Origin of the sequence: Cryobacterium sp. GrIS_2_6, from assembly GCF_035984545.1 — a bacterium.
GTDB lineage: Bacteria > Actinomycetota > Actinomycetes > Actinomycetales > Microbacteriaceae > Cryobacterium.
The window spans coordinates 623,113-679,892 of the sequence record NZ_JAXCHP010000001.1 but is presented as its reverse complement, the minus strand read 5'-3'; the positions used below and the strand labels follow the sequence as shown (position 1 = coordinate 679,892).

The following is a 56,780-nucleotide window of genomic DNA, read 5'->3' as shown; positions in this document are numbered from 1 at the left end:
GCAGCGGCAGGGCGATGCCCGTGACGGTTGTGAACTTGTCCATGGTCAGAGTGCTCCATCCAGTGCCGTTGCCGCAGCAGGGGCCAGTTCGGCCGGGATCGCGTCGGCCGTGACGAGGCCGTCCGCGACGAGGTCCCACGGGCTCGACAGCGTGCCGCGGATGGCGGTGGCCGCCGCGACGAGCGGGGAGACCAGGTGGGTGCGGCCGCCCTTGCCCTGGCGGCCCTCGAAGTTGCGGTTGCTCGTCGAGGCGCAGCGTTCCCCGGGGGCCAGCTGGTCCGGGTTCATGCCGAGGCACATCGAGCAGCCCGCGAAGCGCCATTCGGCACCGAAGTCTGTGAAGACCTTGTCGAGGCCTTCCGCCTCCGCCTCGATGCGAACCCGGGCGGACCCGGGGACCACCAGCATCCGCACGCCGGGGGCGAGCGTCTGGCCGCGCACGATGTCGGCGGCGGCACGCAGGTCTTCGACGCGGCTGTTCGTGCAGGAGCCGAGGAACACGGTATCGACCCGGATGTCCTTCATACGAGTGCCGGCCGCGAGGTCCATGTATTCGAGGGCGCGCTCGGCGGCGGCGCGCTCGTTGGCGTCGGCGACGTCGGCCGGGTCAGGCACGGTCTCGCTCAGCGAGACGCCCTGGCCGGGGTTGGTGCCCCAGGTCACGAAGGGCTCGAGGGTGTCGGCGTCGAGAACGACCTCGGCGTCGAACACGGCGCCCTCATCGGTCGCGAGGGTCTCCCAGTACGCGACCGCGTCGTCCCAGTCCTGACCCGCCGGCGCGTGGGCGCGACCCTTCAGGTAGGCGTACGTCGTCGCATCCGGTGCGACCATGCCCGCGCGCGCGCCTGCCTCGATCGACATGTTGCAGATGGTCATGCGGCCCTCCATCGAGAGGGCGCGGATGGCGCTGCCGCGGTATTCGAGCACGTAGCCCTGTCCGCCGCCGGTGCCGATCTTCGCGATCACGGCGAGGATCACATCCTTGGCGGTGACGCCGGGGCGCAGGGTGCCTTCGACGGTGATGGCCATGGTCTTGAACGGCTGCAGGGGCAGGGTCTGGGTGGCCATGACGTGTTCGACCTCACTCGTGCCGATGCCGAGGGCCATCGCCCCGAAGGCGCCGTGCGTGGAGGTGTGCGAATCACCGCAGACGACGGTGATGCCCGGTTGGGTGAGCCCGAGCTGCGGACCGACGACGTGCACGATGCCCTGCTCGATGTCGCCGAGCGAGTGCAGCCTCACGCCGAATTCCTCGCAATTGCGTCGGAGGGTCTCGATCTGGGTGCGGCTCGTCAGGTCCTTGATCGGCCGGTCGATGGCGAGCGTCGGAGTGTTGTGATCCTCGGTCGCGATCGTCAGGTCCGGTCGGCGCAGCCGGCGGCCGGCGAGGCGCAGCCCGTCGAACGCTTGCGGGCTTGTGACCTCGTGCACGAGGTGCAGGTCGATGTAGATGAGGTCCGGGATGCCGTCGGAACCCTTACTGACCAGGTGTTTGTCCCAGACCTTCTCGGCCAGGGTTCGCGGGCGTTCGCCCGACATGGATGCGTTAGTCATGTGTGTGCGTCTTCCTCAAGATTTGATGGCAGCCAACGACAGTCTCCGCGACGAGGGAGGCCTCAGAATTGGGACTCGTCGCGGCAGATAAGAAGGAGTCGACCGAACAGCACCCGGACAGGCTAACACTTCGCGCCGAGTCTTCGCCGAAGGTCACGACGGTGACACGACCGATTCGACGAAGACGACCGTGACATTGTCGTGCCCGCCGCGCGCGAGCGCCTCGTCGACGAGGGCGTCCACGACGGCCTGCTGGCCGTTGGCCTGCTGCTCGGCAAGGAGCCTCGAGATGTCGTCCGGCTCGAGCTCCTTGGTGAGGCCGTCGGAACAGATCAGGAACGCACGGTGACCGGATGCCGGCACGAGCCACACATCAGCGTCGACGAATTCATCGGTTCCGATCGCCCTCGTGATGATGTTCCGGTCGGGGTGCAGTTCGGCGGACCGAGGCGTGATCAGTCCCGCGTCGACGAGTTCCTGCACCGCCGAGTGGTCGACAGACAGCTGGGCGAGGCGCACCCCGTCCCACGTGTAGATGCGGGAGTCGCCCACGTTGAAGGCCATCCAGTGCAGGCCGATGTCCGCACCGGCATCGACGAAGGCAACCCCGGCCAGCGTCGTGCCGCTCACCGCGGTTCCGAAGTCCTCTGCGCCGCTCAGGTCGCGCACCGCGTCGTTGGACGAGTGGATCGCGTCGAGGATGCGCTCGGGGGTTGAGGGACGGCCCGCCTCGATGTGTTCTTCGAAGACCCTCAGGACGGTCTGGCTCGCCTCGTCGCCGTGGGCATGCCCGCCCATCCCGTCGGCCACGAGAAACACCGGAGAGTGGGCCATGAAGCTGTCCTCGTTGAGCTGCCGGATCTGGCCGACCTCGCTGCGCGCGCCGACGGTGAACGAGACCGTCACCGTTGGGAGGGTCATCGTGTCTGCGCTCTGGACCAAGCCGGTACTCCCTCGTGCTGCGGCGCGTGTTCCGAGCCGACCCGATCGCGCCTCGGCGAGGCGTCAGAGACCCACGGTACCAATTCGGGGGGACTTTTCGCGCAGCCCGGACACGTCGTGCCCGCACTATTCCTTCGTGGTGAGCGACAGTTCCTCGCCGAGACTGTGGCCGCGGGCGCGGGCGTCACGGTTCGCCTGGATCAGGCTCGCGACCGTGGCGACGGCCATCGAGGCCACGATCACGCCGAGCGAGGTCCAGGTGTCGATCTCCGGCGCCCAGCCCACACCGTGGCCGCCGTTGATGAACGGGACCTCGTTGGTGTGGAGCGCGTGCGAGACGAGCTTCACGCCGATGAAGAACAGGATGAATGCGATGCCGTACTTGAGGTACACGAGTCGTTCGAGAAGCCCGCCGAGCAGGAAGTAGAGCTGCCGGAGTCCCATCAGGGCGAAGACGTTGGCCGTGAACACGATGAACGGGCTCGTCGTGATCCCGAAGATGGCGGGGATCGAGTCGAGGGCGAACACGAGGTCCGTCGTGCCGATTGCGATGAAGACGATCAGCATCGGGGTGAAGACCCGGCGTCCCTTGATGGTGGTGCGGATCTTCGACCCGTCGAAGGTCGGGGAGATCCGCAGGCGACGACGGATCATCTTCACGAACGCGTTGTCGGCCTCGTTGGCGTCCGGTTCCTTGGCGACGGCCTGATGCACGGCCGTATAAAGAAGGAATGCGCCGAAGATGTAGAAGATCCAACTGAAGTTCTCGATGAGGGACGCACCGAGAAGGATGAAGATCAGGCGCAGGACGAGCGCGATGATGATGCCCACCATCAGCACTTCCTGCTGGTATTTCCGCGGCACGGAGAATCTCGCCATGATGATGACGAAGACGAAGAGATTGTCGATGCTGAGGCTGTACTCGGTGAGCCAGCCCGCGAGGAACTGACCGGCATGTTCGGCATCGGCCAGGAGCAGCATCGCGAGCGCGAACAGCAGAGCGAGCACGATGTAGAAGACGACCCACAGGCTGGCCTCACGCATCGAGGGCACGTGCGGGCGCTTGTATACGATCAGCAGGTCGCCGACCAGGACGAGGGTCAGGATGACCAGGGAGCCGATTTCGAACCAGAGGGGAAGGGCGAGATCCACGGAGGGGCCTTTCGAGGAGAGGGAGGGCAGGCAGACAACCTGAAAGTCTCTCCCGCGACAAAAGGCACGTCGCTGATCCGACCGGAACCCCTGCACCGCGGTCCGTGTTGACGATCAGATCATTAAGCCCAGTGGGCTTTGAGGGATACTCCCCTTCACGGGGGCCAGTCTAGCGGACTTCCGTACCGAATCCGACAGGCAGCGCCATAATGTGCCTGCGCCGGAGAGTGGCGCGCACTCTCGAGAGGTACCCAGCAGGGCAGCGCTCCGCCTGCGCGCATTCTGCGCCGCGCTCCTGATCGCCGTCGGCGTCATACTCGCCCCCGTCGCCGTCGTCGTCGCGTGGACCAAGACCGAGGTCACCGACACCGGCCGATTCGTGACCACTCTGTCACCTCTTGTGGACGACCCCGGCATTCCAGGCGTTCCTCGTTGACCAGATCACGACAGTGATCGACGACCAGGTCGACTTCGAGGCCATCGCCACGGACCTGTTCGACGGGATCGCCCAGCTCAATCTACCGCCGAGGCCCCATGCAGCCCTTGGCCTGCTCAAGCAGCCGGCCATCGGGGGCGCGCGGTCCCTGGTCCGCACGGCGACACAGCGGCTGATCGCTTCAGGCGCCTTCGCGAATATCTGGGAGCAGACTCTGCGGGTCAGTCATTCTTGTCGGCCAGGGCTTCGCTCTCGCCGAACGGATCCCGGAGATCAACCGCACCATCCAGGTCACCCAGTCCGACGCTCTTGTCCAGGCACGGGTCGCCTGCCAGATCCTCGACATCCTGGGGTTCGTGCTGCCGTTGGCGAGTCTGGTCCTCCTGACGGATGGCGTTGCCGCAAGCCTGTAGCCTTCGACCGTGAACGTTGAGAGCACGGATGAGACCACGGCAGAGATCTCAGGTCCGGGGGACTTCTCCCCTGCCTCGGTCTCGCGGCCGCCGGTAGCGGCCCGCCGTGCCCGCATTGCGGTCGGCGTGCTCTTCTTCACCAACGGCGCGATCTTTGCGAACCTGTTGCCGCGCTATCCCGAGATCAAGGCCGGCCTCGGCCTCACGAACTCGGAATTCGGCTTCGCGGTCGCCGCATACCCGCTCGGCGCGCTCATCGCCGGGTTGACGGCCGGGATGCTCGTGCGCCGGTTCCGCTCCTCCCGGGTAGCGATCGTCGCAACGGTGTTCACCGCGGTCGGCATCCTGCTCGCCGGGGTGGCCCCCGCCTGGCTTCCGCTCGCGGCCGGGCTGTTCCTGGCCGGCGCGATGGACTCGATCACCGACGTCGCCCAGAACTCACACGCGTTGCGGGTGCAGCGACTGTACAAACGCTCCATCCTCAACTCGTTCCACGCTGTCTGGAGCATCGGTGCGGTATCCGGCGGCGCGATCGGTTCTCTCGCCGCGGGGCTCGGCATTCCCCTGGCCATCCACCTCGCCCTCTCTGCCGTGCTGTTCAGCCTCCTGGCCGTGCTGTCGTACCGCATGCTCCTGCCCGGCCCCGAACCGGACGAGGTACGGGCCGCCGTTGTTCCGGCCGGAGAGCAGACCCGCGCCGGACGAGCGGTGGGCGTGCTGGCGAAATGCGCGGTGCTCCTCGCCCTCGTCCTCATCGCGGCGTCAGGGGCCCTCGTCGAGGACGCCGGCAGCTCGTGGTCGGCCATTTACCTCTCCGTCGACCTCGGCGCATCAGCCTTCGTCGCCGGCCTCGGCTTCATCGCCCTCCAGGGCATGCAGTTCATCGGGCGGATGCTCGGCGATCGGCTCGTCGACCGGTTCGGCCAGCGCGCGGTCGCGAGAACGGGCGGCGTGATCGTCTGTGTCGGCATGGGAAGCGCCCTCGTGCTCCCGTCGGTCCTCGGCACCGTGGCCGGATTCGGCCTCGCCGGGCTCGGGGTCGCGACCCTGATCCCGGCGGCCATGCATGCGGCGGACGAGCTGCCGGGCTTCCGCCCGGGCTCCGGGCTGACGATCCTCGCCTGGCTGCTCAGGGTGGGTTTCCTCGTATCGCCGCCGGTGGTCGGCGCGATCGCCGACGCGTCCTCGCTCCGGCTCGGCCTGCTCGTCGTGCCTGTGGCCGGTGTGCTCGCCCTGCTGTTCGCCGGGGTCCTGTCCGGCCGGGCGCCTCGAGGACCCAGCAGCTGATCTTCTCCTCGCGCCGAAGTGAGCGCGGGCACTGCACCGGCTCAGCCTCCCGCGGCGGCCAGCCGGCCGACCAGGATCCTGACGGCATCCCCTGGTCTGGCACCGCTGCCGGGCGGTGGCGACGTCTTGACGACCGTGCCAACGAGAGCAGGGTCCTTCACGTCAGTCTCGTTCTTCACCACGGTGAAGTTCGACAGGGCAGCGCGGGCTTCCGCTTCACGTTTCCCCGAGACGTCCGGCACGACGACGAGCGCAGCGTTGCTCGTACGCACCGTCACGGCAGCGCCGCGGGCCGCGCTTGTTCCCCCACCGGGCTCGGTGTTCGCGACAACGCCGGCAGGTAGCTCGGAGTCGATGGTTCCGCCATTCACGTAGAGGAAGCCTGCGGATTCCAGGGTCGACCGCGCCTGGCTGAGGCTCTTGCCGCGAAGGTCAGGAATGGGCACCTGGGCGGCGTTGATGGCCGCGCCGGAGGCCGCGGGAAAGGCCACGCCGGGAAACTTCGCATTCGCGACGCTCATCACGTCCGGCCACATCCGATGCCGTGCCGTCGCGGCCTGCTGGCCGTTGAAGGAGGTGGTGCGCTGATCCCTGTCGCCCGTGACGCTCATCACGCCGGCGACGGTCGCGACCTTGGTCGTCGCGCCGCTCATCCAGGTGTCCTTGTTGCCGTCGGTGGTTCCGGTCTTACCGATCATCGGCGACTTCGGACTGGTCGCCTTGAACGAGGCAGATCCCGTTCCGCTCGCCATGACTTGCTGCATTGCATAGGTCATTCCGGCGGCGACGGTCGGGTCGACCGACTGGTGGCACGCCGACTGCGGCACGGGAAGTGCGGTTCCGTCAGAGCCGGTGATGTGGTCGATCACGATCGGGCTGCAGGTAGTGCCCTGGTTGGCGATGCCCGCGAAGGCGACCGCCATGCTCAGGGGCGCGACCTCGTTGGTGCCGAGCACCGCCGAGGCACCCTGCTCGAGCGGGCCGCCGTCGGCGCGGGTCACGTCGAAGGCCTCGGCCGTCTTACGGATGCCGCACAGGTCGAGTTTCTTGGCCATGCCGATGAAGCCCGTGTTGATCGACCCGATCGTGGACTGCAGGGCGCTGTAGTTGGCGCCGGACTCGGACGACGAGTCGTTCTTCGGGTTGTAGCCGGGGAAGCTCACGGTTCCGCCGGTGGCGCAGCTGTCCCGGAAAGTGCCCCAGTTCGACTTGATACGGGAGTCGACCCGCTCATTGAGGGAATGGCCCTCGGTCAACCACTCGGCGAGGGTGAACACCTTGTACATCGAGCCGGGTTGGAACCCGTGCGAACCGCCCTGGTCGACGTTGGTGTTGTAGTTGATGCCGGTGTAGTTCGCTCCGGTGGCCTGGACGGCCGGGTCCTGGCTGTAGTCCTTGTTCTGCGCCATGGCGAGCACCTTTCCGGTGCCGACACCGACGCTGACGATCACGCCACCGACGTCCCAGCCGGGGTAGGTGTCGGGAACGTTGGCCTTCATCGTGGCCTCGGCGGCCTGCTGCATGTCCAGGTCGAGGGTCGTGTACACGTTGAACCCGCCGCGACGGAAGTTGGCCATCCGTATGGTGTCGTCGCCACCGAAGGTCGGGTCGTTCTGCAGGGTGTTCACGACAAGGTCGCAGAAGAAGGCACTGCCGCCGGCGGTCTGGCAGCCGGTCGATGGCACGTGGATGCTGGGCTCGATGGCCGAGGCGACCGCGGCATCGTGGTCGGCCTGGTTGATCTTGCCGTACTTGAGCATCTGGCCGAGGATGTAGTCGCGGCGGTCCTTGTTCGCGGCGTACCCGTTCGCGGCGCCGTTGGTCGCGCTGTCGGGCTGGTCGAGCTGGAACTTGACCGGGTTGTTCACGATCGCGACGAGGCTCGCCGCCTGCGGCAGGGTCAGCGTCGCGGCGGTCGCGCCGTAGTAGTACTCCGCGGCGGACTCGATGCCGTAGACGGTGCCGCCGAAGCCGGTGATGTTCAGGTACTGGCGGAGGATGTCGTCCTTCGCGTACTTCTTCTCCACGCCGATCGCGAGGCGCATCTCCTTGAGCTTGCGGTCGGGAGACTTGGCGATCGCGGCGTCATAACAGTCTGACTTCTTCTGCGCATCCGTGAGCACTTCGCACTTCTGCACCAGGACGTTCTTGACGTACTGCTGGGTGATCGACGACCCACCGCGTACATCACCGGTGGCGACAGTCGTGACGATCCCGGTCACTGTGCCCTGCAGGTCGATGCCGCCGTGGTCGTAGAACCGGGGGTCTTCACCGGAGGTCGCGGCGTCCTTGACGAATTGGTTGATCGCGTCCGAGGCGACCTCGACGCGGTTCTGGTCGTAGAACGAGGCCAGGAGATAGGGGGCACCGGTGCTCGTGGTCGCGTAGATATTGCTCTTCTGCGAGAGCTGGTCGATCTTCAGGTAATCGGGCAGGTTCTCGAAAACAATGATCGCGTTTGTGGCAGCAAGGCCGGAGAGACCCAGGGCGGGAGTGACCGAGGCCGCGACGAGAATACCGGCAACGACACTCATCCCGACAAAACCCAGCAATCCGCCGACCGCTTCGAAATTCCGCCTGGTATTTGGTTTTCCGTACACGTATCCACCCATTTTATACCCGGCCATGCGGCAAATTCACTGCCGCATTGGCTCCCCCGTGACCAATCTATCCCGAAGATGCCGCACGCCGGCGTTCATTTCGAAGGCGGCCGACGCAGCTAGGTTTATCGAGAGGGAGATCTATGCCAGCCGATACCAGCACGGAGCGCGTCAGCGCGTCTCGAAGGACGGGCCGATTAGGCCGATGGCCGAACTGGACCCTCGGTCTGATCGTGGCTGCCTTCGCCGTCGCCACGATCTTCGGTACCGCAGGCGACGTGGGTTCGCTCGTACTGGGATTCTTCGCGTTGTGGATTCCCGTCGTCGTGTGCTGGATTGCGATCGGCCGTGCCCGATCCCGGCGCAAGGACCTGTACCTGATGTCCGCTGCTGTGACGATCCTGGCGGCTGGGGACACGTTCTTCGCACTGGCGACGACCGGAGGAGAATCCCTGCCGCATCCGTCCTGGGCGGATGTCGGCTTCCTCGGTTTCTACCCACTCATGTTCGCGGCACTCGTCGTTCTCGCGAGGCGCAACATCCGCGGTCTCGCGTCTCCGATCATCCTGGACAGCGCCGTCGGATCTCTCGGTGCGGCCGCCCTGTTGGCCGTGCTTCTCGATCCGATCCTCAAGGCGGCCCTCGCGGCCCCTGGATCGTTCGCCACGACCGTCGCGTTTGCATATCCGCTCGGAGACGTCCTCCTGGTCGCCTTCTTCGTCGGGATTGCAGCCTCCCACGGCACCTCCATCGGCCCGGGCTGGACCCTCCTTGTGCTGGGTCTCGCTGTCTTCACGGCCGCCGACATCATCAGCGTGTCCCAGCATCTGAACGGCCTCTACGTCATCGGCAGCCCCCTCGACATCGGCTGGCCCCTGAGCCTCGCCCTGATCGCGTCTTCGGTCGACAGGGAGGCCCGCCTCGGCTCGCAACCTCGCCAGTCGACCTGGGCGATCCCCGAACAGACGGTTCCCGCGATCGCCACGGCCGCGGGTCTCCTGGTCCTGATCCTGGGAACCCAGCTGAAGATCTCTCCGCTCGCCGTCGTCCTGGCGGCCCTGACCCTCACCCTGGCGGCTCTACCCCTGGTCTTTCGCCAGCGCATCCGCATTGCGGACGCGCACCGCCAGGCACGGACCGATGAGCTCACGGGGTTGCCCAACCGCCGCGCCCTCTACGCCGATGTGCCCGCCCGGCTGGCCGCGAATCCGCACCGGACGAGCGCGCTCCTCCTGCTCGACCTCGACAAGTTCAAGGAGGTCAACGACAGTCTCGGTCACGATGTCGGTGATGTGCTCCTGTTCCAGGTCGCCGGCCGGATTTCAGGTCAGCTGCGCACCGAGGATCTCTTCGCGCGCGTCGGCGGCGACGAGTTCGTGATCTTTCTCGACGGTTCGGATTCGGTCCGTGCGGAAGCGGTGGCGTTGAAGCTGCGCGCGACCCTGGCCCAGCCGTTCATCCTCGCGGGCATCTCGGTTCAGGCCAGTGCCAGTATCGGGATCGCCGGGTACCCCGACCAGGGGGAGGACCTGACCATGCTGCTCCGCAAGGCGGACATGGCGATGTACACGTCGAAGGCGACCCACAGCGGCCACCATATCTACCGGGGTACCGACGACAATCACGGGGAGGATCGGTTGCACCTGCTCGAGGAGTTGCGTCTCGCGCTCGTCGATGACCAGCTGGTGCTGCATTACCAGCCCAAGATCGACCTCAAAACCGGGGACGTGTGCGGGGTCGAGGCCCTGGTCCGCTGGAACCACCCGACGAGAGGTTTGCTGCAACCGGACGATTTCCTCGGTCTCGTCGAGGAGTCCGGGCTGATGCATGCCATGACCGAGATCGTGCTGCGTGAGGCCCTTGACCAGGCCGCAACGTGGTCGGGCCAGGGACGAACACTGACGATGGCGGTCAACATGTCCCCGAGTTCCCTGATCGACACCGTGCTGCCCGAACGGATCAGCGCGATGCTGTCGTCGCGTGGCCTGTCCCCCGCCGTACTGGTCCTGGAGATCACCGAAGATTTCCTCCTTTCAGACCGGGAACGCGCGCGCAGCATCCTCACCCGGTTGCAGGCGACGGGAATTCGAATCTCCATCGATGACTTCGGGACCGGGTACAGCTCCCTGGCGTACCTGCGTGACCTGCCGATCGACGAGCTCAAACTCGACAAGTCCTTCATCATCCCGATGAAGGACGACCCTCGCGCAACAGCCCTCGTCGTCTCGACCATCGACATGGCCCACAGCCTCGGCCTGCGCATGGTCGCCGAGGGCGTGGAAGACACCACGGCATACTCGGAACTCATCGGCTACGGCTGCGATGTCGCTCAAGGGTTCCTGATGTCCCACCCTCTGCCTGCGGCCGATCTGGAAGACTGGTTCGCCGCGAGAGCGTTGGACGGAAGCGCTCTGGGCCACATATCAGGCTGAGTGATTCGCTCACGGAAGGGCGCCAGCGTCGTCGACCTGCAGCGCACCCGTCTCCATGATGACGGGGAGGCGAGCGGCCTGAGCGCGCAGGTAGCCGGCGAAACCCCCGGGCGTGCGCCCGATGAGTCGCCCACTCGTAAGAACCGGGATGCGTGCCGTGCGGATTTCGCACACCCGCAGCCTCCGCAGCGCAGCGACGAGTGCAATGTCCTCGTCGGCGTCGATCCCGGGGAATTCCCCGGCAGCGAAGTACCGGTCCGCCCGCACACCGAGATTGGCCCCGTGCACGTGCGGATGTCCCTCGACGAGCCACTGCTCTGCCGCCCACCGAGCACGCATGTCGCCGTCGAGGCACTCGTCCGGCTCGACGGTGCCGAGAACCAGATGCACATCGTTCCTGGCGAAGGCAAGCTGGCTCGCGAGCCAGTTCTCCGGGACGGCTGAATCGGCATCCGTCGACGCAATCCAGGTACGACCCGTGAAATCCGCCGGGGTCTTCAGGATGCCGCGGACGCCCGCACGCCGCGCCGCACCGACGGCTCCCGTGTCGCTGCGGACCAGGTGCACGCCCGGGAAGCCCGCGGCAATCGACTCGGTCCCGTCCGTACAGCGGTCGAGCACGATCACGACCGACACGATCGGCGGCGCCGGATCGAGGATCGCGACCACGGGCTCGATCGCGGCCCCCAACGCGGCGAGGCACAGAGGAAGCAGTTCCTCCTCGTTGTGCGCGGGGATGACGATGACCACGTGGTCGATTTCACCGGGCCTGATCATGGAACGAGTCCGTCGTGCTGGGCCACGGATCGTGCCGGCTCGGACTGCCACACCTCGAGCAGGAAGTCGCTTTCGCGGTGCGCGACCGTTCGCACGAGGCCGGGCACCGTCGCAAGCATTTCGTGGACCCGGTCGCCGCTGAGTGGATACTCGGGAACCGGATGTCTCCAATGGCAGGCCAGGAGGACTCCGCCAGGGGCGAGGCCGTCCCGGCACCGCTGGAAGAACCGTTCCAGGTCTGCGGTCGCCAGGTAATAGCCGACTTCGGATACGACGATGAGGTCGAAGACTCCGGAGGGCCATTCACCAGGCAGGGTCATCCGTGCGAAGCGGACGCCGGGGCAGCCGGCGAGCCGTTCGCGCGCAATCGAGAGCGGTTGTTCCGCGATATCGACGGCCATCACGGTGTCGCACCGGGCGGCGAGGTCGGCCGTGAGCACTCCGATCGAGCAGCCGAGCTCCAGGGCGGCACCGAATCGTTCGCGCGGCAGCGCAGCGAGAGTCAGCGCGCGTTTCCGACGTTCGTACCAGCGCGTCTCGAAGCCCCACGGGTCGCGCGCCTCCCGGTAGAACTCGTCGAAGAAAGATCTCGCCAGGCTCGCCGTCCCGGTCCCATCCGGGGACGGCGCCTCCGCTGCGGTGCCGTCAACGAAGATCTCGAAGGCCCTCGCGAAATGGGCGGCCATCGCCGGCGGCACGACGGCCTCGTCTCCGGGTTCGTCGGACAGCGGCAGCACCTGGCTGCGGTGCAGCGCCAGCGCCTGCAGCTTCCGCGCCTGATCCTCGGGGGTGAGCTCAAGCCTGCGGATCAGTTGCAGCGGCCATTCCCCTTCCGGTGTCGACCAGTGCCAGGCCCAGATCGGGTACTCGAGCAGGCGGGCGCCTGACCATGCCGCTCCGGCGGCGGCCACGTCGCCGGCGAGCGCATGGTCGGGATGCCCGTCGGCCCGCCAGGGTGCGACAATCCAGGTGCCCGCGGCTGATCCTTCCGTCATCGTCTCCATGCCGGAAGGCGGCGGCCCGAGCACGGACGCCAGCGCCCGTGCCGCCGCCTCCTTGTTTCCGGCGAGGTCGCCGTCCGGCAGTCCGGCGAAGTGCAGGCGAGCGGATGGCGCCAGGTGCGCCACGGCATCCGTCACCTCTGTCTTGCGCACACGTGAAAGGCGCCCCTGGGTGTGCGTCGGGGATTCCGGGTGGGACGCTTCGCCGTCGCTGAGGACAAGGACATCGACCGGGATCCCGCGTCGCGTCGCACCGGAAAGGAGCCCGCCGGCACCGAGGGTCTCGTCGTCGGGATGCGCGGCGACGATGATCAGTCGGGCGAGGTCATCGAGGTCAAGCCGTGCTGCAGCCGTGATCCAGGGAGCGTCGGTCCAGGCCTGCTCGGCGGTGCCGAGGTCCCGGTGGCTGAAGATCACCACGGTGAGACTCCGCGAGCACCATCGAGCAGCAGAGCTCCAAGCCTGGCCTCGTCGCGTTCAGCGTGGTGTTGTCGAATGTACAACTGCAGGTCGGCGACACGCTGGGCGTGACGCGCGTCGAAGGCAAGGGGTTCCGGCCCCAGGGCATGCCCGGCCCGCTCGATCACCCGCTCTGCGGTGCGCGCGACGAGCCCACGCACGCGCGCCGCACGCACGGCCCCGTGTCTGCCGGTCGCGGTCCCCTCGTCGATCGCGCTCGCCGCGGCCGCAAGTGCCTGACCCGCTGCCGTCAGCAGCATGTCGATCGCGCCGAGGTGCGCAAGACCGATCTGATCCGGCGTGCGCTCCCCGGCGTCCCGGTAGACGCGTCTGGCGACGCCGACGGCCCCGCCCCACCAGCAGGCTGCGACCCCGATCCCTCCCCACGCGAAGCCCGGTCGGTCGAGGTACCAGCCGTCGGCGCCGATCGGCAGTGCGGGAACGCCGCGAAAGTCAACCGGACCACTCGGAAGCGATGCGAGTCCCCTGGCCACCCAGGAGCCGTCCGAAACCGTGATTCCCGGCACGCGGAGGTCGACGGCGAACAACCGACGCGTGGTCTCCGATGTGTGCGCGGTGACGAGCGCGTGGCTGAGGGCGCCGGCGAGCGAGCACCACGGCTTGACGCCGTCGAGCCGCCAGCCGGACTCGGTCTGGCGCGCCTCGAGGCGCGTGCCGCGTCCTTCCGCCGCGAACACGCCCCACGTCCGCCCGTTCCCGGATTCGACGTGGTTTCCACGGCCGGACTCAGCGGCCTGTTCCAGGATGGAGAGCGCATCCAGGTGCGCCTCCACGACGCGGGCAGCGGTCAGGTCTCCCGCCGCGACCGTGGCCAGCGTGTCGAAGAGCCGTTCGGTTCCCCCGGAGCCCGGTCCCGCCCCGTCGAGCTGAACGCCGAGCGTCACCGCCAGTCTCAGCGCCGCCTGGGTGTTCCCGTTCACCTGGAAAGCGCCGTCGGCCACCGCGCGGAGGTCATCGTCGCCCGCGTCCATCGTCGACCGGACCAGCCGAACCGACCCGCACGTGTTCCCACTATCCGTCTCGCTCACCACCTCACACCGAACCCAGCCAAGGCCATCATGTTTCCCCCATCCCACAACAGTTCATCGTGCGGAACGGCTGGTCACCCGCCCGGTCGCTCGCTCGTATGGGCAGCACGATAGCAGGAACCGAGGAAGCACGAGAGTCGAGCAGGATTTGTTTTACTCTCGACGGCATAAGCGCCCGATTCCCGGAGCAGACGGGTAAAAAACGAAACAATAGTTGGCGCAATCTTAATTTGTCGCAGATGCTTCGTGCGCGGCCGCTCAGGATCGCTTCATCGGCGACGATTCACGATGAGGCCGGGTCCGGCCAAGGCGGGAGCGTCCACGTGGCGCCGCAGTGCATCCTTCATCTCTCACTCCGGACAAGGCCATCGCGTGATGCCTTCTCAGGCATCCAAGGAGTTTCCTCAACGATCTCTTCACAACCGAACCGCTTATCGCGCTCTTCGTCACCATCGCCTTGGGATACCTGATCGGAAAAATCCGGATCGGCAAATTCGTTCTCGGCGGCATCGCTGGAACGCTGCTGGTCGGTGTGGTCATCGGTCAGATCGGAATCACGATTGACCCCGGAATCAAGACGATCTTCTTCGCCCTGTTCATCTACGCCGTCGGGTTCCAGGGAGGACCCCAGTTCTTCCATGCCTTGAACCGACGGTCGCTCAACCAGCTGGCATCCGCTTTCGTGATGTGCCTGATGGGTTTGATCACGGTCCTCGTCGGTGCCTGGATGTTCGGCCTCGACCGGGGCCTCGCCGCCGGGCTCGCCAGCGGTGGACTCACCCAGTCCGCCATTATCGGTACCGCAGGCGATGCGATTGCGAAACTCGGCCTATCCGCAGCGGTGACCAAGACGATGCAGACGAACGTCGCCGTCGGCTACGCCGTCACCTATATCTTCGGCTCCCTCGGGCCGATCATCCTGGTGACCTGGCTACTACCGGCTCTCAAACGTTGGGATATCCGGGCAGAGGCGATCAAGCTTGCCGCGTCGATGTCCGGCGGTCGAACTGAACTCGGTCCGGGACAGTTCGATGCGGTCCGCCCCGTCGTGACGAGGTTTTTTGCTGTGGGGGCGAAGAGCGAAGCGGCCGGGAAGACGGCTCTGGAGGTCGACACGGCTCTCTCTGATGACGCCGTCGAGGCAATCATCCGGTCGGGAGGGACCATCGACCTTGCCGAATCGGCGACTCGATCGTGGCGCGTAGCCACACTCTGCCAACGGAGGAACAGCGCCCCCAGGACGGGGGCGAGGGTCGGCAGCACGGGAACTGGCTGAAGGTGCCAGGCCAGCAGGTTCGGAAGTGTCGGCGGTTGCGTCGGCATCCACATGGAACCCGTCATGCTGCTCAGAGGCGTGCCTTCGCCCGGAGTGGGAACCGGTGCAGGGAACGGCTCAAAGCCCAAGAGTCAGCAAATCCGAAGCCTGGGGCTCCCCTGCCGCATCCGCGAATGCTTGCAGTGCGTGCTGAAGTGCGGTCCGCTGATCCGGCGTCATGATCGACAGGATGGCGGAGATGTCCGCTCGGCGGCGTTCGGTGACGTCGTCTACGAGTCGCCGACCACTCGAGGTGAGTTCGAGGAGGACCTCGCGCCGGCTGTCGGGACTGGCCGCCCGCTCCACCCAGCCTCCGGCGACCATTCGATCGATGAAGCGGCTGAACGTCGATGGAATGACTCCCATTCGCTCCGCCACAGCGCCCGTCCGCGTTGGACCGGCCGAGCTGAGCATGACTAGGACCCGAAACTGCGGCAGAGAAACGACGTCAAGCGTTGCGACGACCGAGCGAGCAACCACGCCGAGCAAGGCGCGGGAGGCGGCAAGGGTCGCGTCCGCGGCCCGCGCGTCGGCTGCAGTGAAGGCATCCATCCGTCAATCCCCGTTCCAGACAAGTGATAACGTGATTATTGCACACATACAACATTTGTCTAATTACACATTACGGAGCCTTGATGGCACAGCGTACTCTGAGCCTGCGGGGACGAATTGGATCCCTGTTGCTGGAGCCCTTGCACACGTGGTTCAACCGGATCCTCACCGGCTCCGGACGACTCCTGTTTATGTCTGTCGTGGTCGGCGCGGGTGTCGGTTTCGGCGCAGTTGCGTTCCGTTGGCTGGTGGCCACCGCGACTCTGATTTTCACGGGAACGGTCGATTACTCAGCCTCCGTCGGCCATCCGGCCAATCCCTGGGTTCCGTGGTTGGGCGGCGCATTTGTGATCGTCGCTCCAGCCATTGGCGGCCTCCTCTACGGCCCATTGGTGAACAAGTTCGCACCGGAAGCCCGGGGGCATGGCGTTCCCGAGGTCATGTACGCCATCACCAAACGCGGCGGCCGGATTCCGGGCAAGGTTGCGATCGTCAAGTCGCTCGCTTCGGCCATCACAATCGGTTCCGGTGGGTCGGTGGGGCGCGAGGGCCCGATCGTCCAAATCGGGTCAGCATTGGGGTCCACACTGGGGCGCGCAGTCCGGCTGCCCGAATCCCAGTTGAGGACCCTGGTCGCGTGCGGCGCCGCCGGCGCGATCGCGGCCACGTTCAACGCTCCGATCGCCGGAGTCTTTTTCGCCCTCGAACTCCTGCTCAGGGATTTCGCCGCCCGTTCCTTCGGCGTGGTCGTACTGGCCTCAGTGACCGCATCGATCGTCGGCCGCTCGCTCCTGGGCGATCATCCCTTCCTCAGCCTGCCGACATTCACCATCGTCAACCCGTCGGAATTCACGCTCTTCGCCGTGCTCGGACTCGCTGCCGGCCTGACCGGAGTCGGGTTCACGAAGGTGCTGTACGCCGTGGAAGACCTCTGCGACTGGGCTTGGCGGGGCAAACCGGAGTGGCTGCGACCGGTCGCCGGCGGGCTGGTGCTCGGCCTGGTGCTTTTTGCCCTGCCCCAGATGTACGGGGTCGGCTACCCGGTTCTGGAAAAGGGCGTCCAGGGCGGCTATGCCCTGGGGTTCGTGGCGCTGCTGCTCGTCGGCAAAGTCGTGGCGACGAGCCTGACCATCGGCATCGGCGGGTCCGGAGGAGTGTTCGCACCGTCACTTTTCATCGGCGCGATGCTCGGTGCCGCATTCGGCGACGTCGCCGGCATGGTGTTTCCCGTGTTCGCTGGGCAAACCGGAACCTTTGCCTTGGTCGGCATGGGAGCAGTCTTCGCCGGAGCCACGCGGGCCCCGATCACGGCAGCAATCATCCTGTTCGAACTGACCGGGGAATACTCGATCATCCTTCCCTTGCTGCTCGCGATCGTGATCGCGACGGGCGTGTCCCGATTGCTCAGCAAGGATACGATCTACACCCTCAAACTTCGTCGCCGCGGCGTGAGCGTCGACGGGGGTCCTGGGGGCATCCTGCTGCACTCAACGCTCGTGCGTGAAGTCATGACGGATGCGCCCGGTGCGGTGAGTTCCCGGCTCACGCCCGCCGCAGGAGCGCGGATACTGATCGATTCCGGCAAACGCGCCCTGCCGGTTCTTCATAGCGATGGAACGTTCATCGGAATCGTGACAGTCGCTGCTATATCTGACTCACTGGGCAATGATGATGACAGTAGTGCGATCACCCTCAGCGCTCTGATCGAGACGCCCACTGCCGCGAGCCCCGATGACACCCTGGACAGTGTGCTGGATCGGGTGCTGGCGGCCAGTGAGAGCGATGGGCTGCCCGTTGTCGACTCGAACGGAATGCTCCGCGGCTGGCTCACACTCAATGCCGTCCTCCGAACGGTGACGGCCGGGCCCTGACAGAAGGACGATCACGAGGTCTGGTAGTCCATGTTCTCGAGTCCGTAGGTCGGAATCGTCTTGTTCGTGACCGCCTCGGTCAGGCCGGCCCCCGGTTCGATTCCCACGATTTCGTTGCCGAAAAGGTCGGCGTTCGCAGCCAGTTCGGCGATTGAGTTGATCGGCGCGTCCGCGTTGACGGCGATGGTGTTCTTCGCCTCGGTGTTCCCGGCCGCGAGTTCGGTGATCTTGTCACCGTATTCCTTGAGGTACGTGGCGTGGGTGTTCGGAAGCCAGACGTCGAGGTTCATGTCGTAGTCGCCGGTGGACAGCCCCGCGTAGACCGCGGCGACGTCGGCGTATTCGAGTTCGACGTGGTATCCCTGCTTGTCCAGAATGGCCTTCCAGAGCTCGGACGCCGCGACACCCTCGTCCCAACCGTTGAACACGGCGATCGGGAGGTCTTTGTTGTCCGAGTTGCCGTTGCCGACGGTCTGCGCGGGCGATGCTGCACAGTCCGTGAAAGCGAGGAGCCCAACGGCTCCGAGGGCGGTGATGTGAGGGAACGGTTCTTCATGTGTCTTCCTTTCCTGTCACCTGCTGTGGGTGACCGGGGTTGACGGATGTGACCGCGGCCGTGAGCACCCCGGCCCGGTCGACGTCCTGAACGAACTGGGCGACGTAATCGTTGGCCGGGTCGGTGAGGATGTCTTCCGGGGTGCCGATCTGCACGATGCGATCGTCGCGCATGACCGAGATCCGGTCCCCAGAAACATGGCCTCGTTGAGGTCGTGGGTGGTGAAGATGATGGTCTTGCCGAGTCGGCCCGCAGCTCGATGAGCTGTCCCTGCATCTCGCGGCGGCTCAGCGGGTCGAGTGCCGAGAACGCCTCATCAGGAGAACGTCGGTATCCGCGGCGAGCGCCCGACCGAGCCCGACCATCTGTTGCATTCCGCCGGACAATTCGGACGGCATACTGTCGGCCCAGCCGTCCAGACCCACCAGGCGGATGATGGTGCGGGCCTTCGCGAGGCGCTCCGCGCGAGGCAGACCCTGGACCTCGAGGCCGTACGCCACATTGTCGATCACGCTGCGGTGGGGCAGCAGGGCGAAGTGCTGGAAGACCATGGAAACGCTCCGGCGACGTACATCGCGCAGCTTGGCGGCCGGGAGTCCGGTAATCCGGGTGTCTACCGACGGTCACTGTCCCGGAGCTCGCCTCGAGCAGGCCGTTGAGGGTGCGAATCAGGGTGGACTTGCCCGAACCGGACAGTCCCATCACCACGAAGATCTCGCCGCGCCTGACCTAGAAGGAAGCATCGATCACGGCGGCTGTTGCGATGTGCGCGAGGTCTTCACGACTCGCGCCGCCTTCGAGTGTCTTGACGATGTCATGCGGTCGGCGACCGAAGCCCTGACGCCGCTGAGCGGCGTGAGCTGGAGCGACCGTGGGGCCACATCGGACTGGCCTCACCATACGACCGCGGCTCTTCCAGTCTTGCTGGGGGCTGCGCGCTCGGGTCCTGATGAGGTTCGTAAGAACATTCACAGCTTGACACCATGAACGTCTCAGGCCCATGCCCAGGAGCGGTGTGGACGCTCAAGAAGACGCACCAGGATTCTTCGCCTCGTGCAGAGCACGGATTGGTCACATCACGGTGAGCTCGCGGTACATCCCGCCGGCATAGTGGCCCGGCAGGTTGCAGACGACTTCGTACCGTCCCGGTGCGAGGTCGAGGGTCACCCAGCCGGCGCTGCCCGGGGCGATACCGGTACCTTCACCGGCGTTGCAGCTGGCGGAGGCCTCGCCAAGGCTGACGGTTTCGTCGATTTTGTACTCGCCGGATATCGACCGGCTACCCGCGACGTGCGAATCCACGAGCGGAAGTATGACGAGCTCATGGCTGGTGCTGCCGTCATTGGTGGCGAGAAAGGAGACGGGTCCTGAACTGACGCTCGACCGGTCGAGGCTGAGGTTCATGGCCCCACGGGACATCATTCCATTCCCGGTGTTGCCGCCCATCATCCCGTTGTCGCCCCCCATCATGGAACCGCCCATGTTCCGCAGCGACACGTTCACGACGGTGCCGGCAAGCTGTGGCGTTGTGCAGGACGATCCGGCCGCCGAACCAAAATCCGGCACCCTGCCGTTCATGGAGCTGACAGCACCGACGGACAGACCGGTGAGACCGACGATCGTCGCGACCGCGCCGGCGATCGCGGTGGCGGTGAGTGTGCTCCTGCGCATGGTGTTTCTCCTCCATCGAGTGGGTTGATGTTCCCCACTCTGCGCGTCCGGTGTGCAGATCGACTGGCGTGCGTGTGGAGATGGTGTGGAGGTTTGCGGCGACGGAGTCTTCTCTCAAATGACGGACGTTAGGGTGAAGTATGCCCACCGTGCTGGTCGTCGAGGACGAGCGTGACATCCGCGACATCCTCCGCCGCTACCTCAAACGAGCCGGCTTCTCGGTCCTCACGGCAACGTCCGGTGCGGAGGCACTCCGCCTCCTGTCCTCGTGCGAGCTGGTGCTCCTCGATCTGGGCCTCCCCGATATCGACGGAACCGACATCCTCCGGGAAATCCACACTCTCGGAACCGTCCCGGTGATCGTCCTCACGGCGCGCAGCACAACGGAGGACCGCATCCAGGGGCTGGAACTCGGCGCAGACGACTACGTGACGAAGCCGTTCAGCCCCCACGAAGTCGTGCTGCGTGTGAAGTCCGTGTTGCACCGGTACGGCGGTTCGACGACCACGACGCAGCCGACAAGCTACGGCGGCCGACGGTTGCGAATCGATGACAACGCCCACCAGGCGTGGCTCGATGGCGCCGCACTCGACCTGACTCCGACCGAATGGGGACTCCTCGCGGCGGTATCGACCGCTCCTGGGCGGGTCTACTCGCGGTACGAGCTGGTGAATCGGGTGCGCGGCTACGAATACGCCGGGTATGAGCGCACGATCGACTCCCACATTAAGAATCTCCGCCACAAGCTCGGGCCGGGCGGCGCCGACATCATCGAGACGGTCCTCGGCGTCGGCTATCGTCTTGCGCTCCGTCAGGACGAGCCGTCATGAGGATCCTGGGCCTCGGCTCGCTGGGACGCCGTCTCCTGCTCGCGTTCGCGCTCGTGGCCGTGTCGTCGGTGCTCGTGCTCAGCGTCGCCGCCCTGGTCGGCGTGGATCGGGGCGTGCAAGTCACGCAGCAGGCCGACCGACAGCAGATCGCGGACTCCGCGGCCGCAGCAGCCGCCGATGCTTATCGATCGGCCGGAGACTGGGCTATAGCGGAACTGGGCCGCACCCGCGCAATCGGTGACGCCGCATCCGCCGGTCTCACTGTGGTGGACAGGACGGGTACGCCTGTCCAGTCGAGCGATGGAATGATGGGCGGCAACGCCGACGCGCAGGGCATGGGGATGGGGTCGGCGATGGGCCAGACCGTGGCCTCGGCACCGGTCATGGTCGACGGCGCCCAGGTTGGCACGGTTCGGATGACGTTCGGCATGATGGCCGGGACAACCGTGTTCGACGTCACCTGGTCGTGGATCGCCGTCGCCGCCGTCGTCGCTCTCGTAATCGCGCTCGGCGCGAGCTGGTTCGTCACCCGGCTGCTCGTCCGCCCGATCCTGGTCATGACGGATGCCGCCCGATCGTTCACGACCGGTGACCGGCAGGCTCGGGCCACCGGGCCGGCTCCGGGTGAGCTCGGCGAGCTGGCCTCCGCGTTCAACGGCATGGCCGACGCGGTCGTCCGCTCCGATCGTGATCGGCGCACTCTTACCGCGGACGTGGCCCATGAGTTGCGCACCCCGCTCGCGGCCCTTCAGGCCGGCCTCGAGGAACTGCGTGACGGCCTCGTGGAGCCGACACCCGAAAGCCTCGCGGGGCTGCATGACCAGTCGCTGCGGCTCGGACGCATCGTCGCGGACCTGGCCGAACTGTCGGCCGTCGAGACGGCAGGACTGTCACTGCACCTGGCCACCGTCGACCTCGCCCAGGTCGCCCGGGCCGCCCTGTCCGAGTGGGAGCCGCGGCTGCGGGCTGCCGGCCTCACTGTCATCGCGGAGCCGGTCGGGCCGGCCTGGGTGCGCGCAGACGCCGACCGGATGCACCAGGCCGTCGGCAACCTGCTTGCCAACACCGCCCGCTACTGCCGGCCGGGCGATTGCGTGACAGTGACCGTGACGGTCGAAGACGGCCGGGCGGTACTCACTGTCGGCGATACCGGCCCCGGCATCGCCGCCGACGAGCTCCCGCACATCTTCGACCGGCTCTGGCGGGGCCGGGACGCCGCACACGTGTCCGGCTCGGGTATCGGCCTCGCCCTGGTCCGCGAACTCGTCACCGGCCATGGTGGCACCGTCGATGCGACATCCGCACCGGGAACCGGAACGACGATCACCATTCGACTGCCGGGAACGCGGGCTCCCGGAGTCGGGGCCCGATAACCACCGAGGTCACTGTGAACACGGTTCCCTGAGTGAGCTGGCGCGCGTTCTTGGATTTATGTGACCTAAAGTGGGGGCTAAATGTCCCAGAGCAACGTAAGCAATCCAACCGTCGTTGACGTGGCTCGACTGGCCGGTGTTTCCATCGCGACTGTGTCTCGTGTTCTCAATGGGTCCGCACGCGTCAGTGACGACAGGCTGACGCGGGTTCGCGCCGCGGTTAACGAACTTGGATTCCGGCCGAACTCAGCAGCTCGTTCCCTGGCAAGCCGCCGCGCCAGCATTGTTGCGGTACTGGCCGGAACCACATTGACCTTCGAACAAACCGAGATCATCCGAGGCATCGAGGAGAGTGCCCGAGAAGCGGGTTACCTCATGAGCCTCACCGCGGTCGGCGATGCCGACGACGACAGCATCGATCAGGCTCTATCGCTCGTCCTTGACCAGGCAATTGCGGGTGTGATCGTGCTCACGTCCGATGCGGCAGGGGTTGCCACGCTCCACCGAATCCCAGCAGGAATCTTCACGGTCGCTGTGGCAGGATCGCCCGAAACGGTCGTTCCGCACGTGCCACTGCATGACTCTGGAGCAGCGGAGGAACTCGTGGCCTACCTCCTGGGGCTCGGTCACACGACGGTGCACTGTGTCGGCGTTCGCGCCTCACTGAACGAGGACGAACGGATACTTGGCTGGCGACGTGCCCTCCGTGCAGCGGGGGCCGCGACTCCGGAGGTCATTCACTCCAGTGAAGAACCGAACTCGGGATGCGCCATTGGACGCCAGCTGGCCCGCTCGCCACACGTCACAGCGGTCTTCTGTGGCAGTGACGTTCTCGCCATGGAAGTCAAGCACGGTCTTGCCGAAGGCGGAAGATCTGTCCCTGCCGAGGTCAGTGTCGTCGGTTTCGGCGACCATCCGCTCTCGACTTTGTGGTGTCCCGCGCTGACGACAGTGAAACAAGACTTCGCTGGCCCGGGCAATCGCGCTTTCTTGGTGTTGGAGGGGTTGATAGCGGGTTCCCTCGGGCGAGGGTTTGCCGTAGACGGTCCGGCTCTTGTCATCCGTGAGAGTGCGGCACCACCCGCCACGTCGAGCGGTGCCGCACCGGTCTGACATCGTGCGATCACTCTGATGCTGCGCCGGCGATCAGGGAGTTGAGTAGGCCGAGCATGGCAACGACCCGTCCCTCGTTCGGCCGTGTCTCCGGTTCCCGTCAGGACTCAGCGACCAGCTCGTAGCCGGCCTCGTCGGTTGCCGCAGCGACAGCCGGGCGGTCGAGCGGGGCGCCTGCAATGGTCACGAGGGAGACTCCGCCGGGGACGAGGGTAACGTTCACATCCTCAGGGCGAGCCAGTTTACTGATTTCCTTCGTCACGCTCGCCACACAGTGAGAGCACGTCATTCCCACCACCTGATAGGTGTTCGTCGTCCCGCCGGCCGTAGCGGCGGCCTGATTGGTCGTGGACACAGCGCCGAACATCGCCGATGCCGCCTCACACCCGGCGATCGCCGCGGCCAGGGATGGCTTGCGAATGCACTACACGCACGGGCCGTGAGTATGCGGCCGTGACGACAAACCCGTGTACCAGCCCGTGCGCCACCCCATACGACGCATCGCTGATTTTCGACCTCAGGCTCAGGATGCGGCTGGTCGGCCTGCCGCAGGCGATCCGACGACCGGGGCGTTAGAGTCTGGGCCCGAACCCTTTGCATGAGCCATTGACCGATCTGCACTAGCCTAGCGACACAGCAGACCTTCAAAGCGGCGAAAGTGTTCACTGTCTACTACCGCATGCGGCTGTCTATGTCCAACACTCAGGAATTGAAATGGCGGCCTTGAAAGAATTCACGAAGACCAACCTGAATAAACAAGGATTTGGAGGTCTCGATGATGACGCCAAGTCCTGTTACGCGGGGCCGCTACGATTCACTCCGGCAGTAGGCACTGTCCTCATCGTCGTCGGATTGGCTTTACAGTCGCCGATCTTTCTTGGAGTGGGAGCAATCGTTCCTCTCACCGGGGCGTTATTCCCTCGTGGCATGATTCTCGATTTGGTTTACAACTTGGGCGTACGCCACATGTTTCGCGCGCCCGCGCTTCCCCCCACGCCGAGTCCCCGGCGGTTTTCCTACCTCCTGTCCACCGTGCTCATTGCCGGTTCAGCCTTGTCCTTCCACTACGGATTGTCAGCGTTGGGATTCGTACTGGGAGGAACGGTCGCTCTGGGAGGCACGATCCTCACCACCACCCATTGGTGTCTCGGATCGTGGTTCTACAGACTTCTTTTCCCTCACGCACCGTCGAGGTAACCGGCAAGAACGCACTCGCGAGGCCATCATCCACGGCCGGATTACTCCCCGGACAGCCACCAAAACCACACCCATCAGCCTGAATTCTCCTTCGGCTACCGCCCAACTCAGGAAGTTGCCAGCTGGCTGCGAGTTCTCCGCGTACGCTAGGGGGGTATGTCTCGGCTTTCGCCGGCGACGCGGACACGGGAGAGGAGAGTCGCGCATGTCTCGACGCTCCGGCATTTCCGGTCCCCCACCACGCGCTCTGAGCCGAGCCCTCGCCGTTTCGTTGGCCCTCGTTGGCGTATTGGTTAGCCTGCTCGCGATGCATTCGATGCTCGACGCCCATGACGGTGTTCAGCGAGCCGTCGCCGGAGTCACTCAATTCTCGGCGCAAACTGGCGAGACCCCGGCCGTTGCCCATAACGTCCTAGCGGCGTCGGCAGATTGGGTCGGCCCACTGTCGGCGCTCAACACCTGCGGCACGGACTGCACGGTGGGGTGCGCTTTGATGGTGGCAGGGTGCATCGTCCTCATCACCGTCGTCGCCATCGTCCTTCTTCTTCGACGCCCTGCTCTCTTTCAGACACTCAAGGACGGTGGCGGACGTCTTTTTCGGCTCGGTGCCGAGGTCCGCAATCATGTGTACTTTCCCTCACTGACACTTCTGTCGATTAGCCGTATCTGATCACGGCCATTTCCGGGGAATTCGTTCTCCGCGCGCCTTAGGCGACGATCAGCACCTCTGTGCGTGCATCAAGGTCGCGCCTCGGCTGACCCGTCATCGGCGCAAGTCTGGTCCCTCGAAACCCGAGTGGACCCCACACCCTTGGTCTACTCATGCTCCCCGCCCTTTGGCGAGATATCGGACACTTTAAATGCGATCCCCAGCGTTCCCACGCCCCCACACCCACCGCTCTCGAGTTCACGACTCGGGACGCTCAGCCGCCTTCGGCGCGACGGCCCAGCCGGGTACGCGACGCGCCCGACGCGAGTCGGAGCGTCCGCGCCGGGCTACTCCGCCGCGCCAATCCATGACTCCCGGGCGCCCGCGCCCGTCCCTCCGACACAGAGTCGTAGCCTGGTCAGCGCTCGTCGCTGTTGCCCTTCTGGCTGTCACGACGTCTCTGCCGGCGGTGGCGGTCTCAACGGAGGCGTCAGCCACGGGGCCCCTTGTTCCCAGTGCTGCGCGGCGAGTTGTTCAGTACACGGAACTCAGCAGCACCGGCGCAGCCAGCGTCATCACACGCGACGGTTACTCCGTTCAAGTCATACCCAAAGTCGTTCCCAAGAAATCGTCGAACGCCGGGCTCTCGGTGCGAGCGCTCGGCGGGCGCGATACCGGTCAGCTCCTCGGTCAGGCCTGGGCGCTCCCCGCGGCCGGATTCATCAGCGACCCCTTCGGACCGCGACTGGATCGACCCGTCGAAGGCGTCGGGCTCTTCCACGAGGGAACCGACCTGGCCGCCTCCTGCGGCACACCGGTCGCCGCCGCCACCGGTGGCACCGTCGTGTTCGCTGCTTCGAATGGCAGCTACGGAAATTGGATTGTCATCGACCACGGAAACGGCGTCCAAACCGGATACGCCCACAACAGCACAATGCTCGTCAGTGTCGGACAAAACGTCACCGCGGGCGAAACCATCTCGTTAGTGGGTACTACCGGTGCGTCCAGCGGCTGCCACCTCCACTTCGAAACCCACGTCGATGGCACCCAGATCGACCCGGTGCCGTTCATGAGCGCGAGAGGAGTCACTCTTGGTTGACTCGGCAGCGCGTCGAGGTGGTCGCCTGGCTTCTCCTGAAACCGCGGTTCAGAGTCGCTCCTCGAAGCGGCGCCGCCCGCGATGGGGCGCGGTCCTGACGGCACTGGTCCTTATTGCTTTCACGGCCATTCCGGCGCCAGCCCAAGCAACCGAGTTCCCCTCGTGGGGAGACGTCCAGAACGCCCGGAATAGTGAAACCGCCAAGCAAGCCCAGATCACTCAGCTCACGGATCTTATCTCGGCGTTGAACACGCAAGTAGAGACCGCAAAATTACTTCAAGCCCAGCGCAGCAGCGAGTTCGAGGCTGCCCAGGGAGCGTTCGACCAAGCGAACTATCGTGCCAGCCAGCTCCAGGGACAGGCCGACGACGCCAATCAGCGCGCCGACGCCTCCAAGAAACAGGCCGGGCGTTTGGCATCGTCCCTGTCCCGTTCCGGTGGCGCCGACCTGAGCCTGACCCTTCTCCTCAATAGTGGGAAAGCGGACGAGTTGTTGTCCGAATTGGCCAGGATGGGCAAACTAACCGAGCAAACCGACGGGATCTACAAGAAGGCGGCCAGCGAGAGGAATTCCGCGCAAGCCTTGACCGACCAGGCCACCGTGGCCAAGAGCATTCTCGCTGGCCTGTCCGAAAAGGCCCAGACGGCGCTCGTGGAGGCCACGGCGGCTGACGCCGCGCTGCAGGCGAAACTTGCTGAACAGCAAGACAATGCGGCCACGATGGCGGCTCAACTCGTGGTTTTGCAAGAAAACCGGCAGGCGACCGAAGCGGACTTCACCAAGGGCGAACAAGCCCGGGCTGCGGCAGCGGCAGCGGCGGCAGCGGCAGCAGCCGAGGCGGCAGCCGCTAGCGCCGCTGCGGACGCGAAAGCACACGGCAGTGGCAGCGGTAGCAGCGGGCGCGATTCGGGGCAGCTGAGTGCTCAGGGCTGGGCTCTTCCCGTCTCCGGTTGGATCAGCGACCCCTTTGGACCCCGGCCGAATAAGCCGGTGGCCGGGGTTGGCCCCTTCCACTATGGAACCGACCTGGCAGCAGCGTGTGGCCGATCTGTGCGTGCGGCGACTGGCGGGACCGTAGTGTATGCCGGGTATCTCGGTTCCTACGGCAATTGGATCCTGATCGATCACGGCAACGGTGTTCAAACCGGCTACGCCCACAACAGCGTTCTCCACGTCAGCGTCGGCCAGAGCGTCGCCGCCGGCGAAGTGATCTCTGACGTGGGCAGCACCGGCGCGTCAAGTGGCTGCCATCTCCACTTCGAAGTTCGCGTCGATGGCGCACGCATTGATCCGCAACCCTTCATGAGCGCGCGAGGCGTGACGCTGGGTTAGGCCTCCGCGGCCGTCCCTTCCGACACCGCGCATCGCACCATCACCACCCCGAGAAAGCCGAACGAGTCCATGATCCTCTTCGCCAGCATCCCCAGCCCCGACATCAGTTTCTTCAGCATTGGTCCGCTCCGGATCCACTTCTATGCCCTGTTCATCCTCGCCGGGATCGCGGCCGCGGTGTGGCTGACGTCCCGGCGCCTCACCCGGCGCGGAGGCGAACCAGGCCTCGTACTGGATATCACGCTGTGGACGGTGCCCCTCGGCATCGTGGGCGGACGTCTCTACCATGTCGTGACCCATCCAGCAGACTATTTCTATCCCGGCGCCGACCTCTGGAAAACGCTCTACGTATGGGAGGGCGGCCTGGCCATCTTCGGAGCGGTACTCTTCGGGTCGGTCGGGGCGTACATTGCGTGTCGCCGCTCCGGACTGCGATTCCTCTCCTTCGCGGATGCGCTCGCACCAGGGATGCTGCTGGCGCAAGCCATGGGGCGCCTGGGCAACTACTACAACCATGAACTCTTTGGGGCTCCCACCACGCTTCCGTGGGGATTGCAGATCGAATCGACCAACCCGGCGTTTCCGACCGGACTTCCGGCCGGAACCCTGTTCCAGCCGCTGTTCCTCTACGAGATCCTCTGGAATCTTCTCAGCGTCGCCGTCCTCCTGCTCGCCGAACGACAGTTCAACCTCCGCTGGGGGAAGGCGATCGGCCTGTACCTGCTCTGGTACGGGATCGGTCGCACCTGGCTGGAGGCACTTCGCCTCGACCCGACCGAGTTCCAACTCGCGGGCCTGAAGATCAACATGATCACGGCGATGGTCATCGCCCTCATCGGGATCGTACTTATCGTCGTGCAATCGCGACGCCATCCAGATCCCGAGAACAGCCCGTACCTTCCGGGGCGAGCCTGGACGCTGCCGACACCCGGCACGAGCGACACAGCACCCAGCACCCAGGCCGGCCCGACATCCCCGAACGGCACGGGGCACCCATGACGCCCGACAGTACCGCCCAGGACAGGTCAGCCAGCCTCAAGCGTCGACGACGCCTCTTTCTGAGATCAGGGCAGCTGCTCATGATCGTGGGGGTCCTGATTGCTGTGGCTCACTGGCTCGGGCACCTGGACCCGGCGACAGTGACGCATCCGCCGGTCTGGGTCGAGCTCCTGATCAACTATCCGGTAGCGGCCGTTGTTGTGATCATCGGCGCCAACCTGTCATCGCACAAACCTAAATGAGCGGACGTCAGCCCGGGCACGGCCGTCTACCGCGTGGCCCGACAGGGCCAGCGACAGGAGGACCGCAAGGTCCGCGGTGACGTCTTCACCAGCCTCGTAGCGGAGGTAGCTCTCCCGATCGTTGGATACGAGTTGGATGGCATCGGGCGCCCACGCAAGCCTGCGATAGGCGAGGAGATCGAGGGCGGCACGGACCAGGTCGGTGAAGACCGTGCCCGCGGTTACCGCTTCCGTAACGCCGCCATACTGCGGCCGACCGGCCTCCCAAATCGCTCGGATCGCCTCCCGGGCGCTGCGAATGCGCGTCACGGACCCTTCACTCTCCGGCGTGCTCTGCCGGTCGCGGCAGGCGAAGCCGTTTCAGCATCAGCGCATTGACGGCGACGATCACGCTGGAACCGGACATCGAGATCGCCGCGATCTCCGGGGTCAACCGGATTCCGAACCCGGGGAAGAAGACACCGGCCGCGATCGGCAGCGCGATGGCGTTGTACCCGATCGCCCACCCCAGGTTCTGCCGCATCTTCCGAACGGTTCCCTTCCCGATTCGTAACGCGACAGGGATATCCAACGGATCGGAGCGCATCAGGACCACGTCCGCCGTATCGATGGCGACGTCGGTGCCTGCCCCGATTGCGATCCCCAGGTCGGCCTGCGCCAGTGCCGGGGCGTCATTGACTCCGTCGCCGACCATGGCCACCCTCTTGCCTGCAGCTTGAAGCTCCGTGATCTTTGCGGACTTATCTTCAGGCAACACCTCGGCGATCACGGTATCGATCCCGAGCTGGGAGGCGATTCGTGCGGCGGTGGCTTCATTGTCTCCGGTGAGCATGACGACCTGAATGCCGGCGTCATGCAGGGCCGCCACCGCGGCAGCAGCGGTCGGGCGCACGGCATCCGCCAGTGCAACGACGCCGGCGGCCTTGCCGTCCACGGCGAGCAGGACCGCGGTGCGTCCTGTTGACGCCAGCGCATCTCGTTGGTCCTTGACTGGTTCAATATCCACGCCTTGCGCGGTCATCAACTTGCGGTTGCCGACCAGCACCCGACGCCCGCTCACCGTGGCCCCGGCCCCGTGCCCGGGTACGTTCTCGAAGTCCACGGCCTCGCCCACGGTCACACCCCGTCCCGTGGCGTAGCTGACCACCGCGGCAGCGAGCGGATGCTCCGACTCGCGCTCCACGGCGGCAACGAGTGCCAAAAGCTCGTCCTCGTCCATACCGATAGCGACGAAGTCGGTCACTTCCGGCTTGCCCTGGGTGAGGGTGCCGGTCTTGTCCATCACGACGGTGTCGATCCGTGCCGCCGTTTCCAGCGCGGTCGCAGTCTTGAACAAAACGCCGCGCTTGGCACCGAGTCCGGTCCCGACCATGATCGCCGTCGGGGTCGCCAGGCCGAGCGCGTCCGGACACGTGATGACGACCACGGTGATCGCGAACAGCATCGCCGCCGGCACAGTTGCGCCCGCCAGCAGCCACACCGCCAGGGTCACGAATCCGCCGATCAAGGCCACCAGGACGAGCCAGAACGCCGCCCGGTCGGCCAGTCGCTGCCCGGGAGCCTTGGAATTCTGCGCCTCCTGCACAAGCGCGACGATCTGGGCCAGTGCGGTCTCCGCGCCCACCTTCGTCGCCCGGACCCGGAGGGTGCCCGTGGTGTTCACGGTGGCGCCGATCACCGTTGAGCCGGCCGTCTTGGCCACGGGAAGACTCTCCCCGGTGACCATGGACTCATCGATATCCGAGTCGCCGGACTCGACCGTGCCGTCGGTGGGGACCTTGGATCCCGGGCGCACGAGCATCAGGTCGCCTGGAACAACGTCTGCCGTGGGAATTTCAACGGGTTCGCCGTCGCGGATCACGAAGGCCTGCGAAGGGGCCAATTCGAGCAGGGTGCGGACGGCGTCGTTCGCGCCGCCCCGCGCGCGCATCTCTACCCAGTGCCCCAGCAACACGAAGCTCGCCAGCACCGTCGCCGCCTCGTAGAAGACATCGCCGCCGCCGGTGAGGGTGACCACGACGCTGTAGAGCCAGCCCGCTCCGACGCCGACGGCCACGAGCACCATCATGTCGAGCGTTCTCGCCCGCAGCGCCCGGTAGGCGCCGTCGAAGAAGATCCATGCGGAGTAGAAGATCACCGGCAATGAAAGGATCAAGGCCGCAACGTCGTCACGGAGCCCGAAGGGAGCCGGCAAGGAAAAACCGATCACGTCTCGCCCGATCGGCGACAACAGCGTGATCGGCACGGACAGGATCGCGGCCACCAGGAACCTGTTGCGCATATCCCGGATCATGGTCCCCATCGTCATGGTGCCACGGCCGCCGCCGTGCCCCATGGCGTCCTGCATCGTCCTGGTCGGGGGCGCCGCATGCGCGGTGTGGGCGACCGAGGGTTGCTGAGTTTCTTCTGATGTCGCGCTGGGCTGTACAGGCACCGTGACCGCCGGAGCCGCATGGCCCGCGGCATGGTCCCTGGCGGCACTGCTGGCGGCCAGCGGGTCGCAGATGTGATCGGGTACGGACTTCCCATCGCAGTGGTATCCGCACTCGCGCACCCACCGGGCGAGGTCATCGACCGAGGTCTGCCCTGGGTCGAAAGTGATTGTCGCCGTCTGCGCGACGACGTTCGTGTCAACGCCCAGCACGCCTGGGCGTCGAGACAGGACCGCATCGGCGACGGCTTTGGATGACGCCCACCCCACGCCCCGTACTTGCATGATCGTGGTTTCGGTCGACTGGCTCATTCGAACGATCCTCTCTGAAACATAGATACTGCTCGGCGCTGGTTCACGATGTCCCCGGCTGCCGATACCCACGATCATATACCCCCTAAGGGTATCCTTGTTCGTACGACCACCTCGATGAAGCAACGGGACGCTTCACTCCGCGTTGCGGAGCTGGGCGCTTCTTCGGGGAATTCGGTCGGCTCTCTCAGGTCACGGGGAGCATCCGTTGGCTACAGTGTGAGGATTACCACGTCTGAACTGCGACGGGAAGCAGGCGACGGGAAGAAGGGGGACACCGTGGTGGAAGCCCAGGCAAGTGTGCGCGCATTCACGGCCGCGCGACTGCGCCGTGCGCTCTTCGGAATCCTCTCGCTTGCAGCTGTCGTCTTCGGCTTGGTAGCGATGCATGCGGGAATGGCAGCTGAATCCGAAGCCTCACCGCATTCCCACGCCATGCTTGCTGCGCATTCGGACCCATCAGCCCCAAGCACCGAGGACTCTGAACTCGATTCGACCTCTGCCTCTTTCCACGGGACGTCGGACCTGCCGTCGACGTGCCTCGGCATGTGCACCGCCGATTGCCTCATGACAGGGTCCGCTTGTACTGCCGGCCCCATCGCGCACTCCCCCAATTCTGTAGCCCAACACGCAATTCCGATCGTTGTTGACCGCTCTGCTGAGCGCGCAGTCCCCGCTGTGGCGCGGCGCCTGCCTCTACAGCGACCACCCTCGCTGACAGTCCTCTCAATCAGCCGCGTCTGATCAACGACCAGCAGCGCGCTTCCACTCGGCACGGGCGCACGCTCCTCGTTCCCGACCTTTCCGTGACTTGCTCCGCCCGCGAGCACGTTCCTCACCGTTGGATCTCCCCCGTGGACCAGATTCACACCCCCTGTCTGACAGATTGGACTCCCATGATTTCCCTTCGCATTCCCCTCCTGGCCGCCACCGCACTAGCCGCAGCCATCGCCCTGTCCGCATGCTCGGCCGGCGCCACCACGGCCGGCAGCGCCAGTGCATCCGCTTCATCCACCCCCGCCGCATCGACGGCGGTGTTCAACGATTCCGACGTATCGTTCGCCATGCCGATGGTCGAGCACCACCAGCAGGCGATCACCATGGCCCAGACCATGCTCGACAAGACCGGGGTCGATCCTCGCGTCACCGCGCTTGCCGAGCAGATCAAGGCGGCCCAGGGGCCGGAGATCACGATGATGAACTCCTGGGTCACGGCGTGGGGTGCGACCGCAACCAACATGCCCGGAATGGACATGGGCTCCGGTTCTATGACCGGTGGGGACATGGCCGCGCTGGACGCCGCGACCGGGCCGGCCGCCGACAAGCTCTTCCTCCAGCAGATGATCCAGCACCACCAGGGCGCGATCCACATGGCCAATGTCGAGCTCAAGGACGGGCAGAACCCGGACGCACAGGCGCTCGCGACGAAGATCATCGCCGACCAGACGGCGCAGATCAAGCAGATGCAGGACATCCTCGCCACCCTGTAGCCGGCCCGAAGGCAGGCCGCGGAGCGTCATCGGCGTTCCGCGGCCCGCTGCGCCTAATTCCCTTAGGTGACTAGGATTGAGGTGAACTCCCTTTCCGGTCAGTTCGCGAGGCACACCAATTGTGAAGGGGCTCGACCGTGGCGAAGTTCGGTGATCTGGAAAACGCGATCATGAACGAGGTCTGGCAAGCCGAGAATCCATTGCTGGTGCGCGAGATCCTCGACAGGCTCAATCGTGGGCTCGCATACAACACCGTGCAAACGGTCACCGAGATCCTCAATCGCAAAGGCTGGCTCAGCAAGGAACGGGACGGCCGCGCATTCCGCTATGGTCCCGCCGCCACCCGGGAGGACTACGTGTCCGGACTCATCCGCGAGGCGCTGTCCTTCGCCGACGACCGGGCTGCAGCGCTCGTGGGTTTTGTCGACGAAATGCCCGACGGCGAGGCGGCCGAACTCCGCCGCCTACTCGTTGCCGCGCAGGACAACGAGTCGAAGTCGTGATCGTCGCACTCTCGTTGGCCCTGTACGCGATCGCACTGTCCGTTGCCGTACCCCCGCTCCTGCTGCGGTCGAATTGGGTCGATCGAGCGCCCCGGCTTGCAATCGCGACGTGGCAGGCCCTGACGGTCGCGGTCGTGGGCTCACTGGCCCTCGCCGGACTGTCGTTTGCGATTCCGATCGCCGGCCTCGGCGGGAAGGGCATCATCGAAGTCCTGCAGGCCTGCGCGATGGCGTTGCAGCAGCAGTATTCGACACCGATCGGAGCCGCCGTCGGGATCGGCGGGGCTCTGCTGGCCGGGGCTGTTGTCACTCGCTCTTTCTGGGGCCTGGCCTCAACGGGTGCCCGGATGTCACGGGAGCGCAATGCACATCGTCGGGTTCTGGACATGGTTGGTCGCCCGGATATCGATCGCGACATCGTTATCCTCGACTCGGCGGAAGCGGCGGTTTACTGCATGCCGGGAATCCACCGGCGGACCGTCGTCACAACGGCCGCACTGCATGCCTTGACGGACGAGGAGCTCATCGCGGTTTTGGCCCATGAGCGCGCACACCTCGCTGAGCGGCATGACCTTGCCGTGGCCTTCTCCGTGGCACTGTCCCAGGCCTTTCACGGGCTCCCGCCTTTCCGTTTGGCGGCGCGAGAAACCGCGCGTCTGATCGAACTTCGTGCCGATGACGTCGCGGCTGCACGAACTCACCGTCTCACGATCGCGGCCGCGCTCCTGGCCGTCGTTGCCGTGCCGCCGCACGCAGTTCCGGCCGTCGCTCTCGGAGCCGGTGGGACCGGGGCTGCGGCCCGCGTCCGCCGGCTCCTCCCTCCACGCCAATCCGTGGGCCTCTTCCCCGCGTGCGCCGTATCGGTCGCGATCGCGCTCCTACTGATCGCGCCCGGACTCGCCCTTGGCTGGCCGGCCATCACAAGCGCGGATCACGCTTTGTGCCCCGCCGAGCCGGCAACCAGCCTGTCGGCCTCCCTTTCTCCGACTTCCGGAAGCGCGCCTTCGCCTGCGCCTGCTGCGCATGCCCCGTGTGCCGTCGACAGCATGGACGAGGGTCGCTTCTCCAGCTGACTTTCAGCTTCGGCACGCCAGCTAGACAACTGCGTCACTTTCACCTAATCTCCTTAGGAGGATAGGTGAATGTCCGCGCATGACGCGGCCCGGGTGAAGGCGACGAATATATGGAAAATCTACTGTTCGGCGGCACTCTGCTCGCCGCCTTCCTCGGTGGCCTGGTTGCCCTGCTCGCGCCCTGTTGCGTGTCGGTGATGTTACCCGCCTACCTGGCATCGGGAATGCGCCGGCGTTCCGGCATCGTGGGAGCGACCCTGGTCTTCGCTGCCGGGGTCGCCACGATCATCGTGCCGATCGGGTTGGGCGCTACGGCCTTGATCGGCCTGATCTCCGGCCAGCACGCGATCGTCTTCACTATCGCCGCGACGGCGATGCTGATTGGTGGTATTGCGATGCTGTTCGGCTGGAAGCTGCAGCTTCCCATGCTCGCCCGCCGCGTTCCCGCCGGTCACGGCCTCGCCTCCGTCTACGGACTCGGAGTGTTCTCCGGTGCGGCGAGCTCCTGCTGCGCTCCGGTGCTGATCGGCGTAGCGGTTCTCTCGGGCGCAACGGCCTCGTTCCCCGCGGCCCTGGCCGTTGGCCTCACCTATGTGGCCGGAATGGTCGCCCCCCTCGCCGTCCTGGCGCTGGTCTGGGACCGTAGGGACTGGGGCTCAAGCAAGTGGCTTCAGGGACGCCAGATCACCCTGCGCCTGGGCAGGTTCCGTCGCAGCCTCGCCGTCGGCAGCTTCGCCTCCGCCGTCCTACTGATCGTGATGGCCATCCTCACGTATATCCAGGCCGCCGTCGGACCCGGCATGACCTCCGGCAGCTGGCTCGCCCAGTTCGGCGCTGACCTGCAACACAGTGTCTCCGTCGCGACCAAGGCCCTCGCCTGGCTTCCCGGCTGGGCCGTCGCGATCGCGCTGGTTGCCGGAGCCGGCTACTTCGTCTGGCGCGCCACCGGCCACACGGAATCGACGCCTCACGACCCAATCACTGCGGCAACCACCGACCCGCCCCCTTCCTCCGACACCAACTCCTCGTGCTGCACTGATGCCGCCTCCGAAACCTCCACACCCTCAGGACAGGAAGCCACCAAATGAGTTCCGCTCCCAAGAGCACCCAAGAGTCACCGGCCACCCGATCACGCCGCCCCGGCTGGTTCGGCTGGATCACCGGGCTCCTGATCGCCGGCATCGTCCTCGCCGGCCTCTACAGCGTCTTCGCCAGCGCCAACACCCCAAAGACGGCAGCCGCCGGCACGACGACGCAGTCCACGTACGACGTCGGAACCCCCGGAATCGGTCAGGTCGCACCAGGCTTCACCCTCGCCGACAACTCCGGCGGACAGGTGTCCCTGGCCGACTACTCCGGGAAGAACGTGTTGCTCTTCTTCCAGGAGGGCCTGGCCTGCGAACCATGCTGGACGCAGATCAGCAGCCTGGAAACGGACGCCGCGAAGCTCCAGGCCGCGGGAATCGACGCCGTCGTGTCCATCACAACCGACCCGGCCCAGCAAATCGCCCGGAAAACCACAGACATGGGCCTGAAAACCCCGGTCCTGTCCGACCCCGACCTGGTCACATCGAAAAAGTACCAGGCCAACGAATTCGGAATGATGGGCACCAGCACCGATGGCCACAGCTTCATCCTCGTCGGCACCGACGGCACGATCAAATGGCGCGCCGACTACGGCGGGGCTCCGAAGTACACCATGTTCGTGCCCGTCGACCAGCTTCTCCTCGACCTGAAGACCGATACGACGTCATGATCACCCTGATCCTGCTCACTCAAAGCGACTGCCCGTCCTGTATCGCGGGAAAACGAGCACTTGCCGAACTGTCCGCCGAATTCCCCCTCCGGATCGACGAGGTCGACGTGAACAGCGACACCGGCCGTGCGATCGCCCGGGAGCAGCGCCTGGCCTTCACCCCCGGGCTTGTCGCCAACGGCCGGCTGATCGCGCACGGCCGTCTGTCCACCCGCGCCCTCCGACGGAAATTCACCACCATGATCAAAGCCGCCGAATCAACCAAACCAGAAGGATCCTGACATGCAGCAATTCCTCTATATCCTCCCCGCCCTGATCTGCCCCGTGGGCATGGGCCTGATGATGTGGTTCATGATGCGCGGACGCGGCCACGGCCACGGCCACGGCAAGACCGTCGACGGTCCCGCCGAGCAAGAACTCGCCCGCCTCCGCGCCGAAGTCGCCGCCCTCCGCCCACAGGCCGCGGCATTCGACGAACGCCACCCCGGCACCGGACCGACCGCGTGATCCCCATTCTGATCTCCCTCGCCGCGACGGTCCTGGCCGCGGCGTTGACGTGGAGGTTCTGCATGCGCCCCATGTTGCGCACCCGAACCACGCCAGGTAATGCCGGATGCTGCGCTGAGCCGGCGACGGACATCCAGGGGGAGATTCTGGCCGCCCGAGCCGAACTCAAAGCACTACAGGACACCCTCGGGTATATTTCAGTTGACCCAAAGGACGGCTGACATGGCGCGAGACACTCCCCAACAATCGGATGACCACTCAGCTGACGGAGGTCACGAAGCCCCGCCGGCCACAGTCAAGCAGCAACAAGCCGTTCGTCGGGCAGAAAAGGTCGCCACCCTGAAGCGCGAACAATCAAGAGCGAAACGGAACCGAAAGATCGGAAGCGCCGCAGCCTGGTCCGCCGCCGGGATCGTCGGGCTCGTCATCGTCCTCGTCGTCACAACCAGCGGCGCCCCCAAGAACGCGGCAGCACCGACATCCGTTGACGGCGTACAAACCTTCCCGAACCAGACCTCCCAGCACGTCACCGGAACGGTGAAATACAATCCGCTGCCACCGGTAGGCGGAGACCACTCCGTCACGCTCCTGAACTGTGGCGTATATTCCGAGAACGTCCCCAACGAAAATGCAGTGCACTCGCTCGAGCACGGAGCCGTGTGGGTCACCTACGACGCTTCAACAGTGACGGGCGATCAGCTCGCAGCTCTGCGCAAGGAGATCCCCTCCACATACGCGATCCTGTCTCCGTTCGCCGGTCTCCCGTCGTCGATCGTCGCATCGGCTTGGGGCGCGCGGCTCGACATCAGCGACCCGTCCGACCCCCGGCTCGCAGCATTCATTGCCACGTACCGCGGGGCCACAACCGCTCCGGAACCGGGTTCGCCCTGCACCGGAGGTCTTGACGGTCCCGGCAAAATGTCCTGACCCAACGCGATCGGGAGCACACCGATCCCACGATTGCCCGTCAAAAGGAAGCCAGCACCGCATGAGGGGTTATGTCGGAATGCGCTGCACTGCACGGTGGATGACCGTTGCATGAATGTTCACCGTCGGAGGAATCGTCGCCCTGGGGTTCGTCGTCTAGGGCCTTTCCGCGGCGACCGTCGCCCCGGGGACAAGGCCTCTGGACCGAGCTCGGCCCAGACGATTCCGCACGAACGCACTGCGCAGGGTGAAATCGACGAAAACGAATATCGTCAGCGCCGCCAAACTCTTAAACTAGAAAGCCCGGTTCCCTCGATCTTCAAGGGAACCGGGCAATTGTGACCCCAGCGGGATTCGAACCCGCGTTACCGCCGTGAGAGGGCGATGTCCTAGGCCGCTAAACGATGGGGCCGTTTTTGCAACTTACCGAGTATGCCACACGGATCGGGTCCGCTCCAAACCGAGCGGACGACACGGCACGTCGTCGGCTTGCATCACCCGGTCATCTGGGTATTAGCTCGGTCCAGACACCCGACAGAACGGACCCGAAATGAAACTGACCAAGCTCGAGCACGCGGCCCTGATCGTCGAGGTAGCGGGACGCAAGCTCTACATCGATCCTGGTTCCTACACGACGGCATTGACCGACACGGCACGGGCGGATGCCATCGTCATCACCCACGAGCACCCGGACCACTGGACCCCCGAACAGCTCGAACGCATCATCGCGTTCAGCCCCGACGTGCGGATCTTCGGACCGGCGGGGGTCGTAGCAGCGGCATCGGGATACCCCGTCGAAGTCGTCCACGACGGCGACACCGTGACGGTCGGCGAGTTCGCCCTGCGCTTCTTCGGGCGCACCCACGCCGTCATCCACTCCTCGATCCCCGTGATCGACAACGTCGGCGTGCTCGTCAACGACAGGTTGTACTACGCCGGCGATTCCTTCACGGTCCCGGCAGGGGTGGATGTCGACACGCTCGCCGTTCCGGCCGGCGCGCCCTGGTTGAAGATCAGTGAAGTGATCGACTACGTGCTCGCCGTGAAGCCGCGCCGCACCTTCCCGACCCACGAAATGCTGCTGTCGCGCGCAGGCAAGGACCTCTCCAATCTGCGCATCACCGCGGCGACCGAACGGGTCGACGGCGAGTTCTTCGCCCTCGAACCGAACGAGTCCCTCGACCTCTGAACCGGGTCGGCCGACATCCGCTGGCGTGACACCCGGAATGCACGTCGTACGCTGGGATGACTGGGATATCAATGTCGGCTGGTTCCCAGTCGTCTCCCAGCGAGTGCCGTGAATATGCAGCTACTGTAAATTTATTGTCTGCGCACTGCTATCGCCAGCATCCGCCGGCCATGACGGCTTCCGCGGGTCGAGTGAAGCGCTCCAGTCACCCAACGAAGGAAAGCCCGCATGAGTGTTCCCGTCCTGTCCGCGCAGGTCATAGGCAAGTCCTATGGGAGTGGAGCCAACCGCTTTGATGCGCTCAAGGGCGTTTCCCTCGACATCCAGGCCGGCGAGTCCGTTGCCATCGTCGGGAAGAGCGGCTCGGGCAAGTCGACGCTCATGCACCTTCTCGCGCTCCTCGACGATCCAGACTCCGGCGTTCTCCTTGTCGAAGGCACAGACGCAAAGAAACTGAAGGCGAAGGAACTCAACCGGCTCCGCAACCAGGACTTCGGTTTCGTTTTCCAGCAGTTCTTCCTCACCGCGAATGCGACTGTGCTGGAAAACGTCGTCCTCCCCCTCACGATCGCCGGCGTCGGGGCCAAGGAACGCAAGGCCCGCGGCATGGCCGCACTGGAACAGCTCGAACTGGCCGACAAGGCCAAGAACAAGGCGAAGAACCTCTCCGGCGGCCAGAAGCAGCGCGCGGTCATCGCGCGCGCGCTCGTGAACAACCCCAAGGTCATCTTCGCCGACGAGCCCACCGGAAACCTCGACTCCGCCACCGGAACGGTCGTGGAAGACATCCTCTTCAAGCTCAACAAGGCGAACGGCATCACGCTCATCATCGTGACCCACGACACAGAGCTCGCAGCCCGCTGCGACCGCCAGATCTTCATCCGCGACGGCCTCGAAGAGACCGCCGGCTCCCCCACGGGAACTCACAAGAGAGGCGGGGCCCACTCGTGAAGTTCCTCGACATCATCCGCTCCGCCATCCAGAACAGTTTCCGCAACAAGCTCCGCACCGGTCTCACCGTCGTCGCCATCTTCATCGGAGCCTTCACGCTCACGATCACGAGCGGCATCGGCACCGGCGTGACCGCCTACATCAACGGACAGGTTTCGGCGATCGGCGCCGCCGACGTGCTCACCATTACCAAGGCAGCGGATGCGACGGCCACGGCCAGCGACGGACCGGCCGCCTACGACCCGAGCAAGTCCACGACCGTGAGCCTCGGCAACGGGTCCCGCCCCGGATCGACCATCCAGGCCCTGACCACGGCAGACCTCGCGAAGATCAAGGCGACTGCAGGCATCCTGAGCGTCGACCCCGCCGTGCGGGTTTCGCCGGACTACGTTGAATATGCCGGAAACGGAAAGTTCGAGCTCACGGTCAGCCAGACCGGGACCATCACGACGGCAGACCTGGCCGCGGGGGCGCAGCTCGACAACAGCAGTTCGAGCGACCAGCTCCTATTGCCGACGACCTACCTCGACAACCTCGGTTACGCGAACGCCCAGGCGGCCGTTGGCACAACAGTCAGCATCGCCATCACCGACTACACCGGAACCCAGCAGACCGTCACGGCCACCGTCGTCGGCGTGCAGAACGAGACGCTCCTCGGCAGCGGAGCCGGCCTCAACCGGAGCCTCGTCGCCCACCTGCACACCGTCGCGACCACCGGTGAGCCCGCCGGAGTGTCCGCCGGCTACGCGACCGCGGTCGCGCACTTCGACGCCTCGGCGACGAAAGCAGAGATCACGGCGATCAAGGATGACCTCAGCGCGCAGGGCTACTCCTCGCAGACGGTCGCCGACACGATCGGCGCCTTCGAGACCGTGATCAACGTCATCATCGGCGTGCTCAACGCTTTCGCAGTGATCGCCCTGATCGCCGCCGGATTCGGCATCGTCAACACGCTCCTGATGAGTGTGCAGGAACGCACCCGCGAAATCGGGCTGATGAAGGCCATGGGTATGAACGGCGGCCGCGTCTATGCCCTGTTCAGCATGGAGGCGGTCTTCATAGGCTTCCTCGGCAGCGCACTCGGCGTCGTCGCCGCGATCGGGGTGGGTTCGCTCATCAGCAACCTCCTCGCGAACGGGATATTCTCGGCCCTGCCTGGTCTCCAGGTCGTACAGTTCGCTCCGGCCTCGATCGCCATCATCGTCGGGGTGGTGATGCTGATCGCGTTCCTCGCCGGTACCCTGCCGGCCAGGGCCGCGGCACGTCAGAACCCCATCGACGCCCTGCGGTATGAGTAGGTACGCGGCATCCACGCAGAGCACCCCCACCGGCCCGGGGTCTGACGAGGGACTGCGCGCTCGCAAGCGGGCCGCCACCCAGGCCGCGTTAGAAGCGGCCGCGATCAGCCAGGCCAGTGAACACGGTTACCACCACGTCACCGTCGATATGATCTGCGCAGCAGCCCAGGTCTCCCAACGCACCTTCTTCAACTACTTCGCGACGAAGGAGGCCGCCTTTCTCGGAGCGTCCCCTCCCATTCCGTCCGAGGGCGCGGTGAAGACATTCATCAGGGGCAACGGTGGATCCGTGCTCGCCGAACTCGTCCTGATGATCGAGTCCGCGATTGTCGCGAGCGAGCCGGACCGCGACATTCTCCAGGCCAGGCGCTCGCTCATCGAGAACACCCCCGAACTGTTCACGAGCGAGATCATCCGTCTTGCCGAACTCGAAGACCGGCTCGCGGGCATCGTCCTCCAGCGTTTCGAGGCCCGCGGACGCACAGAGGCGACCACGCCGGACATTCTCGACGAGGCGCACATGGTCGTCGGACTGGCGGTCAGCATCCTCCGGTTCGCGATGCGCAAGGCATCGGAATCCGACTACTCCGCCGATCCCCGCGCCATTCTGCGCCATGCCATCGGGCTCGTCGAGCGCATCACCGGGGTCAATCCGTTCACAACGGATGCCCGTGAACCTCGGAGAGACTAGCCCACTGTAAGAGCTCCCTGTGTATCCACACACTTCGGTTGCAAAACCTGAGGAATTGTCTACTTTGGTTCAGTAGAGACCTCACGTCGCGCTCCTGAGTGCGAACGGAATCTCGCAACTGAACCACTGCACACCTTCGACGAGTCAGCCCATGGTAACGCTGACCAGCACAATCGAGCACAAGGAACCCGATCCCTATGCCCCCAGAAACGACAGTGTCCGCCGACCCCGGCTACGCGTTCGACTGGGGCGCCTTCGGGAATGCGGTTGTGCACGACGCGGCAGTCGTGGTTTCCTATTTTCCCCTGGCGATTGCGGGAACCATCGTCTGGGGACTCTGGCTCTACCGGTTCATTCTGTCCCATCGGGCCCGGCCGATCGTCACCGGCTTCCGGACGTCGACGTCCGTGATCGTGCCCTCATTCCACGAGGATCCGGACATCCTGTTGAGCTGTCTCGATACGTGGCGGGCCCAGAATCCCGACGAGATCCTGATCGTGCTCGACGTTGCCGACGTCGACACCTACGAACGCATCGTCCGGATCGGCGATCCACGCGTCCGGCCGATCCTCTTTCACCATGTCGGTAAGAGGTCCGCACTCGGGGCCGGAATCCGGGAGGCGAGGCACACCCTCCTCGTCCTCACCGACTCGGACACCTGGTGGGAACCTGACCTGCTCCGGAACGCGCAAATGCCCTTCGAAGACCCCTTGGTCGGGGCGGTCGGCACCCGGCAGAACGTCTACCAGAGCGGTACGAGCGTCTGGCGACGGATCGCAGACTGGCTGGTTGACCTGCGCTACCTCGACTACGTCCCCGCCATGGGACGGGCAGGGGCTGTGCCCTGCGTGTCCGGGCGGACCGCGGTGTACCGGCGTGCCGCGGTCCTGCCCGTGCTCGACCATCTCGAGAACGAATTCTTCCTGGGCCGACGCTGCATCTCCGGCGATGATGGCCGGCTGACGTGGCTCGTGCTTGCCTCGGGTTACAAGACGGTGCACCAGGCATCCGCGCGCGCTCTCTCGATGTTCCCGACCGGCTTCAGTGCCTTCGTGAAGCAACGCGTGCGCTGGAGTCGCAACTCCTACCGGTGCTATCTCACCGCCATGGCCAGGGGCTGGCTCTGGCGGGTACCGTTCATCACCAAAGTGACCGTCCTGCAGATCCTCCTGACCCCGCTCACGATGGGCATCACCCTGTTCTACCTGGTCTTCAGTCGCCTCGAGTTGAGCGTCGCCGGGTTCGCCGCAGCCATCGGCTGGCTGCTTCTCGGCCGCGGCATCCGTGGGATCTCACACCTGCGCCGACACCCGAAGGACCTGCTGCTCCTGCCGCTGCTCGCCCTCGCCGTCATCCTCGTCGCCCTCCCGATCAAGACGTATGCCCTCGTCACTATGAACAAGCAGGGCTGGCTCACCCGCCACAACGACACCATCGGCGGTGACGGCCAGGACGCGCGCACCCTCACCCGAGCGGCGGTGGCCCCGTGACCCGGACCAGGGTTGCGCCGGTCCGGGTTCCCCGCACACGGACACCGAGGGTGAAGGTGACCGCGACCAGGCACCGCCAGTCCGGGCGTCCTCCTGGCGCACGTTTCGTGCTGCTGGGCACGCTCGCTGGCATCCTCGCCGGGATACTCGCGGCAGCGCTCATCCTCGTCGCAACGGGAGTGTTCCACTCCCCCACGAGCGCCTTCGGGCGGGCCGAGATCGCCCGCAACGGAAATGTCCAGGGCGTGCTCTATCCCGGCGACCCGACCCGCGAGACGAGCCTGGTGAATACGGAGAAGGCCCGGCTGAGTTATGTCCGCAGCGTCTCGGCATCCGCCCAGTGGCGGGTTGCCGGGCTCAAGGGTCCCTACCGGCTCACCACGGGAAGTTCCGTGACCCTCGTCCTGCCGGCCCGTGCGCAGCCCTACCTCGTGTCCGACCTGCTCACCCTCGCACCGACGACCTTTGTACGGCAACCGGACGGCGGCTATCTGCTCTCCGAGAACATCGTCGTCCTGACCGGCGCGACCCTGTCGCTGACCGCGACGGATGGGCTCACCCTGCGGCTCCGCAGCGACCCGAGCACGTTCGTGTCCGTGATCGGACTCGGCGGCTCCGTCCTCATCAACGGCACGGCGACGGCGCCCGTGGCCATCGAGAGCTGGAATACCCGGACCGGGGCGGTCGACACCGACACGTCCGACGGTCGCGCCTATCTCCGGATGATCAACGGCACGCTCTCGGTCTGGCACGCGCGCATCGCAAACCTCGGGTTCTGGAGCGGGGAGACGGGCGGGCTCGCGCTCTCCGGGACGGATGCCTCCGGTACGGACACGTCCAGAGCCGACGGCTCGGTCACGGCGGATACTTCCGGCACGGCCGATGCCTCCGGCACGGCCGGCGCAGGCCTGCTCGCCGGCGCCCTCTCGCCGGCGCCCCCGTGCTTCCTCCCGAACTCCTGCGTGCGCCGGCAGGATCCGTCGCCTCGAGCGGGCCCTCCGCAGCGACCCTGTCCGCCGGGTTCCAGGACGTCACGATCGACGGCAATGCCTTCGGGCTTTTCGTCACGCACGCCGCCGGCGTCACCATCACCGACACCCGTATCATGAACAGCCTCGTCGACGGCCTCGTCTTCCATCGGTTCGTGACCGACACGACGGTAATCCGGACGAGCGCCGTCAACAGCGGCGTCGACGGCTTCACGGTGGCCAGGTCGAGCTCGGGGATCATGTTCGACCAGATCACCGCGACGGGCAACGGGCGCAATGGAGTGTCGATCGACGGCCGCTCGCTGGCCGACGGTCCGAGTGCCATCGGAACCGGCGTTGAATCCTTCGGTTCGAGTACAGTGACCCGCAGTACGGTCGAAGACAATCGGAGGTACGGGATCGAACTCAGCGGAGGTCAGTCGCTTTCGGTGTACTCGAGTCTCATCGCGCGCAACGATATGGGCATCGTGCTCGACGACGGGGCCTCGGGTGTCGTCGTGGCCGGCAATACCCTGAAGGACCAGGCACGCCAGTCCATCGCGATCCGGGACCGGGTCACCGACACGAGTGTGCGCAACAACGCGATCAGCGGCAGCCAGACCGGCGTGTACGTCCGAAACGCCGGTGCCAGTGTCACCGACAACACCATCCGGGCCGTCTCCAACCACGCCGTGAGCCTCGTCGGGGACGCCACGTCGGTGAGGGTCGTGAGCAACGCGCTTTCGGGCTCCGGCGCCGTTCCGGTGTGGGACGAGACCTCGTCCGGGGCCGTCGTCGCAGGCAACAACCTCGCCAGCTGGCAGCGCGCGACGACGGCAATCACCGTTGCCCGGTCCGTGTTCCAGCCACTCACCGTGGTCTGGCTGTTGCTCGCGCTGTTGCTTCTCGTGACGGCACTCACCCGCAGCGGTCCCCAGTTCGGTGCGATCCGGCATCCGTACGCCGAGCGTGTACCGCTCACGTCGCTCTCACGCGGCATCGTTTCGCGCGAGTCCGTCGGCGGCGCCCCTGATGCCCGATAGCGACGACCGGGCGGATGCGCCGGCGCGCCGCCGCACGCCGTCGCGCCTCCAGTGGGTGCTCACCGTCGGCATCCTCGGCCTTGCGATCATCGGCGTCGCCGTCATGGTCATCGTCGCCGTCACCGGCCCGACCCAGAACATCACCCAACCCACCTCGCCCCCGTCCACGGCACCGGTTCATCCGGTACCCGAGACCGTGGCCGGCTGCCCGCCGTTCACGGTCACGGTGACGACCGCGCGCGAGCTTCAGGCGGCCCTCGACGCGGTGAATCCCGGGACCGTGATCGGTCTGGCCCCCGGCGTCTACCAGGGCACCTTCACGCTCCGCAGCGGAGGCACCGCCGACGCGCCGGTTGCGCTCTGCGGCACGGCCGGGAGCATCCTCGACGGTGGCGGCGTGCAGGGCGGATACGTGCTTCACCTCGATCGGGTTGCCTACGTGCGCCTGATCGGGTTCGCCGTGCGCAATGGCCAGAAAGGCGTGATGGCGGACCAGACCCGGAACTCGCTCATCCAAGGCCTCCAGGTATCCCAGATCGGCGACGAGGCGGTGCACCTGCGCAACAACAGCACCGACAACCGCGTCGCCGACAATCAGATCAGCGACACCGGCCTCCGCCGGCCGAAGTTCGGTGAGGGCGTCTATGTCGGAACAGCCGAGAGCAACTGGTGCGACGTGAGCGGGTGCGAGCCAGACCGGAGCGACCGGAACACGATCATCGGCAACAAGATCTCGGCGACGACCGCGGAAAGCGTCGACATCAAGGAGGGCACAAGCAACGGAATCCTCCAGCAGAACAGCTTCGACGGTTCGGGAATCACGAGCGCCGATTCCTGGGTCGATGTCAAGGGCAACGGCTGGATCATCGATGGCAACACCGGCGTCAACTCGCCGCTGGATGGGTTCCAGACGCATGAGATCCTCGACGGCTGGGGCGTGGGCAACACCTTCCGCAACAACAAGGCCACGGTGAACGGCCCCGGCTACGGGTTCGCACTCAAGCCGGCGAATGACAACGTGGTCGAGTGCAGCAACACGTCCGCCGACGCCGGCGAGGGTTCCTCGAACGTCCGGTGCGCCGACGGTTGACCCTCGGGAAAACCAAATGTTCATTTGAGATTTCCTCAGGAACGTGTATCGTCGTGTGAACTAAACGTTCCAAGTTTCCGGCAGCAGTCTTGCCGTAATCTGCAGGCTGCTGTTGATCCCCGCCCGCCTCTGCCATCGTGCATGCGACCGGTTCGGCTCCTGTCTTATTACAGGGTGCTGCCGATGTCACTTGCCTCATTCTGTCGACGCTTTCGTGCCGTCGACGACGTTCCGTGGTGCCTTGTCCACTCCGACGGGGAGTTGTCGATCTCGTGATCCACCCGAGGTTTGACCGGTTAGGCAGTCTTCCTGTTCCACACCACAGGAAGCTGCTGATTTCGTGCTCCGCTCATCTACCGATCCGTCGCGCTCATTCCCACTCTCCCCCAACACCCGGCGACTCTCGCCGCGCCGCATCGCCGCAGCCGCCCTCCTGACCGGCGCCGTCGCCGTGGCGGGGGTCGTGCTCACCCCCGGACCGGCCCACGCCGCCACGGTCACGAACGTGTCGACATCCGCTCAGTTGAAGACCGCACTCGGCAGCGCGAAGCCCGGCGACACCATCCACCTCACGGACGGCACCTACACCGGCAAATTCGAGGCCTCCGCCGTCGGAACAGGTGCGGCGCCGATCACCCTCACCGGCTCAAGAGCCGCCGTGCTCTCCACCGGGTCGACCGGTTCCGGTTACGCCCTGCACGTCACGGGAGGGCACTGGAACCTCACGGGGTTCCGGGTCGACAAGGCCGCCAAGGGCATTGTGCTGGACGATTCCGACTACACGGTCATTTCCAGCGTCGACGTCGGGCACATCGGCCAGGAGGGTGTGCACGTGCGCCACAGCAGCACGAACGTCGTGCTGCGCAACTCTTACGTGCACGACACCGGACTCACCTCGACGAGCTATGGCGAAGGCGTCTACGTCGGCAGCGCGCACAATAACTGGAGTTCGGTCATGGGCTCCTCGTCCAGCCCAGACAAGTCCGACAACGTGCTGATCCAGGACAACCGGATCGAGGACAACCCCGCGGAGGCGATCGACATCAAGGAAGGAACGACCGGCGGACGTATCACCGGCAACACCTTCCGCCATTCCGGCTACTCCGGCGACAACTCGGCTGATTCCTGGGTCGACGTGAAGGGCAACGGCTATTCGGTCTGGGGCAACTCCGGATCCTCGACCCTCGACGACGCGTTCCAGGTGCACTCCGTGCTCTCCGGTTGGGGCGGCGGGAACGATTTCGCCGGCAACACGGTCACCGACGGCGTCCCCGGCTACGAAGTCAACAACGCCTCGAAGACCGCTGGCAACGTGGTGCACTGCAAGACCTCCGGTGCCGGAAGCGGCCTCACCAACACGGGTTGCAAGTAAGCCTCGCGCCTCAGCGCTGAGATGCGGAGAGAACACCCGCCGCCTCCACGGAGGTGTTCTCTCCGCAACTGGCCGGGCGCCCAGGGGCACCTCGAATCGACCGCGCGACGCAATGGCCGCATGATGGCCACACAGGGCGAGCCGTCCTGCCGAGAGAGCGGACGAATCCCATGAGTGACACCGGTGCGTTTCAGATTATTGTGGGCGTGGATGGATCAGAGCCGTCATTGAAGGCGCTCGAGTGGGCGATCGTCGAGGCGAAGCTGCGGAGCGCAGAGCTCACCATCGTGACGACGTGGTCGTACCCGATCATGGCGGGGACCCCGGGAGACATCGTTCCAGAAGACTCCTTCAAAGAGGTCTGTGAGCGCATCCAGGCCGAGGCTCTCACGGTCGCGACCGATGCCGGCCTCACCGCGACAGGCCGCATCGTGCGCGGTAGTGCGGTCACCGTGCTCCTGGAGGCAGCCGAATCCGCCGGTCTCCTCGTCGTGGGCTCGCGGGGCCGCGGTGGCTTCACGGGCCTGCTGATGGGGTCGGTCTCCAACCAGCTCGTGCATCACGCCGCGTGCCCCGTGCTCGTCGTCCGGTCGAAGCGCGCCCCGCTGTCCCAGGGGTGACACCAGCACCCCGGGGCTCTGTGACTATCTACTCGGCCGGCAGAGCAACACGATCAGGATGATCACACCGACGATCGGGAGCAACAGGAACCAGAGCCATTTCCAGGAGAAGCCGGCATCCCGCAGGCGCCGGACCGCGACCGCGAGGAACGGCAGCACAATGACGACGATCCAGAGCGTGGAGAACAACCCGAACGCCGACGTGGGATTGATCGTCGAATCCAGGGTGCTGAGCGCGAAGTCGACGATCGTGACGAAGAGCACCCACCACCAGTACTCTGAACGGCGGGCGACTCCGGTGAACTGGCCGTATTGGCTGAACACGGAAGAGATCGCTTGGCCGAAGGTCATTGAGGTTCCTGACTCAGAAGATGGATGCCGGTGGTACCGGACGTCCTTTCATCCTCCCAGATTCCGGCTAGTGGGTCTTGAGGTGGCGCATCTTGACGATGCTCACGATCACGGCGACGGCCGATCCCGCTACGGCCACGAACAGGGCGTTGTTGGCTCCCTGAGCTTCGAGGGCCGGTGAAACGGATGAGGCGCCCACCAGCACCAGGGCGATGCTCACGGCGCCGGCGCCCATCGACTGGGCCAGGGTCCGGTTCACGTTCATCACCCCGGCCATCGCACTCGCGTGCCGGATGGGAGTAGCCGCCATCATGTCCCGGTTGTTCGGCGGCTGGAAGATGGCGAAACCCAGCCCGGTCAGGCCGGTGCTCACGAGCACGAGCCAGATCGGCGGCCGACCGCCGAGGAAGGACAGTGCGAGCAGGCCGAAAGTGAAGACCGCCAGGCCGATCACGGGGAGGGTGCCGCCGGGATATTTGTCGGCAAGTCGACCGGAGAGCGGCGACATGATGATGATGATGAGCGGCCAGGGGGTGAACAGCAGGGCGGATTGGAGCGGGCTCGCGTGATAGGCGCTCTGAAAGAGGAACGGCAGAGCCACGAAGGCGGCGCCCTGGCCGAAGAACGACCAGAAGGCAGTGAGGACTGCGAGTGTGACGCGCCCGTTGAACAGGCTCGGCGGTAGAACCGGCCGGGTAGCCCGCCTTTCGATCAGTACGAACACGGTGGCCAGGAGCCCGCACCCGATCAGGAGGGTCCCGGCAATCCAGAGCGTCGACGTGTCGGCGAGCTGATGGATGCCCAGCAGGAAGCACGCGATCGCGGCTGCGGCCGCGAGGGCCCCAGCCAGGTCATAGCCGCCACGGGTGGGACGCCGGCTCGGAAGGAACACGATCCCGAGCACGGTCGCAACGGCGCCGATCGGCAGGTTGATCAAGAAGAGCCACGGCCAGTCGAGTTGAGCGAGGATGAGGCCGCCGAAGGTGGGTCCTGCGCAGATGCCGAGGGCGACGACCATGGCGTTCATGCCCAGCACGAATCCCAGGCGCTCCGGCGGGAAGATGCGGCGGTAGATCGGGATCGCGACGGCGAAGAGCATCGCGGCGGCAACACCCTGAAGCACCCGGCCGGCCACGAGCGCACCGAAGCTCGGCGAGAGGGAGCAGGCCAGCGAAGCGACCGTGAACGCCGGGGTGCCGATCAGGAACATCCACTTGCGCCCGATCTGGTCGGCCAGGCCCGTCATCGCCGGAATGGAACAGGACACCGCGAGCAGGAATGCAGTGGCGACCCAGACGGCATCCGCCGGCGTCACGGCCAGGTCGTGCGCCAGCTGGGGAAGCGCGACGTTGACGATCGAGGTGTCGATGTTCGTCATCAGCATCGACAGCAGCACGGCGATCATGGCCACGTTCCGCCGCACCGGGGACATCACGATCGTGTCGTCCAGGTTCGATACCGGGACGGAAAGTGCAGACGACGTCACGGAAGATGTCCAATGGTTGATGGGGATCAACTATTACACTATCGCGCACTTCCAGAGTCGATTGCACAATCCGTCCGACGGAGCCGGGCACGGTCAAGCCGAGGTGCGTGTGCATGCCGCGCAGTCGAGTTGCCGAGGACGGAATCAGGAGCGGGTCGCGACCTCATCCCGCGAAAGCTCGATTCCGGCGAATGTGGGGTCGTCGTCGAAGGACTTGATGCGAGCCACCTGGTAGATGATCAACGCATAGACGGCCTTGGCCAGGATATCTGCGACGGAATAGCCGACCTGCTTGTAGACCCAGGCATCCGATCCGGAGATGTTGAGCAGCGGCAGCAGGTACGCGATCGGGTAGACACCCCAACTGAGCAGGAGCAGGAACCGAAGCTGGCTCAGGATCTTGCGGACACCGGTCGGCTGCTGGTCGAGGGACTTACTCAATTGCACGAAGAGCACGAAGAGGATGTAGGCGAACGGGATGGTTGACAGCAGGCCGAACAGTCCGCGAAGGGCATTGTCGCCGCTGATCTCCCCGGGATAGCCGAGGATGATCATGAGCGCCGCGGCCGGAACGAGCCTCCGCAGGAGCGCGGACTGGACGGACCGCACGAGGGCGAGTACCGCGACGAGCTCGACGAGGAGCAACGGTACGGTGAGGAGCCAGTCGACGTAGCGGTAGCCCTCGTTGAAGCCGGCGCCGACGGCCTGTGAGTAGTCGCCCGTTCCACCGACGGCATCGGTCACGAACGCCGCCTTGAACGAGTCGAAGATGCGGAAGTAGTGGTAGGCGGCGATGCCGCAGACCACGATGGCCACCGTGATGGCCTGGCGGTACCGCGGCAGGATGCGAGGCAGGGCGATCACGAGGAAGACAGATGTGAAGAGCTGCGCCGCGATGACGAGCGACAGGAAGTTGTAGACGGTCTCGTACTGTCCGTGCGAGAGGATATCTGGAATCATGGCGTACTCCGTAGAAGTTCAGCGTTCCCGAGATGGCTTAGTGTTTCAATTACATAGTAAGTAAGCTAAACCGTCAACATCTTTTTGACCTGATTTCGCTAAGATCAGGTACACCAGTCGTGACCACACAAGGCTCGCTCCAGCGCAGGCCGGAGGAAACATGGACCACTCGGAACGGCCCCCACACACGCTCAGTGGCTTTCCGGCCGCTGCTACCGAATTCGTGAGTGCCCTCGACGGCAACCGCCACCGCATCGCCGAGCGCGCCGGCGTGTCAGGAACCGAACTCCGTGCACTTTTCCGGATCGCACGGATGGGGTCCATCACTCCGAAAGATCTCGCAACCCACCTCGGAATGACGACGGGAGCCGTAACAGCGATCTCCCGGCGCCTGGTCGAGATCGACCTGCTTCATCGAATCGACCACCCCGGCGATCGCCGCAGTCTCTACCTGGAGCTGACTCCCCACGGACACGACGTCATGGGCGAGATCCACCGCGATTTCGCCGACATGCTGTCGGCATCCACCACGGCATTGGATGCCGCGCAGCTCGAGACGTTCACTGCTGCACTCACGTCCGTTGCCGCCGAAGTGCGGATCAGATCGGCGCAGCTCTGAGGCCTGACCCACTGGCCAAGGGCAGGCACGATGACAACGCCGTACTATCTGAGGATGAAGGTCATCACGGTCTTCAGCACCAAGGGTGGGGTCGGCAAGACGACGACGGCCGTGAACCTCGCGTGGGAAGCCTCCCGCAACTCGCGTGTTCTGCTCTGGGACCTCGACCCGCGGGGTGCCGCGACCTTCGTTCTCAACGTCAAGCCCCAAGGTCACGGGCGGCGTGAACTCGCTCGTCAGCGGCAAGACTGGTGTAGCGGCATCGGTCAAGGCACGGCATACGACCACCTCGACGCGCTGCCCGCCGATGAGAGTTACCGCGACCTCGACCTCGTCCTCGACGCGGCCAAGAAGTCGACCCACCGTCTCGCGCGCATACTCGAGTCGGTGGCCAAGGACTATGACGTCGTCGTCCTCGACTGCCCTCCGGGATCGTCCCTCGTGGCAGAGAATGCCCTGCGCGCAGCCGACACGGTGGTCGTTCCGTTGATCCCGTCCCCGCTCTCCCTGCGCTCGCTCGACCAGGTGGTCTCGATCGTCACGGAGTCCGCAAAGTCCACACCCATCCTGGCGTTCCTCACCATGGTCGATCGGCGCAAGACCGGGCACCCGGCCGCAGCCGAATCACTGCACGGCGCCAGACCTGAGGTTCTTGAGATCAGCGTGCCAGCGACCGTCGTAGTCGAACGGACGGGCGCCGTACGAGCCCCGGTCGCGGCCTTCGCCCCGAACACGGCTGCCGCAAGCGCCTACGGAGACCTCTGGACCGCAGTCGCCGCAGCAGTGCACCTGACGTAGCCGGCCGCAAAGCCTTCGAAGAAGAGCCGTCCATACTCCCGGTGACCCGTGATCCTTCGGTGAAGAATTACTCTGCAGGCTGAGATTGATCGGAAGAGATCACCGTGGGCAAAAAAAACCCCTGGTTTCCTTAGAAAACTCAGGGGTTTCAAGCTGGGGTACCTGGACTCGAACCAAGAACAACTGAACCAGAATCAGTCGTGTTGCCAATTACACCATACCCCATTGGCCGTTGGCCTCTCCGAAGATCGGCCGACTCGTAACTCTAACCCACAGAGCGGATGCTGGCCAAACTGAGCGCCACATCGGCGGGTTGCGAGCCCCGAATCATCGGTTCACGCCAGTCAGCTCGAGACCACCGGCGAGCTCGCCGCGTCCGCGGCCACGACCGCAGAGAGCACTCCGAGCCGCGCGAGCGACTCGCCGCGGCCGAGGATCTCCATCGACTCGAACAGCGGCGGCGACACCTTCCGGCCCGAGATCGCGACGCGCAACGGCCCGAAGGCGACCCGCGGCTTGAGCCCGAGCCCCTCGATGAGCGCGGCGGTGAGCGCCTCGTGCACCCGGTCGTGGGTCCACTCGGCCTCGGGAATGCTCTCGAGGGTCGTGACGGAGGCGGCGAGGATCTCGGCGGCGTTCTTCGGGAGGCTCGCGAGGGCATCCGCCTCGTGCACGAGCGCTTCGCTCGTGACGAACAGAAAACCGAGCATGCCCGGCGCCTCGCCGAGCAGCGCGATGCGCTCCTGGATCAGCGGCGCCGCGGCCGTGAGCACGGCCTGGCGGGCGGCGCCCAGCGGCAGGTCGACGACTCCGGCGGAGACGAGGTAGGGCACGATGCGCGCGGCGAAGTCAGCGGGCTCGAGCAGGCGGATGTGGTCACCGTTGATCGACTCGGCCTTCTTGAGGTCGAAGCGCGCCGGGTTCGGGTTGACGTTCTCGACGTCGAACGCAGCCACGAGCTCGTCGACGCTGAAGACGTCCTGGTCCTTGGAGAGCGACCAGCCGAGCAGAGAGAGGTAGTTGAGCAGTCCCTCGGGGATGAAGCCGCGCTCGCGGTGCAGGAACAGGTTCGACTCGGGGTCGCGCTTGGAGAGCTTCTTGTTCTTGTCGCCCATCACGTAGGGCAGGTGGCCGAAGCGCGGCACGAAGGTCGTCAGGCCGATCTCGATCAACGCGTGGTACAGCGCGATCTGGCGGGGCGTCGAGGACAGCAGGTCCTCGCCGCGCAGCACGTGGGTGACGCCCATCAACGCGTCGTCGACGGGGTTGACGAAGGGGTAGAGCGGATGCCCGTTAGGGCGCACCACCACGAAGTCGCTGAACGAGCCGACCGGGAAGGTGATCTCGCCGCGGACGAGGTCGTCGAAGCTGATGTCGGTGTCTGGCACCTTGAGCCGCAGCGCGGGGGCGCGGCCCTCCGCACGGTAGGCGGCGCGCTGCTCCTCGGTGAGGTCGCGCTCGAAGTTGTCGTAGCCCTGTTTGGGGTCCCGGCCGAGAGACACATTGCGCGCCTCGATCTCCTCGCCGGTCGCGAAGCTCTCGTAGATGTGGCCCGATGCCTTGAGCTTCTCGACGACGTCCCGGTAGATGTCGTAGCGCTCGGACTGGCGGTACGGCCCGTGCGGTCCCCCGGCGTCGACGCCCTCGTCCCAGTCGAGCTTCAGCCAGCGCAGCGCGTCCTTGAGCTGCAGGTAGCTTTCCTCGCTGTCGCGGGCGGGGTCGGTGTCCTCGATCCGGAAGATGAAGGTGCCGCCGGTGTGCCGCGCGTAGGCCCAGTTGAACATGGCCGTGCGAACGAGACCCACGTGCGGGGTTCCTGTCGGGGAGGGGCAGAACCGCACGCGGACATCCGTGCCGGTCGCGGTGGAAAATGGGTACACAGTGGTCTCAGACATCGGTATCGAGTCTACTTGGCGCGTAGATCACGCGGTGGGTGCTGGATGACGTCGGTCGTCGTGCGAGTTGCCACCCGAGCGGGCGGATGTCGTGAGGGCGCCGAGCGCGCGGAGCGTCTCCCCGAGGGCGGGCACGCCTGCGGCACCGTCAGCAGTGACCGCGTGCAGCGTGCGGTACTCCCGCGTCCTGGTCGGTCGGATCCGGACGCCGGCCCGCGCGCCGACGGACTCGATGGCGAGCGACGGCAGCACGGCGACGCCGATCCCCGCGGCGACCATGCCGAAGACCGCGGCGACATTGTCGGTCTCGTAGGAGATGTCCGGAACGAATCCGCGGCGTTCGCAGAGCTCGAGCAGGTGGCCGCGGCAGCGCGGGCAGCCGCCGATCCAGCGCTCGGCCGCGAGGTCGCCGAGGTCGATGGATTCCGCATCGCCAAGTCGGTGGCCGGTGGGCACCACGAGCAGCACCTCGTCGCGGCCGAGCGTCGTCACCGAGAGCCCCTCTGCACTGTCCCGGTGCGGGTCGACGAGGTCACCCGGGTAACTGAAGGTGATCGCGAGGTCGACGTGGTTCTCGCGAACGAGGGCGACGGCCTCGGGCGGCTCGGCTTCGACATAGGTGATCGTGACGCCGGGATGCCGCTTGGCGACCTCGGCGAGGAGCCGGGGCACGATCGTCGCGGAGGCCGAGGGGAAAGCCGCGACCCGTACCCGGCCGGCACGGAGGCCCTGCAATTCCGCGAGGTCTCCGGCGGCGGCGTCGAGGGCTCCGGTCACGGTGCGGGCGTGCCGGGCGAGCAGCCGGCCGGCCTCGGTGAGGCGCACGCCGCGGCCGACCCGTTCGACCAGGGCCAGGCCCACCCGCAGTTCGAGCCGCTTGAGCTGCTGGCTGACCGCGGGCTGGCTGTAGCCGAGGGCGCGCGCCGCTGCGGTGATCGAACCGTGCTCGGCGAGGGCCTGGATGATGCGCAGCGAGTGGGAGTCGAGGGCGGAATCGGCGGCAGGCATCTTCAAGGATAACGCCGTGTTATGGATTCCATCACTCACTGGCGATTGTCGAATGAGTACGGCCGACGGATGCTGGTGGAGTGACCCGCACACACTCCCCCGACGTGACCCGCTCGCGACCCGACGATTCGATTCCGCCCCTGCCCCGGCTTCCTCCGCTCAGCGTCCCGGAGGCCCGGGCGCAGTTCGGCGGCGGCCGCGGGTACCTCGCGGCGTGCACTCTCGGGCTTCCGACCGCTGGAACGCTCGCGGCTCTCCGCTCCGACCTCGATTCGTGGGCGACCGGGTCGGCCTCCGCCGCGGGGTACGGCGCCGTCGTCGAACGGGTGCGCGTCGCCTATGCGCGGCTCGTGTCGGTGCCCGTCGGCCAGGTCGCGATCGCGTCGCAGACATCCGTGCTCGCCGGCCTCGTGGCGGCGAGCGTGCCCGACGGGGCCGAGGTACTCTGCGTCGACGGCGATTTCAGCTCAATGGTGTTCCCGTTTCTCAGCCAGGCGCACCGGGGAGTCACCGTGCGCCACGTGCCACTTGCCGAGCTGGCCGGCAGCATCGGCGACGACACCTGGCTGGTGGCCTGGTCGCTCGTGCAGTCCGCGACCGGTGCGGTCGCCGATACGGACGCAATTCTCGCGGCGGCCAGGCAGCACAACAGCTTCACCCTGTGCGACACCACCCAGGCGGCCGGATGGATGCCGGTGGACGCCTCGGTCTTCGACGCAACGATCTGCCACGCCTACAAGTGGCTGTGTGCGCCACGCGGGGTGGCCTTCTTCACCGTTGCCGAGCAGTTCGGCGCCGTCGTGCGCCCAGCCCAGGCCGGCTGGTACGCCGGCGAGGACGTCTGGAGCTCCTGTTACGGGCCGGGGATGCGGCTCGCAGCCGATGCCCGCCGTTTCGACGTCTCGCCGGCCTGGCAGGCCTGGGTCGGAGCGGAACCGGCTCTCGAGCTCTTCGGCAGGCTCGACCTGGCCGAGGTGCGCCGGTACAACGTGGTCCTCGCCGACTCCTTCCGCACCGGGCTCGGCATCGACCCGGCCGAACAGACCGGCC

54 protein-coding genes, 2 tRNA genes and 1 pseudogene (2 of these 57 only partly in view) are annotated in these 56,780 nt (G+C 65.7%); 35 read left to right on the top strand and 22 right to left on the bottom strand.

The window, feature by feature from the left end; genetic code table 11:
* From leuD to RCH22_RS03260, 4 genes are all read right to left on the bottom strand, one after another.
* Positions 1-43, bottom strand: the beginning of a protein-coding gene (leuD, locus tag RCH22_RS03275; protein ID WP_134560776.1) for a 3-isopropylmalate dehydratase small subunit. It extends 566 nt beyond the left edge of the window; the window shows 43 of its 609 coding nt (coding positions 1-43); it begins with the start codon at positions 41-43; the stop codon falls past the left edge of the window.
* Between the two features lie 2 nt (positions 44-45).
* Positions 46-1,554 carry a 3-isopropylmalate dehydratase large subunit gene (gene leuC, locus RCH22_RS03270; RefSeq protein ID WP_327012830.1) on the bottom strand — a complete coding sequence of 503 codons (1,509 nt, stop codon included), beginning with the start codon at positions 1,552-1,554 and terminating at the stop codon, positions 46-48.
* A 153-nt stretch (positions 1,555-1,707) separates the two neighbouring features.
* Positions 1,708-2,496 (bottom strand): protein phosphatase 2C domain-containing protein, encoded by a 789-nt coding sequence (locus RCH22_RS03265; RefSeq protein WP_327012829.1) that lies wholly within the window; start codon positions 2,494-2,496, stop codon positions 1,708-1,710.
* Between the two features lie 126 nt (positions 2,497-2,622).
* Entirely contained in the window at positions 2,623-3,648 is a 1,026-nt protein-coding gene (locus tag RCH22_RS03260) for a TerC family protein (protein WP_327012828.1), read from the bottom strand.
* 211 nt (positions 3,649-3,859) lie between these two features.
* Between RCH22_RS03260 and RCH22_RS03255 the strand changes: the two genes are divergently transcribed.
* On the top strand, positions 3,860-4,084 hold the full coding sequence (locus tag RCH22_RS03255) for a hypothetical protein (RefSeq protein ID WP_327012827.1): 225 nt from the start codon (positions 3,860-3,862) through the stop codon (positions 4,082-4,084).
* 458 nt (positions 4,085-4,542) lie between these two features.
* Positions 4,543-5,784 (top strand): MFS transporter, encoded by a 1,242-nt coding sequence (locus RCH22_RS03250; protein ID WP_327015444.1) that lies wholly within the window; start codon positions 4,543-4,545, stop codon positions 5,782-5,784.
* A gap of 41 nt (positions 5,785-5,825) precedes the next feature.
* Here the strand turns inward: RCH22_RS03250 and RCH22_RS03245 are convergent, their stop codons facing one another.
* Complete coding sequence (locus tag RCH22_RS03245; protein ID WP_327012826.1) at positions 5,826-8,318, bottom strand: transglycosylase domain-containing protein; 2,493 nt, start codon at positions 8,316-8,318, stop codon at positions 5,826-5,828.
* 299 nt (positions 8,319-8,617) lie between these two features.
* Here RCH22_RS03245 and RCH22_RS03240 point away from each other — a divergent pair, with 299 nt between their 5' ends.
* Positions 8,618-10,816: an EAL domain-containing protein gene (locus RCH22_RS03240; protein WP_327012825.1), complete on the top strand. Its 2,199-nt coding sequence runs from the start codon at positions 8,618-8,620 to the stop codon at positions 10,814-10,816.
* Between the two features lie 9 nt (positions 10,817-10,825).
* Here RCH22_RS03240 and RCH22_RS03235 read toward each other — a convergent pair whose 3' ends face one another.
* From RCH22_RS03235 to RCH22_RS03225, 3 genes are read right to left on the bottom strand one after another with little or no spacing between them, the layout of a single operon-like run.
* The gene (locus tag RCH22_RS03235) at positions 10,826-11,593 is read right to left on the bottom strand and encodes a glycosyltransferase (protein ID WP_327012824.1); all 768 of its coding nucleotides are present in this window, start codon (positions 11,591-11,593) and stop codon (positions 10,826-10,828) included.
* Positions 11,590-13,014, bottom strand: a complete 1,425-nt coding sequence (locus RCH22_RS03230) for a bifunctional PIG-L family deacetylase/class I SAM-dependent methyltransferase (RefSeq protein WP_327012823.1) — start codon at positions 13,012-13,014, stop codon at positions 11,590-11,592. Before RCH22_RS03230 ends, RCH22_RS03235 begins: the two co-directional genes overlap by 4 nt.
* The gene (locus tag RCH22_RS03225; RefSeq protein WP_327012822.1) at positions 13,008-14,045 is read right to left on the bottom strand and encodes an acyl-CoA dehydrogenase; all 1,038 of its coding nucleotides are present in this window, start codon (positions 14,043-14,045) and stop codon (positions 13,008-13,010) included. The genes RCH22_RS03230 and RCH22_RS03225 overlap by 7 nt, the downstream gene beginning before the upstream one ends.
* A gap of 490 nt (positions 14,046-14,535) precedes the next feature.
* Here RCH22_RS03225 and RCH22_RS03220 point away from each other — a divergent pair, with 490 nt between their 5' ends.
* Positions 14,536-15,378 (top strand): hypothetical protein, encoded by an 843-nt coding sequence (locus RCH22_RS03220; RefSeq protein ID WP_327015443.1) that lies wholly within the window; start codon positions 14,536-14,538, stop codon positions 15,376-15,378.
* Between the two features lie 117 nt (positions 15,379-15,495).
* Here the strand turns inward: RCH22_RS03220 and RCH22_RS03215 are convergent, their stop codons facing one another.
* Positions 15,496-15,969, bottom strand: coding sequence for a MarR family transcriptional regulator (locus tag RCH22_RS03215; protein ID WP_327012821.1), 474 nt, complete (start codon positions 15,967-15,969; stop codon positions 15,496-15,498).
* 83 nt (positions 15,970-16,052) lie between these two features.
* Between RCH22_RS03215 and RCH22_RS03210 the strand changes: the two genes are divergently transcribed.
* Entirely contained in the window at positions 16,053-17,840 is a 1,788-nt protein-coding gene (locus RCH22_RS03210) for a chloride channel protein (protein WP_327012820.1), read from the top strand.
* 11 nt (positions 17,841-17,851) lie between these two features.
* Here the strand turns inward: RCH22_RS03210 and RCH22_RS03205 are convergent, their stop codons facing one another.
* From RCH22_RS03205 to RCH22_RS03195, 3 genes and pseudogenes are all read right to left on the bottom strand, one after another.
* Positions 17,852-18,268, bottom strand: coding sequence for a glycine betaine ABC transporter substrate-binding protein (locus tag RCH22_RS03205; protein WP_327012819.1), 417 nt, complete (start codon positions 18,266-18,268; stop codon positions 17,852-17,854).
* Positions 18,269-18,449: 181 nt separating this feature from the next.
* Positions 18,450-19,296: pseudogene (locus RCH22_RS03200) on the bottom strand (ATP-binding cassette domain-containing protein); the annotation flags it as partial.
* A 171-nt stretch (positions 19,297-19,467) separates the two neighbouring features.
* Positions 19,468-20,067 carry a sulfocyanin-like copper-binding protein gene (locus RCH22_RS03195; protein ID WP_327012818.1) on the bottom strand — a complete coding sequence of 200 codons (600 nt, stop codon included), beginning with the start codon at positions 20,065-20,067 and terminating at the stop codon, positions 19,468-19,470.
* Between the two features lie 140 nt (positions 20,068-20,207).
* On the opposite strand from RCH22_RS03195, the gene RCH22_RS03190 reads away from it, so the two are divergent.
* The 3 genes from RCH22_RS03190 (at position 20,208) to RCH22_RS03180 (ending at position 23,383) form a co-directional block, all read left to right on the top strand.
* Positions 20,208-20,897 (top strand): response regulator transcription factor, encoded by a 690-nt coding sequence (locus RCH22_RS03190; protein ID WP_327012817.1) that lies wholly within the window; start codon positions 20,208-20,210, stop codon positions 20,895-20,897.
* A complete protein-coding gene (locus RCH22_RS03185) occupies positions 20,894-22,270 on the top strand; it encodes a HAMP domain-containing sensor histidine kinase (RefSeq protein ID WP_327012816.1) in 1,377 nt (458 codons plus the stop codon). Before RCH22_RS03190 ends, RCH22_RS03185 begins: the two co-directional genes overlap by 4 nt.
* Before the next feature lie 81 nt (positions 22,271-22,351).
* Positions 22,352-23,383 carry a LacI family DNA-binding transcriptional regulator gene (locus RCH22_RS03180; protein ID WP_327012815.1) on the top strand — a complete coding sequence of 344 codons (1,032 nt, stop codon included), beginning with the start codon at positions 22,352-22,354 and terminating at the stop codon, positions 23,381-23,383.
* 100 nt (positions 23,384-23,483) lie between these two features.
* Here the strand turns inward: RCH22_RS03180 and RCH22_RS03175 are convergent, their stop codons facing one another.
* Positions 23,484-23,750: a heavy-metal-associated domain-containing protein gene (locus tag RCH22_RS03175; RefSeq protein WP_327012814.1), complete on the bottom strand. Its 267-nt coding sequence runs from the start codon at positions 23,748-23,750 to the stop codon at positions 23,484-23,486.
* A gap of 347 nt (positions 23,751-24,097) precedes the next feature.
* Between RCH22_RS03175 and RCH22_RS21135 the strand changes: the two genes are divergently transcribed.
* The 6 genes from RCH22_RS21135 (at position 24,098) to RCH22_RS03150 (ending at position 28,902) form a co-directional block, all read left to right on the top strand.
* A complete protein-coding gene (locus RCH22_RS21135) occupies positions 24,098-24,580 on the top strand; it encodes a DUF4395 family protein (RefSeq protein WP_369125297.1) in 483 nt (160 codons plus the stop codon).
* A 307-nt stretch (positions 24,581-24,887) separates the two neighbouring features.
* A complete protein-coding gene (locus tag RCH22_RS03170; protein ID WP_327012813.1) occupies positions 24,888-25,250 on the top strand; it encodes a hypothetical protein in 363 nt (120 codons plus the stop codon).
* Positions 25,251-25,698: 448 nt separating this feature from the next.
* Positions 25,699-26,328, top strand: a complete 630-nt coding sequence (locus tag RCH22_RS03165; RefSeq protein WP_327012812.1) for a M23 family metallopeptidase — start codon at positions 25,699-25,701, stop codon at positions 26,326-26,328.
* Complete coding sequence (locus RCH22_RS03160) at positions 26,321-27,661, top strand: peptidoglycan DD-metalloendopeptidase family protein (RefSeq protein WP_327012811.1); 1,341 nt, start codon at positions 26,321-26,323, stop codon at positions 27,659-27,661. Before RCH22_RS03165 ends, RCH22_RS03160 begins: the two co-directional genes overlap by 8 nt.
* A 69-nt stretch (positions 27,662-27,730) precedes the next feature.
* Positions 27,731-28,660 carry a prolipoprotein diacylglyceryl transferase gene (gene lgt / locus RCH22_RS03155; RefSeq protein WP_327012810.1) on the top strand — a complete coding sequence of 310 codons (930 nt, stop codon included), beginning with the start codon at positions 27,731-27,733 and terminating at the stop codon, positions 28,658-28,660.
* Complete coding sequence (locus RCH22_RS03150) at positions 28,657-28,902, top strand: hypothetical protein (protein WP_327012809.1); 246 nt, start codon at positions 28,657-28,659, stop codon at positions 28,900-28,902. The genes lgt and RCH22_RS03150 overlap by 4 nt, the downstream gene beginning before the upstream one ends.
* On the opposite strand, the gene RCH22_RS03145 is transcribed toward RCH22_RS03150, so the two are convergent.
* Positions 28,882-29,211 (bottom strand): hypothetical protein, encoded by a 330-nt coding sequence (locus tag RCH22_RS03145; RefSeq protein ID WP_327012808.1) that lies wholly within the window; start codon positions 29,209-29,211, stop codon positions 28,882-28,884. The two genes, RCH22_RS03150 and RCH22_RS03145, sit on opposite strands and share 21 nt — an antisense overlap.
* A 7-nt stretch (positions 29,212-29,218) precedes the next feature.
* Positions 29,219-31,645 carry a heavy metal translocating P-type ATPase gene (locus RCH22_RS03140; protein WP_327012807.1) on the bottom strand — a complete coding sequence of 809 codons (2,427 nt, stop codon included), beginning with the start codon at positions 31,643-31,645 and terminating at the stop codon, positions 29,219-29,221.
* 896 nt (positions 31,646-32,541) lie between these two features.
* On the opposite strand from RCH22_RS03140, the gene RCH22_RS03135 reads away from it, so the two are divergent.
* The 8 genes from RCH22_RS03135 to RCH22_RS03100 all read left to right on the top strand — a co-directional run bounded on the left by RCH22_RS03135 (position 32,542) and on the right by RCH22_RS03100 (position 37,901).
* Positions 32,542-33,135 carry a DUF305 domain-containing protein gene (locus RCH22_RS03135; protein WP_327012806.1) on the top strand — a complete coding sequence of 198 codons (594 nt, stop codon included), beginning with the start codon at positions 32,542-32,544 and terminating at the stop codon, positions 33,133-33,135.
* A gap of 137 nt (positions 33,136-33,272) precedes the next feature.
* Complete coding sequence (locus RCH22_RS03130; RefSeq protein ID WP_327012805.1) at positions 33,273-33,638, top strand: BlaI/MecI/CopY family transcriptional regulator; 366 nt, start codon at positions 33,273-33,275, stop codon at positions 33,636-33,638.
* Positions 33,635-34,711, top strand: coding sequence for a M48 family metalloprotease (locus tag RCH22_RS03125; RefSeq protein ID WP_327012804.1), 1,077 nt, complete (start codon positions 33,635-33,637; stop codon positions 34,709-34,711). Before RCH22_RS03130 ends, RCH22_RS03125 begins: the two co-directional genes overlap by 4 nt.
* Before the next feature lie 110 nt (positions 34,712-34,821).
* On the top strand, positions 34,822-35,799 hold the full coding sequence (locus RCH22_RS03120; RefSeq protein ID WP_327012803.1) for a cytochrome c biogenesis protein CcdA: 978 nt from the start codon (positions 34,822-34,824) through the stop codon (positions 35,797-35,799).
* Entirely contained in the window at positions 35,796-36,467 is a 672-nt protein-coding gene (locus RCH22_RS03115) for a peroxiredoxin family protein (RefSeq protein WP_327012802.1), read from the top strand. The genes RCH22_RS03120 and RCH22_RS03115 overlap by 4 nt, the downstream gene beginning before the upstream one ends.
* On the top strand, positions 36,464-36,748 hold the full coding sequence (locus RCH22_RS03110) for a hypothetical protein (protein ID WP_327012801.1): 285 nt from the start codon (positions 36,464-36,466) through the stop codon (positions 36,746-36,748). The genes RCH22_RS03115 and RCH22_RS03110 overlap by 4 nt, the downstream gene beginning before the upstream one ends.
* 1 nt (position 36,749) lies before the next feature.
* The gene (locus tag RCH22_RS03105) at positions 36,750-36,974 is read left to right on the top strand and encodes a hypothetical protein (RefSeq protein WP_327012800.1); all 225 of its coding nucleotides are present in this window, start codon (positions 36,750-36,752) and stop codon (positions 36,972-36,974) included.
* Positions 36,975-37,196: 222 nt separating this feature from the next.
* Positions 37,197-37,901: a DUF3105 domain-containing protein gene (locus RCH22_RS03100; RefSeq protein ID WP_327012799.1), complete on the top strand. Its 705-nt coding sequence runs from the start codon at positions 37,197-37,199 to the stop codon at positions 37,899-37,901.
* Between the two features lie 339 nt (positions 37,902-38,240).
* Here the strand turns inward: RCH22_RS03100 and RCH22_RS03095 are convergent.
* A tRNA-Glu gene (locus RCH22_RS03095) sits at positions 38,241-38,313 on the bottom strand.
* A 138-nt stretch (positions 38,314-38,451) separates the two neighbouring features.
* Here RCH22_RS03095 and RCH22_RS03090 point away from each other — a divergent pair.
* The 10 genes from RCH22_RS03090 to RCH22_RS03045 all read left to right on the top strand — a co-directional run bounded on the left by RCH22_RS03090 (position 38,452) and on the right by RCH22_RS03045 (position 48,613).
* Positions 38,452-39,090: an MBL fold metallo-hydrolase gene (locus tag RCH22_RS03090; RefSeq protein ID WP_327012798.1), complete on the top strand. Its 639-nt coding sequence runs from the start codon at positions 38,452-38,454 to the stop codon at positions 39,088-39,090.
* Positions 39,091-39,318: 228 nt separating this feature from the next.
* A complete protein-coding gene (locus RCH22_RS03085; RefSeq protein WP_327012797.1) occupies positions 39,319-40,041 on the top strand; it encodes an ABC transporter ATP-binding protein in 723 nt (240 codons plus the stop codon).
* Positions 40,038-41,339 carry an FtsX-like permease family protein gene (locus tag RCH22_RS03080; RefSeq protein WP_327012796.1) on the top strand — a complete coding sequence of 434 codons (1,302 nt, stop codon included), beginning with the start codon at positions 40,038-40,040 and terminating at the stop codon, positions 41,337-41,339. Before RCH22_RS03085 ends, RCH22_RS03080 begins: the two co-directional genes overlap by 4 nt.
* Positions 41,332-42,030: a helix-turn-helix domain-containing protein gene (locus tag RCH22_RS03075; protein ID WP_327012795.1), complete on the top strand. Its 699-nt coding sequence runs from the start codon at positions 41,332-41,334 to the stop codon at positions 42,028-42,030. Before RCH22_RS03080 ends, RCH22_RS03075 begins: the two co-directional genes overlap by 8 nt.
* Before the next feature lie 197 nt (positions 42,031-42,227).
* Complete coding sequence (locus tag RCH22_RS03070; protein WP_327012794.1) at positions 42,228-43,520, top strand: glycosyltransferase; 1,293 nt, start codon at positions 42,228-42,230, stop codon at positions 43,518-43,520.
* Between the two features lie 56 nt (positions 43,521-43,576).
* Positions 43,577-44,629 (top strand): hypothetical protein, encoded by a 1,053-nt coding sequence (locus RCH22_RS03065; RefSeq protein WP_327012793.1) that lies wholly within the window; start codon positions 43,577-43,579, stop codon positions 44,627-44,629.
* On the top strand, positions 44,626-45,531 hold the full coding sequence (locus RCH22_RS03060; RefSeq protein ID WP_327012792.1) for a right-handed parallel beta-helix repeat-containing protein: 906 nt from the start codon (positions 44,626-44,628) through the stop codon (positions 45,529-45,531). Before RCH22_RS03065 ends, RCH22_RS03060 begins: the two co-directional genes overlap by 4 nt.
* On the top strand, positions 45,521-46,621 hold the full coding sequence (locus RCH22_RS03055; protein ID WP_327012791.1) for a right-handed parallel beta-helix repeat-containing protein: 1,101 nt from the start codon (positions 45,521-45,523) through the stop codon (positions 46,619-46,621). The genes RCH22_RS03060 and RCH22_RS03055 overlap by 11 nt, the downstream gene beginning before the upstream one ends.
* A gap of 340 nt (positions 46,622-46,961) precedes the next feature.
* Complete coding sequence (locus tag RCH22_RS03050) at positions 46,962-47,993, top strand: right-handed parallel beta-helix repeat-containing protein (protein WP_327012790.1); 1,032 nt, start codon at positions 46,962-46,964, stop codon at positions 47,991-47,993.
* A 206-nt stretch (positions 47,994-48,199) separates the two neighbouring features.
* Complete coding sequence (locus RCH22_RS03045) at positions 48,200-48,613, top strand: universal stress protein (RefSeq protein WP_327012789.1); 414 nt, start codon at positions 48,200-48,202, stop codon at positions 48,611-48,613.
* A gap of 24 nt (positions 48,614-48,637) precedes the next feature.
* Here the strand turns inward: RCH22_RS03045 and RCH22_RS03040 are convergent, their stop codons facing one another.
* The 3 genes from RCH22_RS03040 to RCH22_RS03030 all read right to left on the bottom strand — a co-directional run bounded on the left by RCH22_RS03040 (position 48,638) and on the right by RCH22_RS03030 (position 51,410).
* Entirely contained in the window at positions 48,638-48,964 is a 327-nt protein-coding gene (locus RCH22_RS03040) for a DUF805 domain-containing protein (RefSeq protein ID WP_134559367.1), read from the bottom strand.
* A gap of 67 nt (positions 48,965-49,031) precedes the next feature.
* Positions 49,032-50,450, bottom strand: a complete 1,419-nt coding sequence (locus tag RCH22_RS03035; RefSeq protein WP_327012788.1) for an MFS transporter — start codon at positions 50,448-50,450, stop codon at positions 49,032-49,034.
* Between the two features lie 144 nt (positions 50,451-50,594).
* Positions 50,595-51,410, bottom strand: a complete 816-nt coding sequence (locus RCH22_RS03030; RefSeq protein WP_327012787.1) for a bacteriorhodopsin — start codon at positions 51,408-51,410, stop codon at positions 50,595-50,597.
* A gap of 160 nt (positions 51,411-51,570) precedes the next feature.
* Here RCH22_RS03030 and RCH22_RS03025 point away from each other — a divergent pair, with 160 nt between their 5' ends.
* A complete protein-coding gene (locus tag RCH22_RS03025) occupies positions 51,571-52,029 on the top strand; it encodes a MarR family transcriptional regulator (protein WP_327012786.1) in 459 nt (152 codons plus the stop codon).
* Positions 52,030-52,083: 54 nt separating this feature from the next.
* Positions 52,084-52,827, top strand: a complete 744-nt coding sequence (locus RCH22_RS03020) for a ParA family protein (protein WP_327012785.1) — start codon at positions 52,084-52,086, stop codon at positions 52,825-52,827.
* 153 nt (positions 52,828-52,980) lie between these two features.
* Here RCH22_RS03020 and RCH22_RS03015 read toward each other — a convergent pair.
* From RCH22_RS03015 to RCH22_RS03005, 3 genes are all read right to left on the bottom strand, one after another.
* A tRNA-Gln gene (locus RCH22_RS03015) sits at positions 52,981-53,052 on the bottom strand.
* Positions 53,053-53,171: 119 nt separating this feature from the next.
* Complete coding sequence (gene gltX / locus RCH22_RS03010) at positions 53,172-54,722, bottom strand: glutamate--tRNA ligase (RefSeq protein ID WP_327012784.1); 1,551 nt, start codon at positions 54,720-54,722, stop codon at positions 53,172-53,174.
* Positions 54,723-54,749: 27 nt separating this feature from the next.
* Entirely contained in the window at positions 54,750-55,730 is a 981-nt protein-coding gene (locus RCH22_RS03005) for a LysR family transcriptional regulator (protein ID WP_327015442.1), read from the bottom strand.
* Positions 55,731-55,870: 140 nt separating this feature from the next.
* Here RCH22_RS03005 and RCH22_RS03000 point away from each other — a divergent pair, with 140 nt between their 5' ends.
* Positions 55,871-56,780: the 5' portion of an aminotransferase class V-fold PLP-dependent enzyme gene (locus RCH22_RS03000; protein ID WP_327015441.1), read on the top strand. The gene runs 161 nt beyond the window's last position; 910 of the gene's 1,071 nt are visible here — the first part of the coding sequence; its start codon is at positions 55,871-55,873; the stop codon falls past the right edge of the window.

Excerpts from the sequence above, each read along its gene's own strand:
- RCH22_RS03190 (WP_327012817.1), top strand. The coding sequence starts at position 20,208 with ATGCCCACCGTGCTGGTCGTCGAGGACGAGCGTGACATCCGCGACATC.
- RCH22_RS03030 (WP_327012787.1), bottom strand. The coding sequence starts at position 51,410 with ATGATTCCAGATATCCTCTCGCACGGACAGTACGAGACCGTCTACAAC.
- RCH22_RS03180 (WP_327012815.1), top strand. The coding sequence starts at position 22,352 with ATGTCCCAGAGCAACGTAAGCAATCCAACCGTCGTTGACGTGGCTCGA.
- RCH22_RS03025 (WP_327012786.1), top strand. The coding sequence starts at position 51,571 with ATGGACCACTCGGAACGGCCCCCACACACGCTCAGTGGCTTTCCGGCC.
- RCH22_RS03175 (WP_327012814.1), bottom strand. The coding sequence starts at position 23,750 with ATGTTCGGCGCTGTGTCCACGACCAATCAGGCCGCCGCTACGGCCGGC.
- RCH22_RS03185 (WP_327012816.1), top strand. The coding sequence starts at position 20,894 with ATGAGGATCCTGGGCCTCGGCTCGCTGGGACGCCGTCTCCTGCTCGCG.
- RCH22_RS03040 (WP_134559367.1), bottom strand. The coding sequence starts at position 48,964 with ATGACCTTCGGCCAAGCGATCTCTTCCGTGTTCAGCCAATACGGCCAG.
- RCH22_RS03020 (WP_327012785.1), top strand. The coding sequence starts at position 52,084 with ATGAAGGTCATCACGGTCTTCAGCACCAAGGGTGGGGTCGGCAAGACG.
- RCH22_RS03110 (WP_327012801.1), top strand. The coding sequence starts at position 36,464 with ATGATCACCCTGATCCTGCTCACTCAAAGCGACTGCCCGTCCTGTATC.
- RCH22_RS03235 (WP_327012824.1), bottom strand. The coding sequence starts at position 11,593 with ATGATCAGGCCCGGTGAAATCGACCACGTGGTCATCGTCATCCCCGCG.
- RCH22_RS03085 (WP_327012797.1), top strand. The coding sequence starts at position 39,319 with ATGAGTGTTCCCGTCCTGTCCGCGCAGGTCATAGGCAAGTCCTATGGG.
- RCH22_RS03060 (WP_327012792.1), top strand. The coding sequence starts at position 44,626 with ATGAACAGCCTCGTCGACGGCCTCGTCTTCCATCGGTTCGTGACCGAC.
- RCH22_RS03090 (WP_327012798.1), top strand. The coding sequence starts at position 38,452 with ATGAAACTGACCAAGCTCGAGCACGCGGCCCTGATCGTCGAGGTAGCG.
- RCH22_RS03005 (WP_327015442.1), bottom strand. The coding sequence starts at position 55,730 with ATGCCTGCCGCCGATTCCGCCCTCGACTCCCACTCGCTGCGCATCATC.
- RCH22_RS03215 (WP_327012821.1), bottom strand. The coding sequence starts at position 15,969 with ATGGATGCCTTCACTGCAGCCGACGCGCGGGCCGCGGACGCGACCCTT.
- gltX (WP_327012784.1), bottom strand. The coding sequence starts at position 54,722 with ATGTCTGAGACCACTGTGTACCCATTTTCCACCGCGACCGGCACGGAT.
- RCH22_RS03195 (WP_327012818.1), bottom strand. The coding sequence starts at position 20,067 with ATGCGCAGGAGCACACTCACCGCCACCGCGATCGCCGGCGCGGTCGCG.
- RCH22_RS03115 (WP_327012802.1), top strand. The coding sequence starts at position 35,796 with ATGAGTTCCGCTCCCAAGAGCACCCAAGAGTCACCGGCCACCCGATCA.
- RCH22_RS03100 (WP_327012799.1), top strand. The coding sequence starts at position 37,197 with ATGGCGCGAGACACTCCCCAACAATCGGATGACCACTCAGCTGACGGA.
- RCH22_RS03075 (WP_327012795.1), top strand. The coding sequence starts at position 41,332 with ATGAGTAGGTACGCGGCATCCACGCAGAGCACCCCCACCGGCCCGGGG.
- leuC (WP_327012830.1), bottom strand. The coding sequence starts at position 1,554 with ATGACTAACGCATCCATGTCGGGCGAACGCCCGCGAACCCTGGCCGAG.
- RCH22_RS03210 (WP_327012820.1), top strand. The coding sequence starts at position 16,053 with ATGGCACAGCGTACTCTGAGCCTGCGGGGACGAATTGGATCCCTGTTG.
- RCH22_RS03245 (WP_327012826.1), bottom strand. The coding sequence starts at position 8,318 with ATGAGTGTCGTTGCCGGTATTCTCGTCGCGGCCTCGGTCACTCCCGCC.
- RCH22_RS03120 (WP_327012803.1), top strand. The coding sequence starts at position 34,822 with ATGGAAAATCTACTGTTCGGCGGCACTCTGCTCGCCGCCTTCCTCGGT.
- RCH22_RS03135 (WP_327012806.1), top strand. The coding sequence starts at position 32,542 with ATGATTTCCCTTCGCATTCCCCTCCTGGCCGCCACCGCACTAGCCGCA.
- RCH22_RS03055 (WP_327012791.1), top strand. The coding sequence starts at position 45,521 with ATGCCCGATAGCGACGACCGGGCGGATGCGCCGGCGCGCCGCCGCACG.
- lgt (WP_327012810.1), top strand. The coding sequence starts at position 27,731 with ATGATCCTCTTCGCCAGCATCCCCAGCCCCGACATCAGTTTCTTCAGC.
- RCH22_RS03170 (WP_327012813.1), top strand. The coding sequence starts at position 24,888 with ATGCATTCGATGCTCGACGCCCATGACGGTGTTCAGCGAGCCGTCGCC.
- RCH22_RS03070 (WP_327012794.1), top strand. The coding sequence starts at position 42,228 with ATGCCCCCAGAAACGACAGTGTCCGCCGACCCCGGCTACGCGTTCGAC.
- RCH22_RS03150 (WP_327012809.1), top strand. The coding sequence starts at position 28,657 with ATGACGCCCGACAGTACCGCCCAGGACAGGTCAGCCAGCCTCAAGCGT.
- RCH22_RS03225 (WP_327012822.1), bottom strand. The coding sequence starts at position 14,045 with ATGGACGCGGGCGACGATGACCTCCGCGCGGTGGCCGACGGCGCTTTC.
- RCH22_RS21135 (WP_369125297.1), top strand. The coding sequence starts at position 24,098 with ATGGCGGCCTTGAAAGAATTCACGAAGACCAACCTGAATAAACAAGGA.
- RCH22_RS03105 (WP_327012800.1), top strand. The coding sequence starts at position 36,750 with ATGCAGCAATTCCTCTATATCCTCCCCGCCCTGATCTGCCCCGTGGGC.
- RCH22_RS03140 (WP_327012807.1), bottom strand. The coding sequence starts at position 31,645 with ATGAGCCAGTCGACCGAAACCACGATCATGCAAGTACGGGGCGTGGGG.